Raw genomic sequence first — 57,381 nt, 5'->3', positions numbered from 1 at the left:
GCCGCCTGGTCGACAATGCCAATTACTTTTCCGTCAGCTCGCCTGACGAGCACAGCGATGCGGAACTGTATGACTTATTGATGACGGAATATCCGGGCTGGCTGAAGCTGGCGCGCGGCAAGGGCTTGTTGAGGTAGCGCAAAGGTGGCGTAAAGGTCATCGGATGAGGCTATGCGACCACAAGTGCGAGAGATTTGTAAATTGAAGTAAATAACAATGGTTCGCATTTGCTTTGCTCCTTGCAATCGTGGCATGCTTTGAGAATGTGCTCTCACGCTGCGGCGTAGTGCCTCATCCGTAGCGTCTCGATTATTTTTTAAGCAAATGCATAAAATCCTCTTTCACTGTCTGGCGGGCGGCAGCCTGCTCGTGTCCGGCGCCGCTGTCCAGGCGCAAACCGTCACCGGCGATACCGTCGTCAAGCCCGCACCGGCCAAGGCGCCCGCCGCCGATGCTCCCGCTACCGTCAGCGTGACGGCCGAACGCCCCACGGGCCGCATCGACCGGCAAGTCTACGACGTCAAGTCCGACGTGGGCAGCACCAACGGCACGGCGGCCGATGCCTTGAACAATGTGCCTTCGGTGGCCGTCGACCCCGACGGTTCCGTGTCCTTGCGCGGCAGCAGCAATGTGCAGATATTGATCGATGGCAAACCGTCGGCCATGCTGCAGGGCGACTCGCGCGGCGCCACGTTGAACGCCATGGCGGCCGACGATATCGAATCCGTGGAAGTGATCAACAATCCCGGCGCCCAGTTCGGCAACGAAGCCGGTGGCGGCCCGATCCTGAACCTGGTGATGCGGCGCAACCGCAAGCCGGGCGGCTTTGCCACCGTCAACGCGAATGCGGGCATCGCCGGGCGCTACAACAGCTCCGTCTCCGGCACCTACAATGAAGGTCCGTGGGGCTACCAGGGCGGCATCAACGTGCGCCATGACGGCCGCAATTCCGTGGGCGAGGTCAGCCGCGAACGCCTGGACCGCGGCACGGGCGCCTTCGCCCCCAGCAGCCAGAGCTCCACGAACAATGGCTTGAACGATTCGCTGGGCTTGCACGGCACCGTCAATTACAACCTGAACGCGAATGACACCCTGGCCGCCAGCGTGTCGTACAACGGGCGCAGCAACGACCAGCGCTCGCTCGACCGGTATATCAACGGCGACAGCACGGGCAACACCATCGGCGACTATGTGCGCAGCACCGTGCGCAATGGCGACAGCCGCAACTACAGCTGGGGCGGGCGCTACGACCACAAGGGCGAGTTGCCTGGCGAAACCCTGAAAATCGACTTGCGCGTGTCGTCGTCCACCAACGAGAGCGACAGCGATTATGCGAATGCCTATGCGATCGCCCCCGTCAATGCGTTTGACAGCCGCGCGCGCCAGCATAGCGAGACGGGCAACCGCATCGTCGACTTCAGCGGCGACTACGAGCGTCCGCTGGCGGGCGGCACGGCCAAGCTGGGCTACAAGGTGGCCGACAACAAGAGCAGTTTCGACACTTTATATACGGACATCAATCCCGCCAGCCTGGCCGAGACCGTCAATCCCATGCGCAGTAACCGTTTCGAGCTCGACGAGCGCACCATCGCGCTGTACGGCTCTTACCAGATGCGCCTGAGCGAACGCTGGGGCGCGCTGGCCGGCTTGCGCGCCGAATACACGGACTTGAACGTGCGCCAGATCACCAGTGGCATCGAGGCTGGCAACAATTACGTCAACTATATTCCCAGCCTGTTCGCCACCTATAAGGTCAGCGACGAGAGCAATTTGCGCTTCAGCTACGCGCACCGCATCCGCCGCCCGAATGCGGGCGATCTGAACCCCTACGTGGTCTACCGCGACGAGTTCAATGTGTCGGCCGGCAACCCCAAGCTGAAACCCACGCAGACGGATTCCTTCGAAATCGGCTATGAAACGAAGATCGCGGGCCTGGAAAGCAGCTTGCGCGCCTACCACCGGCGCGACACGGACGCCATCGTCGATTACCGCTATTTTATTAGCGACAATGTGCTGCTGACCACGCGGGAAAACGGCGAAGGCAGCCATTCGAGCGGCCTGGAATTCAGCGTCAGCGGCAAGCTGACGCCGTCCCTGACCCTGAACACGAGCGGCAACCTGGCGCGCAGCCAGCAGACGAGTTCCGACGACCTGGGCAACCGCAGCACGCGCACGGCCAACGCACTGAGCGGCCGCGCGCGCCTCAATTACCAGATCAATGCGGATAACCAGCTGCAACTTGCCCTGCAAATGCAGGGCAAGATGCTGTCGGGACAGGGCTACCGCTCGCCGAACAACACGCTGAACCTCAGTTTACGCCACACGGTGACACCGCAATTGAGCCTGGTCATGAATGTGACCGATGTGTTCAGCAGCAACAAGATGGAAACCGTCATCAACAGCGCCTCGCTGCGCGAAACGAGCACGCGCCGTTTTGACGGCCGCATGATTTATGTGGGCTTGTCGTACCGCCTGGGCGGCGCCACGTCGGCGGCCAAGGAGGGCGAACGGGAGCCGCGCTTCGGTCCGCCGGGCGGACGGGGGCCAGGCGGCCCCGGTCCCGGCGGACCGGGCGGCGAAGCAGGCTAGGCCGCCCACGCGATTTCGCGCAGGAAGTCGATGAAATCGTCCATATGGAGCTCGAAGCGCCATTCGCCTGCGCCATGTCTGGCGCGGTACACGGGCAAGTCGCCGTCGATGCTTCTTTCTTCCAGGTGTACGCAGTACGGGTCGCCGCCCGCATCGGCAATCACCACGAGCTTCGACTGCCAGCTCGCGATGTTGTGATGATGCACGGCATGGACGGCGTAGCCGTGCTGGGCCTCCACCAGCTCCGCCGCGCCGTACAGATGCAGGCCCTGCGGGAAGCGCTTGCCGTCGACATGCACGCGCAGCGGCGAATAGAATTGCAGGAAATGGCGGTAGATTTCCGGCAAGACCCATTGCGCGTCGATCTCGGCCATGTCCTTGGCGCTGGCCATGGTCAGCCAGTTCGACGGTTGCGCCAGGTCTTGCTCGCGCTGGCGCCGCAGCGCCAGTTTCCGCTCCAGGAAGGCGGCTGCTACTTGCAGGCGCGACCGCGGCTTGGCCAGCGTCTCATGCTTGGCGGGCGCCTTGTAGCCTGCACCGTCAGGGTAGCCGTCCGCTTGCCAGTCCAACACGGCGCTTAGTCGCAGCTGCTCTGCCTTCCAGTGGCCGGGATCGGACGGCAAGTCCTGGTCAAACGGCTGGCGGCTGAACACGGCCAGGCTCTTGATCGCCTTGGCGCGCACTTCCAGCCTGGTGGCGCCGGACGCTGCCAGCGCCACCAGGGGCGCATACGCGTCCACGCCTATACTTTTCAGCAAGCCATCGACGCCCCAGTACGCCAGTGCGGGCTGCTCCAGTGCCCAGGCGAAAAAGGCCGCATGTTGACTGCCTTCCACCAGATGCACGATATCCGTCATCAAAAAGGTGCGCCAGTGCAGCAGTTGTCCATCGCGCGCATACGCCGTCAGGATGTCGAGCACGGCCAGCCTGTCGTCCGCGGCATGCTTTTTCAGCAGCCGCTCTTTCAGCCTGGCGAACTTGCTGCCATCCGTTTCGTCAAACAGCTTGCGGTGCAGGGCTGCCAGCGGTGTGACCGCCATCAGACGGCCATCGCCGCCTTGATGGGCGCATGGTGTTCATAGCCTTCCAGCGAGAAATCCGACGGTTCGATCTTTTCCAGCCATTCCGGCTCGTACTTGCCCGTTTTCGCGTAGTCGGGCACGCGCTCGGAAATGACGAAACGGGGCGCCGGGAACGGCGTGCGCTTCAATTGTTCTTCCACCATGTCGAGGTGGTTTTCATAGATGTGCGCGTCGCCGATGAAGTAGGTGAACCAGCGCGGCGTGTAGCCCGTCAGGCGCGCCACCAGGTGCAGCAGGGCGGCGCCTTCGGCGATGTTGAACGGCGTGCCCAGGCCGATATCGTTGCTGCGTACATATAAACACAGCGAGATTTCGCGCGTGCTGGCGTTCGGGATGAACTGGTACAGCAAATGGCAGGCGGGCAGGGCGACGGCGTCCAGCACGGCCGGGTTCCAGCCGTGGAACAGGATGCGGCGGCTGCCCGGGTTGCTCATGATGGTGTCCAGGCATTCGCGCAACTGGTCGACGGCCTTGTACAGCAGCACTTTTTGCACGCCGTTCTCGACGATGGGGGCGATCAAGGTAAAGCCGTTGGCTTGCGCATCGGCGATCTGTGCGGGCTGGTCGGCGTCGAGCAGCTTATATGCGGGCCATTGGCGCCATTGCACGCCGTACACGGGGCCCAGGTCATCCTCGCCTTCGCGGTAGGGGTTGGCCAGCCATTGCGCGTTTTCATTGGCGTTCTGGTCCCAGACCTTGCAGCCCAGGGCGCGGAACTCGGCCGCGTTGCGCGAGGCGCGCAGGAAGGCGCACAATTCGCCGATCACGGATTTGAAAGCCAGTTTCTTGGTTGTCACGGCAGGGAAGTTGCCGTTGGCCAAGTCGAAACGCATCATGGCGCCCGGCACGCTCAGGGTGCGGATGCCCGTGCGGTTGTCTTGCCAGCTGCCCGTTTCGAGCACGGTCTTGATCAAATCTTGATATTGCTGCATGTATTTCTCCAACGGTAAGGATGGTGATTGTAACGCAGGCGCGACAGGCGGGCCGCGGCCCACGCACATAATTACGCTGCCGTCTTACCTGCAAACATGACTCTGTGGTAATTTGTGTGTCCTTGAAGAAATACATAGAAACGGCAGATGCTGCACCATGTTCTTGCGACAATTTGTAAATAATAATAACGCCGCCGTGGTGGAGATGAGCAGGGCCGATTTTCTCAAGGCTAACCTGCGCCTGATCCTCGCCTGGCCCTTGCTGGGCCTGATCCTGTGCGCGGTATTGTGGACGGCCACCTTGCTGCAGCTGGAAGCGGAAAAGAAGGTGGCGCAGCAGCAGGCGCTCGACAGCGTGTCTTCCTTGTCGAAAGCATATGGCCAGTATCTGCTGCGCACCCTGGAGCAGATGGACCAGCTGACCTTGCAGCTCAAGTATGAATGGGAAAACTCGCGCGGCCAGCTGCGTCTCGACCAATTGAAGACGCAGGGCATGTATGCCTTGCCGCAATTTGCCATCGTCGCCATCCTCGACCGCAAGGGCCATCCTGTAACGGCCACGGCGCCGCTGCAGCGGCTGCGGGTCAACGAGCGCAGCGATTTCCTGTTGCGCCACTGGCGCAGCAATTCCAGCGCGCTGCGCATCGCGCTGGGGAGGGCCAGCGAGGCGGCCCCGTCAGCGCCGGGCGCCGGCGAAAGCCTCGTGCATTTCACGCGCCGGCTGGAAGACGAGGATGGCAACTTCGACGGCGTGCTGCTCATTTCCATCCATTCCAGTTATTTTTCTGAATTCTATAACAGTGTCAATTTTGGCAAGTTCGGCATGTCGGCCATGGTGGGCGAAGAGGGCGAGCTGTTCAGCACGCGCCTCGGTTCGCGCGTGCTGCCGACCCAGAGCGGCCAGGGCACGCCGTTTCTCGACACCAGCTTCCTGGAAACGGAGAGCGGCGCCCTGCATTCGGGCGGCAGGATAGCTTTTTCCGACAAGCAAAATCGCTATGTGGGCTGGCAGGCGCTGAAAGCCTATCCGTTTACGGCCGTGGTCGGACTGTCGGACGGCGAAATGCTGCATCCCTACGAGGAAACGCGCACGATTTATCTCGGCATCGCCCTGGCCGTCACCGTGCTGCTGCTGGCCTTTGCCGCCGTCGCCACCGTGCTGTCGCTGCGCCTGGCATGGCGCCACCACCAGTCCGAAGGTGTGCGCAACGCCTACCGCATGGCCACCGAAGGCACGAGCGACGGCTTTTATATCATCGCCGCCCTGCGCGGCGCGGATGGTAGCATCCTCGACTTCGAGATCGTCGACTGCAACGAGCCGGGCGCCGGCTACTTTGGCGTGCGCCGCGAACAGTTGCTGGGCATGCGCCTGCAGTCGCGCGCCCACGAGCCGTATTTCCGCGACTTGATCCATAATTACCGGGCCGCCATGGTCTCCGGTTTTTCCGAGGAAGAGATCGAGTTGCCAGAAGGCAACCCCTTCAAGCTGCGCTGGATACGCCGGCGCCTGGTGCGCAGCGGCGACCGCCTGGCCGTCACCCTGCAAGACATCAGCACGGCCAAGGAGCACGAGCGCGACTTGCGCCGCCTGGCCAATGAAGACGGCTTGACGGGCTTGCCCAACCGCTACTGGCTGCAGCAATTCCTGCCCGGCGCCCTGGGCCGCGCCGCCATCGCGCGGCACATGCTGGCGCTGCTGTTCATCGACCTGGACGGCTTCAAGGATATCAACGACACGCAGGGCCACGCGGAGGGCGACAAGGTGCTGCGCGCCGCCTCCCTGCGCCTGAAGGCCGTGCTGCGGCCGGGCGACCACGTGGTGCGCCTGGGCGGCGACGAATTCGTCGTCGTGCTCGACCCGGTGGAGGACGACAGCCGCGCCGAGCAGGTGGCGCAGCGCATCGCCATCGCCTTCGACGAACCGTTTTACCTGGGCAGCGAACGCCACAAGATGGGCGCCTCGATCGGCATCAGCCTGTATCCGCGCGATGGGGCCGAGACGGAAGTGCTGCTGAAGAACGCCGACATCGCCATGTATGCCGTGAAAGTGGCGGGCAAGGGCCATCACCGCTTTTTCCAGCCGGAATTGTTCGAAACCATCCGCAACCGCCGCGAACTGGAACAAAGCCTGGTGGCGGCGCTGGAGCAGGATCAGTTCCTCGTCGTCTACCAGCCGAGGGTCGACGCCATGAGCGGGCAGCTGTGCAGCATGGAGGCGCTGGTGCGCTGGCACCATCCGCAGCACGGCATGGTGCCGCCGCTGGAATTCATTCCCGTGGCCGAGAGCAGCGGCCTGATTTCCCAGCTGGGCGAAGTCGTCATCGAAAAGGTGTGCCTGCAGATGGCGCGCTGGCAAGCCAGCGGACTGGAACTGGTGCCAGTCTCCATCAACGTCTCGGCGCGCCAGTTCGGCCGCGGCGACGTGCACCAGGTGCTGGCGTCCGCGCTGACGCGCCACCGCATCGATGCGCGCCTGATCGAGGTGGAAATCACGGAATCGGCCATGATGGATGAACAGAACCGCGCCGTGGAGCAGTTGTCCGCCATCCGCGCGCTGGGCGTGCGCCTGCTGGTCGACGATTTCGGCACCGGCTATTCTTCGCTGTCGCAGCTGCAGAAGTTCGCCATGGATGGCTTGAAGATCGACCGCGCCTTCACCATGGAGCTGGGCCGCTCGGAGCAGGGCGAAGTGTTCGTGCGCGCCATCCTGTCGATGGCGCATGCGCTGGGCATGAGCGTGGTGGCCGAAGGGGTGGAGACGCGCGAGCAGCTCGACATCCTGCGCGCCCTGCAATGCAATGAAGTACAGGGCTATTTCATCTCGCGCCCCGTGCCGGCGGAACAGATGCTGTCGCTGATGCATCAGCGCTTTCTGATACCGCTTCCAGCCCCTGCATTGGCACTGTAGAAGGTCGTATGCGCAAGAAAAACAACGCCGTTTCATAAAAAGAGCGAACGTTCGCTTTTTTCTAAAAAATATTATATGCTTCGCTCATGCCGTCAGTGAATTGGAGTTCACGGCGGCAAGAAAAGTGCAAGACGGGGCAGCTGGATATGCCCGCGATAGTGTGCCGAAGACAATTTCATATAATAAAGAGAGACCAACTTGAAACATAAATATCTGCCCCTCCTGATCGTTGCCGCATTCGCCGGCATTTCCTCCACCGCACAAGCATCGGGCTATCGTTTCGGCTCGCAAAGCGTTTCCGCCCAGGGCACGGCCGATGCCAGCGGCGCCGAAGCGGCCGACGCATCGACCATTTTCTACAACCCGGCCGGTCTGTCGCGCCTGGAAGGCACGCAATTCGTTGGCGGCGGTACTTTGGTGGTACCGCATTCGACCTACACGGATGCGGGTTCGAAGCCTTTCTTCCCTGGTAATCGCACGCCGTACGCGGCCACCAAGGACTATGCGCCGGACGCCGTATTCGCGCCTGCGCTGTACGCCAGCAAGAAAATCAATGACCAGTGGACCGTCGGTGCCGGCCTGTTCGTGCCGTATGGCGCCAAGCTCGACTACGGCAATGACTGGTATGGCCGCTACGCGATCACCAACATCAAGCTCGAAGCCATCGCCCTGAATCCTTCCGTGTCGTTCAAGCTGGACCAGCACCACTCGTTCGGTTTCGGCATCACGGCTGAATACATGAAGGCGGAACTGGGCCAGGGCGTGGACGTGCCGGGTTCGGTTGCCTTCCTGGGCAAGTTCGCGCCTAGCGCATCGCAGGCATTCCTGGCCAATATCGCCAAGACCCAGGGCCTGGCCGCCGCGCAAGCTGCGGGCGCGGCGTTGCAGGGCCAGATCAAGGATGGCCATGCGTCGATGGATGGTCATGACTGGGGCTTTGGCTTCAATCTCGGCTATCTGTACCAGCTGAACGAAGGCACGCGCTTCGGTATCGCTTACCGCTCGTCGATTTCGCACAAGCTCAAAGGCAGTACCATCTGGGACTTCTCGCAAGTGACGAGCAATCCTGCCGTGAACGGCTTCATCGCCAAGGCCTCGAACAAGGTCAATTCCGAGGCGCTGGTGGAACTGCGCACGCCGGAAACCCTGTCGATCAATGCCTTCCACCAGATGGATGATCGTTGGGCCTTGATGGGCGACGTCACCTGGACGCGCACTTCGCGCCTGCAGAACCTGGACATCCAGTTCCCGCCGACGGCCGAAGGCGCCGAGCGCATCCGCCAGAACTGGAAAGATACCTATCGCGTCTCGCTGGGCACCAACTATAAATATAGCGAAAGCCTGATGTTGCGCGCCGGTATCGCCCACGACCAGGCGCCAGTGCGCAGTGCCGAACTGCGCCACCCGGCCTTGCCGGACAGCGACCGCATGCAGTACTCGATCGGCGCGAACTGGAAGCTGAACGCCAATTCCTCGATCGACCTGGCGTACAGCTATATCGACTTCAAGGACGCCAGTGTCAACTACACGAATGACTGCTCGCCTGTCAAAACTGGCTGCACCGGCAACGGTGAAACCACCAAGGGCCTGTTCAAGACCCGCATGCAGTTGATCGGTCTCGCTTATAACTACAAGTTCTAAGCAGGTAGTGGCGGCCAACCCGGCCGCCATGAAAGAAAAAAAGCGCCTTCGGGCGCTTTTTTTTTTGGTGTCACGATTGTCAATTAATCCCTGGCGCGCATGGCCTGGTCCAACAGAGTCAAGGCCAGCCGCACGCTGTCGTCGGGCAGTTCCAGCAACTGGTCTCCCACATACCATTCCACCACGCTGTGCCCGGGGAGGGCTGCGTGGCTGGCGCGGCTGAACAGCCAGATGCCGTGGTCGGCGGCCACCCGGTTGCGGATGGCGACGGCCCGTTCGCGCGAGACGGGCAAGTGCAGGTGCAGCATGTTCGCTTGCGGACTGGCGGGATTGACGGCAATGGCCGGGAAGTCGCGCAGCAGCGCGTACAGCCACTGCGTGCGCGCAAAATACCGCGGCATGGCGGCGAGGCGTGCGTCGAACTGCATGGCGGCGGCCACCACCCAGGGCGTGCGGTGCACGATATTGCCGCCCTGGCGGCGGAACCATTCGCGCGCCCGTTCGACGAACGGCCGGCTGCCGGCCAGCATGGCGCCACCGAGGCCGCCGATGCCCTTGTACAGCGACACGTAGACGGAGTCAAAACCATCGCAGATGGCGGGCAGGGGCTGGCCAAAACCCGCTTGCGCTTCCCACAGGCGCGCGCCATCCATGTGCAGGTGAATATTGTGCTCGCGGCAGTGCTGCTTGATCTGGCTCAAGTCTTCCCAGGAAGGGCACTGGCCGCCGATCTCTCGCATCGGCAGTTCCAGCTGCGCGGCGCCCAGATGATCGGGCACGGCGCGCAAGTCGTCCACCGTCCAAGGGCGGTGCGGGTCGCCGATCATCAAACCCTTGAAGTGATCGAGCAATTCATGGTTGCCCCGCTCGTGGCGCAGGATGTGCGAGGTGGGATGCAGCGCCACCAGGCGCGAGCCCCGGTCCTGGCACGCCAGGCGCAGGGCCGTGACCTGCGTCATGGTGCCCGTGATGCAGAACACAGCTGCCTCGAAACCGAGCAGGCTGGCGATCTTGTTCTCGAACTGTGCGATCAGCGCGCCTTCGCCGTAGGTGTCGTGCGCCACATCGTTGGCGTCGCACCAGGCGGCCATGGCGGCGAAGGTGGCGCTTGGGGCGGGCTGGCGGTGGCCCGGCAGGACGGTATGGCAGCGCTGGCGCAGCTCAAGCTCGTTCACGGTGGTTTCCTTACAGGGTGGCCGTGGCCAGTTTCGCGCCGAAGCCGATGAACATGGCGCCCACGCCGCCGCCCATGCCGGCCGACAGGCGGCGACGGCGGCGGAAGGTCTCGGCCAGGCGCGCGCCGACAAAAATGATGGCCGTCAGGTAGGTAAAGCTGATCACCTGGCAGATCAGGCCCAGGCCGATGAAGGACAGCACGGGATTCGGGAAGGCCGGGTCGACGAACTGGATGAAGAAGGAAATGAAGAACAAAATGGCCTTCGGGTTCATCAGGCTGATGATCAGCGCCTTGCGGAATGGGTCGCTTTCCTTGACGGGGGAAGGGATGGCCGCCGCTTCGCCTTCGGCAGCGCCTGGCGCGCGCAGCTTGCGCCAGCATCCGATCAGCATCTGCAGGCCGATCCAGCCCAGGTAAGCGGCGCCGATGTATTTCACCACGTAGAACAGGGCCGGGCTGGCTTTCAGCAGGGAGGCCACACCGCAGGCCGACAGCACCATCAGTATCAGGTCGCCGGCGAAGATGCCGAAGGCGCCCTGGTAGGCGGGACGCACGCCGCGCTGGGCGGCGACCGACAGCACATACATGGAATTGGGACCGGGCAGGATGACGATGAAGATGGTCCCCAGTAAAAAGGTCCAGAAATCGGTGATACCCAGGTTGGCGTGGAAAAGTGCGTTCATGGCTGTTTTTGCTTAGTTGATCTGTACGTTGTGAAATTGCAGTGCGGCAAGGTTCGCATAGATGCCTTTCATTGCGACCAGCGACGCATGCGTGCCCGTCTCGACGATCTTGCCGTCTTCCATGACGATGATGCGGTCGGCCCGCTGCACGGTGGCCAGGCGGTGGGCGATGATGACGGTGGTGCGGCCTACCATGGCCGCTTCCAGCGCCTTTTGCACGAGGCGTTCCGATTCCGCGTCCAGCGCGCTGGTGGCTTCATCGAGCAGCAGCAGCGGCGGGTTTTTCAGCAGGGCGCGGGCGATGGCGATGCGCTGGCGCTGGCCGCCGGACAGGCGCACGCCCCGTTCGCCGAGGAAGGATTTGTAGCCGTTCGGCAGGCGCTCGATGAATTCGTGGGCGGCCGCCATCTTCGCCGCGGCGATCACTTCCTCATCGCTGGCGCCGGCGCGGCCGTAGCGGATGTTTTCCATGGCGTCGGCCGAGAAAATCACGGTATCCTGCGGCACGATGCCGATGGCGTCGCGCAGGGTGTGCAAGTCCAGCTGCTTGATATCCACGCCATCGAGGCGGATGCTGCCGCTTTGCGGGTCATAGAAGCGCAGGAACAGCTGGAACAGGGTGGTCTTGCCGGCGCCGGAAGGGCCGACGACGGCCACCGTTTCGCCGGCGCGGATGTCGAGGCTGACGTGATCCAGCGCGTGGGTGTCCGGACGCGACGGGTAGGAGAACATGACATTGTCCAATGTCAAGGCGGCGCCGGTCGCGGCGCGCGCGGGCAGCGGCAGCGGCGTGGCCGGCGAGGCGATTTCCGATTTGACGGCCATCAATTCCAGCAGGCGCTCGGTGGCGCCGGCGGCGCGCTGCGCTTCGCCCATGACTTCGGACAGGGCGCCGATGGCGCCGGCCACGATGGAGGCGTACAGGATGAACTGGCCCAGGTCGCCGCCCGTCATCGAGCCTTCCAGCACGGCGCGCGCGCCCAGCCACAAGACAAACACGATGGTGCCGAACACCAGCAGGATGGCGATCATGGTCAAGAGGGCGCGGGCGCGGATGCGGCGCATGGCCGTCATGAAGGCGCCTTCGACGGAGTCGCCAAAGCGTTTCGATTCGATCTTCTCGTGCGTGAACGCTTGCACGGTGGGCATGGCGTTGAGGATTTCGCCGGCCATGGCCGACGCGTCGGCGATGCGGTCCTGCGAGTCGCGCGACAGCTTGCGCACCTTGCGGCCAAACACGATGATGGGCGCGACGACGAGTATCAAGAGGCCGATGATGATGCCCGCCAGCTTGGCGCTGGTGACGAACAGCATCACCAGGCCGCCCAGGAACAGCAGCACGTTGCGCAGCGCCATGGAGATGCTGGTGCCGACGACGGCCTGGATCAGGGTCGTGTCGGTGGTGATGCGCGACAGGACTTCACCCGTCTGCGTGGTTTCAAAGAATTCGGGGCTTTGCGTGACGACGTGGCGGTACACGGCGCTGCGGATATCGGCCGTGACGCGCTCGCCCAGCCACGACACCGTGTAAAAGCGCGCGGCCGTGGCCAGGGCCAGGATGGACGCCACGCCGAACAGGGCGAGGAAGACCAGGTCGACGTGCTGGATGCTCTTCGAGCCGGCCGCGCCGCCGAAACCGAGGTCGATCATCTGCTTGAAGGCGGCGGGAATGGCCAGGGTGGAGGCGGCGGCCACCACCAGCGCGATACCGGCCAGGAAGAACTGCTTGCGGTACGGCGTCAAAAAGGGCATCAAGCCCTTGAAGGCGGCCAGGCTGCCTTTTTTCAGTTCGCGGCTGGTGCCGGTGTCGGGAGTCGATGCGGTGCTTGCTGTACTGGTACTGCCTGTTTCTGTGCTGGTTGTCATTGTTTTTCGCTTTGATTTACATATTCGGTAGTGCTTACAACTTCATCGGCTGGACATAGCCCGTCATTTCCAGGTAGGCGCGGCCCACGGGCTGGCCGTCGCGCTCCACCGTCACGGCGCCTTCCCAGTACACGGCGCCCGTCGAGCGGCGCGAATCGAGTTCCTGGTCCGCTTGCAGCGGCTTGATCTGCCAGCGCGTCGCGCCCGTGCGGATCTCGGTGGCGACCGGGTATTCGGCCTGCGTGCGGGGCGAACGCCAAAGCTGCGTGGGCGTGAAATCGACGTCGCCGGGCGCGAACTGCGTCATCTTACCGGACGCGTCGCGCCATGTCGCGTGCGCCCATAGTTTAGCACCTGTCTTGCTGCGGATCTGGAAGGCCATCAGGGCGCCGCCGTCGTCGAGGTTGGCGCCTATCCAGTTCCAGCCGCTGGCGTCCGCATCGAGCACCTGGCTGGACCACTCGTGATCGAGCCAGGTGGCGCCCGTCACGGCTTCCGGCTTGCCGCCCGCGCGCGCGATCGTGCCCGTCGTGCGCAGCTGCGGCTTGCTGTAGTAGTAACTCGATTGCGCGGGCCGGGCGCCCTTGCGCGAATAGCCGCCAACGCCTTGCAGCAGCACGGGCTGGGTGGGCGCGAGGGTCAGCTGCAGGTTGAATTCGCGCGCGGCCAGGCTGACCCGGTAGCTGCCATCCGTTTGCCTCTGCATGCGCCAGTCGTCGAGTTTGACGTCCGTGTCGCCCACCTTGGCGTAGGCCAGGCCGAAACCCTCGCGCGCGCTTTTCTCGTCGTGCAGCAGCTTGCCCACCTTGGGATCGGACAGGGCCGCATGGCCGATGATCAGCTGTTTCGGCGCAAACGCGCTGGGGTTGTCCGTATCGGTGGCCGTGGCGCTGCGAAAGAAGGTCACCTGGTAGCCCAGCTGCTCGCCGCCGGCCGTTTTGACCCAGCCCGTGGCGTACCACCATTCCGTCTTATACGCGGGATGGGCGCCGAAGTCGTGCGGCAGGCGCAGGGTCTCGCCGGCCGGCAGCGGCGTGACGGGGGCAAAGGCGGGCGGCGCGGCCAGCGCAGGCAGCGCCAGCGCCAATGACAAGATGAAAACACGACGCATTACCAGTCCTCCCTGACGGCGCGGATGGGGCCAGCGGACAAGGCTTGTCTGCCCGCGATCAGCGCCGTGGCGGCGGCCGCCGTCAGCAGGGCGCCGGCCACGGTGGCGATCAATGGCCACGGCAAGTGCAGCTGCATGGTCCAGTGGAACGATTGCGGATTGACGATGAAGACGAGCACAAAGCTGATCAAGAGGCCCAGGATGAAACCGGTGGCGATGCCCAGCGCCGTCAGCGCGCCGCCTTCGAGCGCCAGGATGGACAAAATCTGCCCGCGCGTCACGCCCACGTGGCGCAGCATGCCGAATTCGCGGGCGCGCGCCAGCGTTTGCGCGGAAAACGTGGCGGCCACGCCGAACAGGCCGATGACGATGGCGATGGCTTCCAGCAGATAGGTGACGGCGAAGCTGCGGTCGAAAATCTGCAGGCTCAGGGCGCGGATGGCCGACGGATTCGACACTTCCAGGCTGGCGCCGAACGGCAGCGCTTTCAGGCGCTGTTGCAGCGCGTCGCCCGTGGCGTCCTTGGCCAGCCACAGGGCGGCGTCGCTGACATCAAGGTCGCCCGTCAGCGCGCGGTAGTCGTCCAGCGGCATCTGGATGGCGCCGGAAGAGCGCGCATAGTCGCGCCAGATGCCGGCGATGAAGAACTTGTGCAAGCCGCCTGCCAGCGGCAGGGCTATCTGCTGGCCCGGTTTGACGTTGTACAGGTCGGCCGCCGCCTCCGACAGCCAGACGGGTTTCTCCCCTGCCGGCACGGGCAGGGTGTCACCCACCAGCACCATGCTCTTGCCCGGATCGGACAGCAGGATCGGGCGCGCCAGCAGCACCACATTCGGTCGGTCGGGCGCCAGCGACAGCGAGCGCAGGCGCTGGAAATCCACCCTGGCCACGTCGGGCAGGGCGGTGATGCTGGCCTGTTCGCGTGGATTCAAGCCTGCCGTGCCGCCGCTGGCGGCCGTGCGCGCGTACACGTCGGCCGGCAAGATCTGCAGCAGCCAGTCGTCGACGGAAACGCGGAAACTCGACACCATGATGGCCATCGCCACCATCAGGCTAAAGCTCGACAGCACGCCGCCGAGGGCGATGCCGGCCTGGCCCGAGGCGTTCGCCAGGCGGGCCAGGGTCAGGCTGCGCACGGGCGCATGCAGGCTGGTCTCCGTGCGCAGCCAGGCGCGCTGCAGGAAGCGGAAGACGACGGCGGCCAGTTGCGGCATCAGGGCGATGGCGCCGATCAGCAGCAGCGCGATGGACAGATAGCCGAACAGGGGCAGCTCGAACACGGGCGGCAGGAACGTCAGGGCGCCGGCCAGCAGCAGGCAGACCAGCGCGGGCCAGGTTTTCGCCAGGCGCGTCGTCACGACTTCCTCGCTGCCCGATTTCAGGGCGATGGCGGGCGCCGCGCGCGCCGCTTCCAGCGCGGGCGCGGCGCATCCCAGCAAGGCGACGCCGAGGCCGAGGATAAAATAGACGAAGGCGGCGACGGGCGTGAATTGCACCTGCGGCTGCACGCCCGCGAAATAGCCGGCGCCCAGGTCGCCGCCGAAGAAGCGCAGGGCCACGGCCGCCATGGCGTAGCCGCCCGCGATGCCCAGGCCGGCGCCGACGACGCCCAGGCTGGCGCCTTCCAGCAGCACCTGGCGCAGCAGCCGGCCCCGTTCCATGCCCAGCACGCGCAGCAGCGCGAACTGGCCGCGGCGGCGGATGACGGACAGCGCCTGCGTGGAAAACACGAGGAACGCTCCCGTAAACAGGGCGACGAGGGCCAGCACCGTCAGGTTGACCCGGTAGGCGCGGCTGAGATTATTGTTGCGGCTATTCTGGTTTTCGTCGTTGGGCTGGCCCACCTGGAAGCGCCCCGGATAGCGGGCTTCCAGCGCCCGCGCCAACTCGGCCTGGAAGGCGTCGCGGTTGACGCCCTGGCGCAGTTTCAGGTCGATGCGCGACAGCTTGCCCAGCTTGTTGAAGCGCCATTGCGCCGCGCCGATATCCATCACGGCGATGCGCTGGCCGGCGCGTGCGCGCTGCAGCGAACCGGCCACGCGCAGCGGCACCGTGCCCGTGCCCGATTGCAGGGCGACCTCGCCGCCTTGGGCTACATTGAGCCAGCGCAAGGCGGCCGGCGACAAAAAGACGGCGTCGTCGGCCAGGGTGTCGAAAGGCTGGCCTTCGGCCGGCGCGCCGATCAGGTCGGGCGAGATGAAGCCGGCGCGGAAGACGTCGAGCGCCAGGATGTGCAGCGGGCCGCCATCCTTCTTGCCCGCCACCGTGGCCTGCAGTTCCAGCACGGGCGAAGCGACAGCCACGCCGTCGCGCTGCGCCAGCCATGGGTAGATGGCTTCATCGAACAGCGCTTCGCGCCCGGCCACCTGCACGTCGGCCTGGCCGGACAGGCTTTTGACGGCCGTGGAAAATTCATTGAAGGCGGCCGCGTTGATCAGGTGGATGGCAAAGCCCAGCGATACGCCGATGGCGATGGCCAGGATGGCGACGAGGGCGCGCACGGGATGCGCGCGCCATTCGCCCAGCAGCAGCCAGCGAGAAAGCAGGCGCGTGCCCGCAGGATCGGCTGCCGGCGCACTCAATGCAGGCATTCGACGGCCAGGCGTTCGCCGGCGCGCCGTGCTTTCAATTGCGCCGCATCGCGGTTCTTGTCGCCCGCGCCGACGGCGTCCTGCGCCGCCCATTTCTGCTCCAGGCGCAGCTGCGCGCAGTGCTTCTCGTGGATTTCCTGCTGCCTGGCGCCCCGTTCGCGCGCCTGGTCTTCCAGCTGCTCCTGCTTCTTGCGCGCCGCTTCCATCTGGCTGGCCACCCGTTCCTGGCGCGTGGCCGCGCCCTTGTCGACGGCGGGCGGCGGCGCGGGGATTTCCAGGATTTGCAGCTGGCCGGCCGTGCAGGGCGTGGCGCTATAGCTGCTCTGGCCATCCTTCACGCACTTGTAGACGTCCTGCGCACTGGCGGAGCCGGCCAGCAAGGCCATGGCGCATAGCAGGAGGGGCGACGGCTTCACAATATCTTCCCCGGATTCATGATGTTCTGCGGGTCCAGCGCCTGCTTCACGGCGCGCATCAGCTGCAATTCCAGCGGCGACTTGTAGTGGGCGAGATCGGCCTTTTTCAGCGCGCCGATGCCGTGTTCGGCCGAAATCGAACCACCAAAAGCGTGGACCTGGTCGTGCACGATGCGGTTGATGGCATCCTGGTTGGCGAGGAAATCCTGGTCCGTCATGCCGGCTGGCGGCGCCACGTTGTAATGCAGGTTGCCGTCGCCCAGGTGGCCGAAGCACACGAGCTGGCAGCCGGGGAAGGCCGTTGCCAATGCGACGTCGGTAACGGCGATGAAATCGGCGATGCGGGAAATCGGCAGCGAGATGTCGTGCTTGATGTTCTTGCCCGCCTGCGCCTGCGCCAGCGGGATGTGTTCGCGCAGCTGCCACAGTCCCTCGGACTGCGCCACGGAACTGGCGACGACGGCGTCTTCGATCAATTCGTCTTCCAGGGCCGCGCCGATGCTCGCTTCCAGCAATTCCACGGCGTGCGCCTCGGACTGGCTACTGGACAATTCGAGCAGCACATATTGGCCGTGCGCGTCGGTGAATGGGCGCGGCAGCTGCGGGAACTGCTCCGCCACCAGCTGCAGGCAATACTGCGACATCAGTTCAAAACCCGTCAGGCTGGCGCCGCAATGGTCCTGCATCAGCGAGAGCAGGCGCAGGGCGTGGGCGGGCGAGGGCATGGCGGCCAGCGCCGTGATGCAGGCTTTCGGCTGCGGGTACAACTTCATGACGGCGCCGGTGATAATTCCCAGGGTGCCTTCGGCGCCGATGTACAGGTCGCGCAAATCGTAGCCCGTGTTGTCCTTGCGCAAGCCGCGCAAGCCGCTCCAGATCTCGCCCTGCGGTGTGACCACTTCCAGGCCCAGGCACAGTTCGCGCGTGTTGCCGTAGCGCAGTACGGCCGTGCCGCCCGCATTCGTCGCCAGGTTGCCGCCGATGGTGCAACTGCCTTCGGCCGCCAGCGACAGGGGGAACAGGCAACCGGCGGCGCTGGCCGCTTCCTGGATGGTTTGCAGGATGCAGCCCGCGTCCACCGTGATGGTGCGGTTGACGGGATCGAGCGCGCGGATGCCGTTCAGGCGCGCCAGCGACAGCACGATGGCCGTGCCGGCGGCGTCCGGGATGCTGCCCAGGACCAGGCCCGTGTTGCCGCCTTGCGGCACGACGGGGACGCGCCATTGCGCGCAGGCGCGCAGGATTGCTGCCACTTGCTCCACCGTGGCGGGGCGCAGCACGGCCAGGGCCTTGCCCGTGAAACGGTCGCGCCAGTCGGTGAGGAAGGGCGCCGTGTCGGCGTCCAGGGTGAGGACGTAGGCGTCGCCCAGCAGGTCGCGGCAGGCGGCGAGGAAGTCGGCTTGGTCAGTCATGGGCTTGTCGTTCATTTCTTGATGCTCACTTTAGTCACTTTTTCCAGCAATTCCCTGGCCATGCGCTTGGCCGCCTTTTTATATGGGCGCAGATACAGCACGGCGCAGGCAAAATAGATGCAGACGATGGCCGCCTCGCCCCAGGCCATCCGGGCCGAGACGGGGTTCGTGTCGCTGTAGCCGCGCACCACGCCTTCCGTGAAGTACAGCAGGATCACCATCGACGACCATTGCAGGGTGTACACGTCGCGCTTGATGACGCCGTACAGGGGTATGAGCAGGGGCGCCGCCTTCAGGACGACCCAGGAGCCGCCCGGCTGCAGCGGCGCGACGACGGTTTCCCACAGCACGCACCAGACGATCAGGGTGACGAGGCTGGCGATGGCGCCCCAGTGAAAATATTTGTGCAGTGCGCCGTGCATCACGCGCCCGCCAGTTTCGCGGCGTTTTCCGCCAGGCGCCGGCCCAGGGCGATGGCCAGGCGCTTTTCATCGTCGCTCAGGGCCTTGTCGCCGTCTATGCCAGACCAGTGCGTGGCGCCATACGGCGAGCCGCCCGTGGACGTCGTCATCAGTTCCGGATGCGTGTAGGGCAAGCCCATGACCAGCATGCCGTGGTGGAAGAGGGGGATCATCATCGACAGCAGGGTCGATTCCTGGCCGCCGTGCAGGCTGCCCGTGGACGTGAACACGCAGGCGGGCTTGCCGGACAGGCTGCCGGCCAGCCAGTCGCTGGCCGTGCCGTCCCAGAAGTACTTCATGGCGGCGGCCATGTTGCCGAAGCGCGTGGGCGAGCCCAAGGCCAGGCCCGCGCACTCCTGCAGGTCGTCCAGTTCCACGTAGGGCGCGCCGTCAAGGGGCACTTCGGGCGCCGTCGCTTCCGTCACCGTCGAGACGGCGGGCACGGTGCGCAGGCGGGCGTCGCAACCGGGCACGCTTTCCACTCCCTGGGCTATCAACTCGGCCAACTGGCGCGTGGCGCCATGGCGTGAATAAAACAATACGAGAATAATCAGATTGGTTGGCTTCATCATTGGTATTATAGGGCGCTTTACAGCCTGATACGACTGCTGTCATGGCGCCGTTCTGATTTTGCACATGTTTTCAAAATATATATTCCCGTTCTTCCAATACCTGTGGCGCGCCCTGAGCATCGGGCTGGCCGCCGTGCGCGGCCTGACCTGGTCCGAAACGCGCGACTTGCTGCAGTTCGCGCGCCGCCGCGTGCGCGAGGAAAGCCTGCCGCAGGTGGCCGGCAGCCTGACGTTCGCCACCGTGTTTGCGCTGGTGCCGCTGCTGACCCTGGCCCTGGCGATCTTCACCACTTTCCCGCTATTTAATACCTTCCGCCATGCGCTGGAAGATTATTTCGTGCAAAGCGTGATGCCCAAGGGCATATCGAACACCATCCTCGATTATCTGACCACGTTCGCCTCGAAGGCCACGCGATTGTCGGCCATCGGCGCGGGCGCCCTGATCGTCACGTCGGTGGGCATGATGGGTTTGATCGAGCGCGTCTTCAACCGCATCTGGCGCGTGCGCCAGGAACGCCGCTGGACCAAACGCTTGCTTGTCTACTGGGCCATCGTCACCCTGGGGCCGCTGCTGGTGGGCGTGTCGCTGACGGTGACGTCGCGCCTCTTCATGGCCACCAGCGGGGTGGTGGGCGCCGTGCCTTTCCTGGGCGCCGTGTTTTATACGCTGGTGTCGATCGGCCTGACCATGCTGGCGTTTACATTGCTGTACATTGCCGTGCCGAACCGCGACGTGGATTGGCGCGACGCGGCCTGGGGCGGCTTGCTGGCGGCGCTGGCGTTCGAGGTGGCCAAGCGGGGCTTCGGTGAATTCATCCAGGAATTTCCCACCTATTCGCGCATCTACGGCGCACTGGCCGCCTTGCCGCTGTTCCTCGTGTGGATTTACCTGAGCTGGATGATCACCCTCGTGGGCGCCTTGCTGGTGGCCGCCTTGCCCGTCGTGAAATACGAACGCTGGTGGTACGAGGCGGCGCCGGGCAGCGAATTCGTTGACGCCGTCGCCATCTTGAAAGTGCTGCACCAGGCTTGCCACTGCGGCGATTCGGCCCTGGTCGGCGCCGCCGAGATCCGCCGCAGCACGCGCCTGGGCTTCGAGGAAATGGAAACCCTGCTCGACAAGATGGTGCAGCAGGGCTGGGTGGGAAGAGTCAACGTGGAGGGCGCCGTGCGGGTGCAGTGGGGCAAGCGCGTGGCCGACAGTTCCGACCACTGGGTCTTGCTGGGCAATGTCAACCGCATCAGCCTGGCCGACGTCTACCGCTTGTTCGTCTTCGGCGGCATGCGCGTGAACTCCGGCTATCCGGCCGGCTCCACCAATGAACGCGATATCCAGGCGGCCGAAGAAGCGGCAGCCCTGGCGGCGCAGGTGGAAAACGCCGTGGAGCAGGGACTGGGCCTGACTTTGGCGCAGCATTTCGGCACCGTCAAATGCAACTGAGCGGTCTTAACTGAGCGGTCTTAGTACACCACGGGCCGCAAGGCCGCCAGCAGCGCCGCTGCCTTGAACGCGGCCGCATCCTGCGCCCGCACCACACCCAGATAATACGTGTCTTCACCGCCGTGCATGTTGATCAGGCGCAGCTGATGCGGCGCCAGGTGGGCGGCGATGGCGGCCAGGCCCTCGGCCATCGCGTCGCCATCCTCGCGCTCCGCCCAGGAAAAATCGCGCAGCGCGGGCAGGTCGATATGCTGGACGATGCGCGGCACTTCATCGACGGCTTTCCAGTCCAGGGTGGTGCCGTGGCCCAGCGTGTGGGCGGCCGTGGACCACAGCAGGAAGAAACAGGCCGCTGCGGGCGTGTCGCCTTCGTATTCTTCTTCCGGATCATCCTCCGCCAGCTCGTCGAGCGTGATGTCCACGCAGCGCGCGGCCAGGTCCGCATCGCCCTGCAAGAACAGGGCGGCCATGCTGCGCAACTGCGCGCGGTCGGCCTTTGCCAGGATTTGCGCGGGCGTAAAGCTGCGGCGCCTGACGGGTTTTTTCTTGCTCAGGCCCATGGCCTCGCTCAACTGGGCCGTGATGGCCGCCTTGAAGTTTTCCACGGTGTCGAACTGTTCCAACAGCTGGCCCGTGAAATCCATGCTCCAGGCCATGCCATCCTTGACGACATATAAAAAGTCGCTTTGCACGGCCACGCCGCGCAGATGGTGGGCGGGCGGATACAGGGGCGTGAAGGCCTGTTTTCCATCCAGGGTCAGCATGCAAGCCAGTCCTTGCGCGTCGATGGCGAAGATCAGGTTCTTGCGCAATTTGGGCGGCGACGAGGTGGTGGCGCAGTCGATGGCTTCGTACTGGCAGGGCGCCAGCAGCTCGCCCTGGCTATTCACCAGGCCAAACAGGAAGCGCCCGGCGATGCGCTGGCTGACGACGGCGATTTTTTTCTTCGTGCCGAAATCCTGCACGGAGCTGTAGGCGGGCGGCACCACGACCTTGCCGATCTTGTCGAGCACGCCGCAGACATTGCGCTTCCCGTCATCGTCCGTCTGATCCGTCTGGCGTTCGATGTCGATCAAGCCGTCTTCGCGCTGGCACATGTTGTCCACCCTGTCGATGAGCAGCGCGCCATCTGGCAGGCGCAGCAGGCGGCTGGCGCCGTCTGCATCGATCTGTTGCAACAGATGGGGGGTAATCACATACAGGGCGCCGGGGGCGGGTGGCAGCACCACCGTGCCGTTGAGGTCCAGCACGCCGTGCGCATCGGGCGCATCCGCCGTGGCAAAGGTGATCCAGCCATCGTCCGCGTAGTAAACGCCCAGGTCGACATAGCGCTGCGACAGCGGCACGATCCAGCGGCCATAGGGCGTGACCAGGCCGGTGACTGCCGGTTCGCCGGCGGCGCTCACTTCATAGCACAGCGCGTCTTCCTCCCATCCCACCACTTCCAGGCCTTGCAGGAAAGGCAGCTCGTCCGCACCGAGTTCTTCGACATCGGCCAGCTGCGCGTCGGCCGTGGCCGACCAGTAGCCGGTGGCCGGCGATGCGGCGCCGGCGTCCAGCAGGGGCGTCAGCGCTTCCTTGTCGCCACGCTGCAGGGCAAGGTGCAGGGCTTGCGCCTCGGCGCGCAGGCCCTCGAGCCCGGCCGCGTACTCCGGCGTGCCGATATCGTGCGGGATCAGCTGCACGCAATCGAGGATCAGCCACGGCTGGCCGCCCGCCAGCAGGGTGCTGATGGCGCTGCGCGCGACGATGGCGGCCGCGTCGCGCGGCCTGTCCATCAGGGCGGACAAGGCTTGCCAGCTGGCTTGCGCCTGGACCATTGGCGCTGCCAGCACGCAGGGACAGTCTTCGCCATCGCCGTAGATGGGCCAGGCGGTGGCTTGCGCGCCGGCGCCGACGAGCAGCTTGAACAGCATCGGTATGTCCAGCCGCCATTCGGCCAGGCCCGTGATCGTATCGGTGTCGAAACCGGCCTGGCCGGGCAAAAAGGCGGTGCTGAACAGGGCTGCGGTATTGATCATGTCTCTTCGTTCAAAATGTTGGATGGTCAGGGCGCCGGCGGCATGAACCAGTGCGCCAGCGCGCCGCGATCGAGCCCCAGCTGCTTTGCCGCGGCGGCGGCCTCGAAGGCCCACAGGCCGTAATAGCCGCCCAGGCCCTGCGCGCGCAAATGGCCGTTGAACCAGTCTTCGCGCACCAGCGCGCCATGCCAGGTAGCCAGGTAATGCCGCAGGTGCTCGAGCTGCTGCGCGGGATCGTCCGCGTCCAGGCACTCGTACAGGGCCGAATAAGGCTCGGCGAAATACCATTCGTCGACGGCGGGACGCTGCGGATCGATGGCGGACAGTAGCGCCTCGTACACGCCATCTTCGCCATCGAAGGCCGTCTGCAGGGCGGCCAGGCGCGTGGCCAGGTCGTGGCGGCCGAACAGCAGGGTCGCGCCCAGCAACTGCAAGGTGCGCGCGTAATCCGTCAATTGTTCGAAATCAAAGGCGGGCAAGCCATCGTCATCGTAGGCCGCGGCCAGGGCCGCGCGCGCCGTTTCGCAGGCGGCGATGGCCGCTTCCAGCGCCGTTTCCACGTCAGGCAAGGACAAGCCTGCCGTGTAGCGCAGCGAGAAGACCTGGTAAGCCGTGCTGGCGGCCGCGCAAGCCCAGTAGGCGTCGTCGCCGCCATCGACTTGCGCCTGCGCCTGCGCGCGGACATAGGCAGCCAGCAGGGCGTCGAGGTAGGCGAGGTTGCGGGCAAAGTCGAACGCAGTGTCGTACGTCTCGGGCGGCGCCTGGCGCGGTGCATGGGGCCAGGGTGCGGATGCCGGCGGACAGGCATCGGCGCAATCGCGCTGGATGGCCCAGTCGGCGAAGACTTGCTGCAGATATTCCGCCGTCTCGTCGTCGTGCGCGATGGCGCCCGCGCCCACCAGGGTCGTGCCCAGCAGGGTGTAGCCAGGAAAGCGGCTGCTCTCGTAGGCGATGGTGGTCACGCTCTGGATGGCCTTGCCGTCGCTCAGGTCGCGCACGCGGAAGTACACATCGTCCCAGCCGGCCAGCGGCGGCGCCGCCTGGCCTGTCGCCACGGTGCTCCAGCTGCCCTCGGCCTGTTCTTCATAGGCGTCGAGCAGTTCGTCGATGCCGCCGGGGCGGTCGATGCGGTTGTTGGCGTCGTATTGCAGGCCCAGTTCGGCCGCGAAAGCTGCCGCGTGGCGGCCCGCGAACACCAGGTACTGGGCGTTCAGGGTGCCGACCAGCAGGTCGGATTCTTGTCCGGCGACGCCGAGCGCCTGCGGCAGCCGGTACCAGTGGTGGCCCGGGATGCCGGCCATGGGGCCGCCTTCGGCCGCCTGCGGATTGGCGCAGCGCAGCTGTTCCAGCCATTCATAGCGTTCGCGCCGCGCCGCTTCCGTGCCGCTGCCGCGGCCTGTCAATTCGTCAAACAGGGTATTCAACAACATGGTGCATCTATCCTAAAAAAACACGTGCGTGGCATGGCGTCATGCCGGCGTGCTTTGCGCAAACGCAAACAGCGCGTCGAGCACGGCGTCCGGTTGTTCGGCCATCAATTCGTGCCCGCTGTCGACCTGCACCACGGTGCCATGCGCGATGCTTGAAGTTAGCAAGCGGGTCGATTTGGGCGGCGTCATCATGTCGCGCGCGCCGAAAATGAATAAAGTGGGGCAGTGTACCGAAGCGGCGGCGATTTCGCCGTTCGCGTAGGCATTGCAGGCGAAAAAATCCGTGTGAAACACGTGATCGGGGTTGAGGGCGGCGATGCGCTGCTTCAGGCGCCGCGCGCCGCCCATGGCATAAAAGCCCGGGCCGGGAAACGACGGCTTTTGCGCGATCGACGAGTGCGACCAGATATTGACCATGTCGATGGCCGCCTGTTCATCGCTCAGCGACGTTTCCAGCAGCGCGGGCGAGACCTTCATCGGGTAGGTGGACCCCAGCATGGCCAGGTGGCTGATACGCCCGGGCGCCAGGAATGCCGCTTCCAGCGCGATCAATGAACCCATGCTGTGGCCGGCCAGCATGGCCCTGGGCGCGCCGGCCGCGTCCAGCACGGCCAGGATCCAGCGGGCCAGGTCGGCCACATTGTCCCTGGCCTTGCCCCCGCTGCGGCCGTGTCCCGGCAAGTCGACGGCCAGCACGTTCCAGCCGTGGTGGGCAAAGTAGCGCGTCTGCAGGGCCCACACGGAATGGTCGTTCTGCGCGCCGTGGATGAAGACGGCCGTCGGTTGATTCGGGTCAAAAGCTTTGCCGCCCATGTAGCAGTAGGCGGTGGTATTGTCGATGGTGAACAGCATCTCAGGCGCCTTTCTGCGACAGTTTCAGGCCACGGGCCAGGTCTTCGATCAAATCGTCCGCGTCTTCCAGCCCCACCGATAAACGCATGGTGCCCTGTGTGATGCCCGCCTGCGCCAGCTGATCGTCGGGCACGCGGAAATGCGTGGTGGAAGCGGGGTGGATGACGAGCGACTTGGCGTCGCCCACGTTGGCCAGGTGCGAAAAGATCTTCAGGCTGTCGACAAAGCGCTGGCCGGCCGCGCGGTCGCCGCGCAGACGGAAGGTGAACACGCCGCCCGCGCCTTTCGGCAGCAGGGTTTTCGCCAGTTCGTAATCGGGATGCGACGGCAGCTCGGGGTAGGACACGGATTCCACGGCCGGATTGGCCAGCAGGAAGTCGATGATCTTGCGCGTGTTGGCCACGTGGCGGTCCATGCGCAAACCCAGGGTTTCGATGCCTTGCAGGATGGCGAAGGCATTGTGCGGGCTCATGACGGCGCCGAAATCGCGCAAGCCTTCGCGCCGCGCGCGCAGGGCGAACGGCGCCACCGTCGATTCCTCGGCGAAGACCATGCCGTGGAAACCGTCATACGGTTCGCACAGTTCGGCGAAACGCCCCGTCTTGTCGTACGCCGCCTGCCAGTCGAAGGTGCCGCCATCGACGAGCAAGCCGCCGATGGCCGTGCCATGGCCGCACAGGAACTTGGTGGCCGAGTGGAATACCAGGTCGGCGCCATGCTCGAAGGGCCGCAGCAGATACGGCGTGGTGAAGGTCGAATCGAGCATCAGCGGCAGGTGGTGCTCGTGCGCCAGGGCGGCAATCCGGGGGATGTCGAGCACGTCGAGGCCGGGATTGCCCAGGGTTTCGGCGAACAGTACCTTGGTATTCGGGCGGATGGCGGCGCGCCAGGCGTCCACGTCGCGCGGGTCGACGAACGTCGTGGTTATGCCGAAGCGTTTCAAGGTGTAGGCCAGCAGGTTCTGCGAGCCGCCGTACAGGGCGCGCGACGCGACGATGTGCGATCCCGCGCCCGCGATGGTGCATAAACCCAGGTGCATGGCGGCCTGGCCGCTGGCCGTGGCGATGCCGGCCACGCCCCCTTCAAGGGCGGCGATGCGCTCTTCCAGCACGGCGTTGGTGGGGTTCGAGATGCGCGAGTACACGTGGCCGGCCCGCTCCATATTGAACAGCGAAGCCGCATGCTCCGAACTCTTGAAGGCAAACGAGGACGTGAAATGGATGGGCGTGGCGCGCGCGCCCGTGGCCGGGTCGGGCGCCGCGCCCGCATGCAGGGATAAAGTGTCGAAACCGGGGTATTTCGGGCCGCTCATGGTGTCTCCGCCAAGTTTTATAGTGGCAAGATCGTAACCTGATTTGCATCTGAGCAAAAGGGCTCGTGTGCAGGGCGCATGGCGCCGTGCTGGCGGGGGGTGTGTGTAACCTGCAGTGTAAAAAAAGTGACCGCTGCGGTGCGGCGGTGGTAGGATACCGGATCAGCGATATTCGGGCTGTTTGACTTGTGCGCGTGCGCCGCGCCGCAGGGAAGGCTGCTACGTGCCAGCGAAATCCTGGGCTTCAGGCGAACTCTCATCGCATGTCCACCAGGAAAGATTTTATGCCCGCAATATCGTTCGACGGCGCCCTTGCCGTACCCGGACCTTCTATCGTCGACGGCCTGTGCCACGCAGGCTGGCTCATGCAAGAGCATTTTATCTCCCCTGAACTGAGCCGCCAGCTGGCCGCCGAATGCGTGCAATCCATGCTCAGCGGCAAGATGAAGGGCGCCGGCGTGGGCAGCGGCCATGCGCCGCTGCTGCAGCCGGACATCCGCGGCGACCATATCGAATGGCTGGAAACGGGCCGCTCAACCGCTTGCGACCGTTACCTGGAACACATGGAAGCGCTGCGCTGCATGCTCAACCGCGAGCTGTTCCTGGGGCTGGACGAGTACGAAAGCCACTTCGCCCTGTACGCGCCGGGCGCCTTTTACCGGGCCCATCTGGACCGTTTCCGCGACGACGACAAGCGCACGGTGTCCGTCGTGCTGTACCTCAACGACGATTGGCTGCCGGAGCACGGCGGCGCGCTGCGCCTGCACCCGCAGGGCGGCGAGCACATCGATATCGCGCCGCAGGCGGGCCGCATGGCGATGTTCATGTCGGGCGAGATGCTGCACGAAGTGTTGCCGACGGCGCGCGAGCGCCTGTCGATAGCAGGGTGGTTCCGCCGTAGAGCATGAAAAAAACTACTGCGCGTCGCGGGGCACGGCCGGCGATGCTCACGGTACTCGCGTACCGCTGCGCTTCTCGGTCGCGCCGCGCATCCGCTCGCTACGTTTTTCTTGCCCGGCAATCCCCTTCGATTTGATTGCGCGCAAGGCTGGATTTTTCCGCAGGCATAGGCTACAGTCGCAGTAAGGGCTAGAATAACTAAAATACCAATCACGCGGACAGGACGGCCAATATGAAAGTATCTGAAATTCTCCAAGTCAAGGGCAATATCCTCTACACGGTCACGCCTGACCAGCCCCTGCTTGACGCGGCCAATACCATGGCTGAAAAGGACATCGGTTCGCTGGTGGTCATGGAGTTTGGCGACCTGGTCGGCATGCTGACCTTCCGCGAAGTGTTGAACGCGCTGCATGAAAACGCGGGCCAGATCGGCGGCGGCACCGTGCGCAAGCACATGGATGACCACCCGATTACCGTCACGCCCGATACGGAAGTCAATGAAGTGCGCCGCATCATGCTGGAAAAGCATGCGCGCTACCTGCCCGTCATGAATGCCAAGACCTTGCTGGGCGTCATTTCTTTCTACGACGTGGCGCGCGCCGTGCTCGAAGCGCAAAGCTTTGAAAACCAGATGCTCAAGGCCTATATCCGCGACTGGCCGGCCGAAACCACCGACTAAGCTTCACTCATGCAGTAAAAACAACGCCGGCAACTGCCGGCGTTTTGCATTGTCTATCCAGGGTGGCGCCTATGCGGCGCCCTGCAGCGCTTCATTGTTCAGCCAGCTGCCCAGCGCCGTGGCCGTCATGGGGCGGGCGAACAGGAAACCTTGCGCCATGGGGCAGCCCAGCGCCTGCAGGATCTGCGCCTGGCGTTCGTCTTCCACGCCTTCCGCGATCACGGCCAGGCCCAGGTTGCGGCCCAGCTGGATGACCATTTCGGCGATGCTGCTGCCGCGCGCGGAACCCGTGATTTCCGTCACGAAGGCGCGGTCGATCTTCAGGCGGTCCACTTGCAGGCGCTGCAAATAGGATAGGGAGGAAAAACCCGTGCCGAAGTCGTCGATGGCGATGCTCACGCCCGTTTGCTTGATCTGCCACAACATTTTGATCAATAAATCGGGCTCTTCCATGGCCATCGATTCCGTGATTTCCAGTTCGATGAACTCGGGCGGCGCCTGCGTCTCTTCCAGCGCGGCGCGCAGCATTTCCAGGAACAGGGGGTGGCGGAACTGCACTTGCGACACGTTGACGGACATGACGAAGTTGCGGTGGCCCTGCTCGCGCAGCAGCACCAGTTCGCGGCATGCCGTGCGCAGCACCCATTCGCCCAGGTCGATGATGATGCCGGAATACTCGGCAATGGGAATAAATCGGTCGGGCGAGATGAATTTGCCGTCCGGCGTCTGCCAGCGCAGCAGCGCTTCGGCGCCCACGGGGCGGCGCGTGGTCAGGTCGATCTGCGGCTGGTAGACGACAAACAGCTGGCCCTGGCTGAAAGCCGTGCGCAGCGCATGCATCATGCGCACCCGTTCGCGGATTTCGATGCCCATGCTGCGCGAGAAATAGAAATGCCCGGCGCGCTGCTGGCTTTTCGCCCGTTTCAGGGCGATATCGGCATCTTTCAGCGCATCGGCGCCCGTGCCCGCATGTTCGCCCAGCCGCACCAGGCCCAGGGTGGCGGACAATTGCACGTCCTGGCCATCGATGCTGAACGGCGCCTGGAACAGGGCCAGGATCTTGGTCGGATTGACTTGCGACGAGTCGCCCAGCACGCAAAAGATGTCGCCGCCCAGGCGCGCCACGGTCAGCTGCGGGCCCAGCTGGGTTTGCAGGCGTCCCGCCACGGCCACGAGCAGCATGTCGCCGAACTGGTGGCCCAGCGCGTCGTTGGTCTCGGCAAAATGGTCGAGGTCCACCAGCGACAGGGTGGCGTCGTCGCGCGCGGGACCGGCCAGGGTGGCGTCGAGGATTTCCACCAGGCGCGTGCGGTTGGGCAGCTTCGACAACTGGTCGTAGAAGGCGGCATTGTGCAGGTGCGACACCAGTTCGACGTTGTCGAGACCCACGGCGACGTTGCTGCAGAATACTTCCAGCAGGCTTTCATCGATGGCCGAGAGGGGACGCGGCAGCACCAGGTAGGCGGCCGCGTCGCGGCTGGCCTTGCCCGCGAAGTACAGGGTGGCGTAGTCGTGCGCATACACATTGCGCCGCTGCGCCAGCGTGTGCTCGACGGCGGCCATCACGCGCGGATTTTGCAGGCCGCACAGGGCGCTGTGCGGCAAGCTGGAAAAGCTGCCCGTGCAGGCCGAGACGAGCAATTCCCGCGCACCGTTGTCCTGCAAGTCCTGCACGCACAGCACGCCGTCGGCGCGGATGCCCAGCAGGTCGGCGATCTGCGCCAGCACGCCGGCCGAGAAGTTTTGCACGCCGTGCAGCGCCATCAGCTGCGTGCTGGCGTGGACGATGCGGTCCAGGCCGCGCCGGCTGCTGCTGATCGAACGGATCTGCTCGTACGAGCGGATGGCTGCCGTCACCGTGGTAAACAGCTTGATGCGCGTCAATTCGGACTTGGTCTTGTAGTCGTTGATGTCGAAATCGCGGATGGCGTCGATTTCCGGCGCATAGCCGGGCTGGCCCGTGCGCAGGATGATGCGCACATCCGTCATCTTGAGGGTTTCGCGGATATAGCGCACCAGATGCAGGCCCGCGTCATCCTGTTCCATCACCACGTCGAGCAGGATGACGGCGATGTCGTCTTCATGCTTGAGCAGTTCGCGCGCCTGGCCGGCCGAATACGCATGCACGAATTCCAGCGGGCGGTGCTGCATTTCCAGGTTGCCCAGGGCGAAAGTGGTGGTGGAGTGGACGTCTTCATCGTCGTCGATGATCATCACCCGCCAGACGCTGCGCGGTGCGACGGCCAGCGGCGCCGCTGGTTGCTCATCGAGGAATACCAGGTCGTCGTGATCGTCCTTGTTGGCGTCAAGGGGGATGATCGGTGCGGGCATGTATAGCTTCTCCAAGATGACTCAGTACGGAATGTGAGCACATCAGAAATGCCCATGGCGTTGTTGCACTGCCTCGCCGTACTCGCGTACTGTCTTCGGCAGTGCGCCTAGCCCTGGGCATTTCTGAAGCGCTCTGGACGCATCGAAAAAACAGCACTCCATATAGCCGAGGCTTGAGTATTTTCTGATGATCGTTCATCCAAGTATATAGCTATTTAATAAGCAAAATGTTTTTTTAAGTCTATTCTGTGGGGCAATATTTCTTGTATTGCACGATTGCAACTCTTATTTGGTATTTTTTACATGAAAAAATACGCGGGATTTTAAAATGGCGAGACGGGCGGGGGAATATCCGGTCCTGGTGGGGCATTAGCGGCATGGCATGCCCCGCAGGCTGGTAGAATTGAGTTTTCCAGTCCTCACACTTCCTACTATGTCCGGCAATTCTTTTGGCAAGCTGTTTACTGTTACCACTTTCGGCGAATCGCATGGCCCAGCCATCGGCTGCGTGATCGATGGTTGTCCTCCGGGATTGATCCTGTCGGAAGCCGATATCCAGCCTGAGCTGGACCGCCGCAAGCCCGGCACCTCGCGCCACGTGACGCAGCGCCAGGAATCGGATACGGTGGAAATCCTCTCCGGCGTGTACCAGGGAGTGACCACGGGCACGCCGATTGCCCTGCTGATCCGCAATGAAGACCAGCGCAGCAAGGATTACGGCAATATCGCGGAAAGCTTCCGCCCCGGCCACGCCGACTACACCTACTGGCACAAGTATGGCGTGCGCGATCCGCGCGGCGGCGGACGCTCGTCGGCGCGCCTGACGGCGCCCGTCGTGGGCGCGGCGGCGATCGCCAAGAAATGGCTGCTGCAGCAGTACGGCACCACGTTCAAGGGCTGCATGAGCCAGCTGGGCGACATTCCCGTGCCGTTCCAGTCGTGGGAGCACGTGCATGCGAACCCGTTCTTTGCCGCCAGCGGCGACGCGGACCTGATCGCGCGCATGGAAGAGGCCATGGACCAGTTGCGCCGCGACGGCGACTCCATCGGCGCGCGCATCGACGTGATCGCGCAAAACGTGCCGGTGGGCCTGGGCCAGCCCATCTACGACAAGCTGGATGCCGACATCGCCTACGCCATGATGGGCATCAATGCCGTCAAGGGCGTGGAAATCGGCGCCGGTTTCGATTCGGTGGCGCAAAAGGGTTCCGAGCATGGCGACGAACTGACGCCGGAAGGCTTTATCGGCAATAACGCCGGCGGCGTCCTGGGCGGCATTTCGACGGGGCAGGATGTCAAAGTGTCGATCGCCATCAAGCCGACGTCGTCGATCCGTACGCCGCGCCGTTCGATCGACAAAGAGGGCAATCCCGTGATGGTGGAAACGTTCGGCCGCCACGACCCGTGCGTGGGCATCCGCGCCACGCCGATCGCCGAAGCCATGCTGGCGCTGGTGCTGATCGACCACGCCCTGATGCACCGCGCGCAGTGCGGCGATGTCAGCGTGAATACGCCGAAGTTGAAGTAAGCTGAATGTTGTCGGATAACGGGTCTGCGGCCCTGATCCGACCTGCGACCTTGATGGTCGTTTTCTCGTTTAACAACGACACTTGCGACACCTGACAAAACCGTAGCGAGCGGAAGGGAGAGGTGGCTAAGAAGCGCAACCGTACTCTAGCACGGTGAGCATCGCAGGCCGCCTATGCCGACGCGCAGTAGGTTTGGTCAGGTGTACTCATGCCACCTTATTTGCCACCAATTCCAATTGGTGGCGCATCTCCACCGACTGCACCAGCAACGCCCGGATATCGTTGATCAGGTTGAACTCCGTCTGGTTCAACTGGATCGGCGGGAAGCTGTCGTCCCAGTCGCCGTATAAAAATCCCGTGGGGTGGCCGTTGGCCGACAGGGGCAGCACGACGAAGCTGCGCGCTTCCGACAGCGTCGCTTTCCACCATTGCGGCAGCTTGGCGGCAAATTTCGGGTCGCGCGCGTTGTCGATGAAGATCACGCGGTCGCTGTTGAGGGCCGCGTGGAAGACGTTCGGCTCATATGCGTCGCCAAACACCATCAGGTCCTGCAAGTCGGCCATGCCTTCGCCCATGCTGATGCGCGCCGAATACAGATGGTCCCTGTGGTTGCGCACGAACGCCACCGAGCGCGAAAAATCGAAGCCCTGGTGCAGCGTTTCGAGCGCCATCGAGACCATCTGGCCCGGGCTGGCGCTGCCGATGGCGCCGCGCAGGTCGGCCAGGCCGCCGATCAGCACGCGGTTGCCTTCGGCGCGCATGCGCGTCGACGCCAGCTGGCGCGCGCGCCGTTCCGCCGGTTTCGACAGGGGCGCGATCGACAGGTCTGCCGCCGCCATCGCCTTGGCCTTGTCCACGGCCACCACCAGGTCGGTTGCGGCGATGCCCAGGGTGCCCGCATAATCGTCGATCAGCGCGTGCACCTGCGCCGCGCCGGCCGCATCGTCATGCCACAGCGAGTCGGCGCAGCGCGCCGCCATCGTCGACAGACCCGCCATCCAGTCGGCGCCGCTGACGGGCGCATTGTCCGGCGACGGATCCATCGGACGCATGCCGTTGATCAGGTGTTGCGGCAAGCCCCAGTGGGCGGCCGTGGCATAGCCCACCTCCGGCAGCGACAGGCCAAGGATTTCGCGCGCGGCGGCCGCCTCGTTGCCAGGACCCGCATGCGCCTGCATGCGTGCCCAGAAGTCCGTCATGTAGAACGTCACCATCATGCGGCCCAGGGTGTGCAGCATCGAGCAGACGACGGCTTGCTCCGCCTGCAGGCTGCCGGCGCTGGTGGCCACCTGCTGCGCCACCATCCCGGCCAGCACGGCCTTTTCCATTTCCACGTGGGCGCTGACGGAATCGGGCGACGCCTGCGACAGTTCCTCGATCAGTTTCAGTCCCAGCGCCAGGTGGCCGATGGCGTCGATGCCCAGCACCAGCACGGCCTTCGAGACCGTGTTGACGCGCTGGCCGAAGGCGGAATACATGCCGCTGTTGGCCAGCCGCAGCACCTTGTGCGTGAGGACAGGGTCGGACAGCACCGTTTGCGTGATGTCGAATTCGTGGTCATCCTCGCCGCGCATGGCGCCGAGGATGGCGCTGATGGCCTTCGCGAAGCCGGGCATGTCGCCCTGCTGGCGCGTGCGCGCCCACAGCAGGTCCAGGGTGTTTTTGCCGAGCTGTGTCGGCGCCGTGAAATGACCTGGATTCATTGCACCCCTCCGCGCGGTTCATTGGCAGACGGCGCAGGCACCAGCGCCGCATAGGTTTTGTCGCTCAAGGCCGATAGCGCGGCGTGGGCCGGCATCGGTTTGCCCGTCAGGTAGCCTTGCACATACTGGCAGCCGCGCGATTCCATGAAGTGCATCTGCTCTTCGGTTTCCACGCCCTCGGCCACCACGGACAGGTTCAAATGCTTGGCCAGGTCGAGAATGGTGTTGCAGATGGCCGCATCCTTGCTCGATTCGGGCAAGTCCTTGATGAAGGTGCGGTCGATCTTCAGCACGGAAATGGGGAAGCGCTTCAGATACGCGAGCGAGGAATAGCCGGTGCCGAAATCGTCGATGGCGATGCGCGCGCGGCGCTCCGTCATCTTGACGAGGATGGTTTCTGCATGCACGGGGTCGATCATCAGGGTGCCTTCCGTAATTTCCAGCACCAGGTGTTCGCCGGACAGCCCTGAAAACGCGATGGCGTCGTCGAGGATGTCGAGGAATTTGTCGTTGCGGAACTGGCGCGGGCTGATGTTGACGGAGATGTACAACGGTCGTTTGGCCACTTCCTGGAACTGCTTGAGCTGTACGCAGGCCGCCTTCAGCGCCCAGGCGCCCAGCAGGTTGATCAGCCCATTGGCTTCGGCAATCGGAATGAAGCGCACGGGCGGCACCAGGCCCAGGGTCGGGTGCTTCCAGCGCATCAGGGTTTCGAAACCCTGGATCTGCCGCGTGTGCGCATCGACGATGGGCTGGTAAAAGAGTAAAAACTCGCCTTCGCGCACGGCGTGGAACATGGCCGCTTCCAGCGAAATATCGTGTTCCGACGGGCCGTTCAGGCGCGGGCTGTAGACCAGGCAGCGGGCCTTGCCCGTTTCCTTGGCGCGCGACATGGCAGCATCGGCCAGCGCCACCAGGCGCACTTCATCTTCCGCATGCAGCGGATAGATCGATACGCCGACCGAGGCGCCCACGTAGATCGTGTGGCCATCGACTTCGAACGGCGCCTGCAGGGTCGCCAGCAGGCGGCCCGTCACCAGCTTGATCTGCGCGTCCGTGGCGCTGCCGGGCAGCACGGCAACGAATTCGTCGCCGCCCACGCGCGCCAGGGTGTCGCTGTCGCGCAGCGTCTTGCGCAGGCGCGCCGCCGCCAGGCGCAGCACGGCGTCGCCGACGGGGTGGCCCAGGCCATCGTTGACCTTTTTAAAGCCATCGAGACCGATCGTGGCGACGGAAAACCCCTGGCCCGAACGGGCGGCCTGGGCGATCACCATGCGGATGCGGTCCGACAGCAGCAAACGGTTCGGCAAGCCCGTGAGCGCATCGTGCGTGGCCATGTGGCGCAGCCGTTCTTCCGTATTGTGCTGGGCCGACGTGTCGCGCCCGACCACCAGCAATTCGGCCACGCCGGCCGCGTTCATATATGAAGACAGGCGCAGCTCGAACCAGATTTCCTGGTCCGGCGTCTGCAGCCGCACTTCCAGGCGGCCCGGTTCTTCCAGGGCGTCTTCCAGCGCCGCCTGCAGCGCCGCGCGCGACGCTTCGGCGGCCAGCGGCAGCAGCAAATGGCCGGACAGGCCCGCAGGTGCGCCAAACAGGGTGGCCGCGCGCTTGCTGGCGAACAGGATCAGGCCGTCCGTATCGAGCCGGAACACGACGTCGCCTGCCTCTTCCATGAGGTTGTCCAACTCGTGGCGAGCCTCGCGGTGGGCGGCGGATGGGGTACTGGAAAACATCGTGCTGGCTTTTACCTTTTTGTTATCAGTGCCGGCGCTCGCTGCAGGGCAGGGCGCCAACGGAAAGAATGCATCGTGCGTGACGCGTGCCATAGTGGCCGGAAGGCGGCTATCGGAACGCGATCCACACGAAATGTATCATTGAAAAGCACCCGATTACATGAAATAGAGCAACATTGCTTCAGGTTTTGTAAATATTCCTGCCTTCCATGAAAAAAATCATGCCGCGCGACACACGCAGGCATTTTCGTTCCACATGGAAACATTTATCTGCGCTTGCTTCCACTGGCGCGCTTGCCCCGTCATGCGCTTTGCGCTAGTCTGGCTGGCAGACGGTGTTGACGGTGCGCCAGCGACGGCAAGGGCGCCATGATAACAAATCGCGGGAGACCTCCATGAATGCCTTTGACACGCATGAAGTTTTCAACCAGGCCACGCCCTTTGAAAATGTCAATCTGTTCGCCTGCGACCCGGCGCTGATCGAAGCGCTGCTGCGCGAGGGCGGCGGCGCGGCGTTGCAGGAGCTCGACGCGCTGGGCGACAGGCTGGGGCGCGCCGAGACCTATGCGCTGGCGCGCCTGGCCAATATCCACACGCCCGAGCTGCAGCAGTTCGACCGGGCCGGGCGCCGCATCGACGAGGTGCTGTTCCATCCGGCCTGGCATGAGCTGATGGCCATCCTCGTGGGCGCCGGCGCGCACGCTTCGCCGTGGGCGTCGCCCGGTCCAGGCGCCCAGGTGGCGCGCGCGGCCGCCTATCTATTAGTGGGGCAGGTGGAAAACGGCACGCAATGCCCCGTGACGATGACGTATGCCTCGGTGCCGGCCTTGCGCCAGGCGCTTGATCTGCCGCAAATCGCGCAGCGCTGGCTGCCGAAAATCCTGTCGCGCGACTACGATCCCCGCTCGCTGCCCGTGGAGCAGAAGCGCGGCGCCCTGGTCGGCATGGGCATGACGGAAAAGCAGGGCGGTTCCGACGTGCGCAGCAACACCACGCGCGCTACGCAGGTGCCGCCGGCCGAGGCGCAAGCGCTGTTCGGCGACGAGGCCGCCGGCGCCTGGCGCATCGTCGGCCACAAGTGGTTTTTCTCGGCGCCGCAGTGCGACGCGCATCTGATCCTGGCGCAGGCGGACGAGGGCGGATTGTCGTGCTTTTTCCTGCCCCGCTACCTGCCCGACGGCAGCCGCAACGCCATCCGCGTGCAGCGCCTGAAGGATAAGCTGGGCAACCGCTCGAATGCCTCGTCGGAAGTGGAGTTCACGAATGCCTACGGCTGGCTCGTGGGACAGCCGGGGCGGGGCATCCCCACCATCCTGGAAATGGCCAGCCACACGCGCCTCGACTGCGTGCTGGGCAGCGCCGGCATCATGCGCGCCGCCTTGACGCAAGCGCTGCACCATGCGCGCCAGCGGGCCGTGTTCGGCAAGCCGCTGGCCGAACAGCCGCTGATGCAAAACGTGCTGGCCGACCTGGCGCTGGAATCGGAAGCCGCCACGGCGTTTGCGCTGCGCCTGGCCCGCTGTTTCGATGAAAAGGATGATGCAGGGCAAGCCATGCTGGCGCGCGTGCTCACGCCGGCCGGCAAGTACTGGATTTGCAAGCGGGGTCCCGGTTTCGGCTTCGAAGCGATGGAAGTGCTGGGCGGCACCGGTTATGTGGAAGAGGCGCCGCTGGCGCGTCTGTATCGCGAATTGCCCGTCAATTCGATCTGGGAAGGCTCGGGCAACGTCATGTGCCTCGACGTCTTGCGCGCCTTCGGCAAGTCGCCGGCCGCGCGCGACGCCCTGGCGGCCGAGCTGGCGCTGGCCGGTGATGAACACCCCGCCTTTGTCGCCTACCGCGCGCGGCTGCTGGCCGACCTGGACGGCCCGCAAACGGACGAATTTGGCGCCCGGCAATTATCCGAGCGCATCGTGCTGGCCGTGCAGGCGGGATTGCTGCTGCGCCATGCGCCGCCGTTCGTCGCGCAAGCGTTCCTGCAGTCGCGGCTGGTGCAGGCGCCGGGCGGGGCGTATGGGCGCTTGCCGGCGGGTACCGATTGCGCAGCCATCCTGGCGCGCGCGCTGCGCGAGTACTGAGTTTGCCTCGGCTTGGGTACGCAATTATTTCGAAAATTCCGGCCACAGGCGGGCTGGGGGCTGGGATAATGCTGCAATCCATCATTTTATCGATACACAGCGCGCTTGCGGCCCAGGCTTGCCGCCGCGCCAGCTAGCATAGAAAGAAAAACAATATGAAACAAGACCCGCGCTTCCCGAATTTGTTCATTACCGATCACCCTTTGATCCAGCACAAACTGAGCCACATGCGCGAGCACGACACGTCGACGCGCACCTTCCGTGAATTGCTCAAGGAAATCACCTTGCTGATGGGCTATGAAATCACGCGCGACCTGCCGCTGACGACGCGCGAAATCAAGACGCCGCTGGTGACCATCGACGCGCCCGTCATCGCCGGCAAGAAACTGGCCATCGTGCCCATCCTGCGCGCCGGCATCGGCATGAGCGATGGCTTGCTGAACCTGGTGCCATCGGCGCGCGTGGGCCACATCGGCGTGTACCGCGACCCGGCCACGCACATGCCCGTGGAATACCTGGTGCGCCTGCCGGACTTGAACGAGCGCACCTTCATCTTGTGCGACCCGATGGTGGCGACCGGCAATTCGGCCGTGTATGCCGTCGACGTGTTGAAAAAACGGGGCGTGACGGACGAACAGATCATTTTCCTGGCCCTGGTTGCCGCACCGGAAGGCGTGACCGTGTTCCAGAATGCGCATCCGAACGTCAAGATGTTCTGCGCCTCGCTCGATTCGCACCTCGACGACCACGCCTACATCGTGCCGGGCCTGGGCGACGCCGGCGACCGCATCTTCGGCACCAAGTAAACCGGTTCAGGCGAGTATTGCGATGGCAACCTTGATCGACCCGGATTTTCGCGCGCGTTTGCGCGCCCTGAATGAAAAATATGCGGCTGGCGTGCCGGCCCTGATGCAGGCGATCACGCTGGCAAGCGGCCGCTGCGACAGCGAAGGCCCCCGCCTGGAACCGCTGACGGAGCTGCACCGCGCGCTGCACGCGGTGGCCGGCTCGGCCGCCACCTTCGGTTTTGCCGCGCTGGGCCAGGAGTGCCGGCGCCTGGAACAGCTGGTGCGCGCCATGCTCAATGCCCCTGCGCAAGCGGTGGCGGATTGGCCTGGCGTGCGGGCGCAGGTGGTGGCGCTACTGGACTGGGCGGGACGCGACGCGGCGGCCACCCATTTCACCGCGTAGATGACCGCGCCATAGTCATGTGGTTGCAATGATTCATTTGATACAACGCAAAGCACCCGCGTCGCAGATTAGGATATAGTGTGTCCATGCCGCTGGTACAGGGCGCCGCAAGACGGGGATTTGGCTATTAAAGTAGTGTTCGCAAGTTTATTTTGCGAAAGAATGGTTTTTCTCAGTTTTGTTGGTATAATTGGGCATCGTTGGATTCGAGGTAGTAGTGCAGTTTGTCTGTCATTTCTTTCTTGCTTCAAACGATATAACGGGCGCAAGCCCAACTTAACTGAAATAGGAAATTGTAATGGCAACTGGCATCGTAAAATGGTTCAATGATTCGAAGGGTTTCGGCTTTATTACCCCTGACGAAGGCGGCGAAGATCTGTTCGCTCACTTCTCGGCTATCCAGTCGAACGGCTTCAAGTCCCTGCAAGAGAACCAACGCGTTTCTTTTGAAGTGACCGCTGGCCCTAAAGGCAAGCAAGCTTCGAACATTCAGCCAATCTAATACGCTGGATCAAACGAAATAAAGAAATCCTCGGTCTCCGAGGATTTTTTTTCGCCTGAATTTCCGTGAGGCATGGGTTTTGCGTGCGTTTGATGGGCTACGCGGCCTCTGCGCGGCTGTCTTTCGGCTACTTTGCCTCATTGTCGGCGGGAAGGCCTGCCTGGTCAGCGCAAGTCTCTAAGCCGAGCTCTGCGGTGTTCCCATTGATGTCACGAAGCGGGACAAAACCGACGCGTAGCAGGTTTGGTCCCGCGTCCTCAGATAGCCCGTTCGCGCCAGTAGTCTGGCTGTGAGTAGGAGTGCCTTAAAAAATCCACGAACGCCCGTATGCGCAGCGGCAAGTGGCGGCGCTGGGCGAATACGGCGTAGATATCGTTGCCCGGGGCGGCGAACTGGTCCAGCACCGTCACCAGCTGGCCCGAGGCGATCTCGGCACCCACTTCCCACATCGAGCGCCACGCCAGGCCCTTGCCGGCCAGCGCCCAGTCGTGCAGCACTTCGCCATCGTTGCAGACCATATTTCCTGCCACCTTTAAAATCACATTCTTGCCGTTTTCGCGGAAAGTCCAGCCCCGCTGGCTGCCTTCGCTGCTGATCGCCAGGCAATTGTGCTTCGCCAGGTCGGCCGGGATGCGCGGCGTGCCCGCCCGTTTCAAATAGGCGGGCGAGCCGACCAGTACGCGCTGGTTGTCCGCCAGTTTGGTGCTCACAAGCGAGGAATCGGACAGGCTGGCGATGCGGATGGCCACGTCGATGCCTTCGCCGATCAGGTCGACGAGGCGGTCGTTCAGGTTCAGCGACACCGTCACGTCGCGGTGCTCGGCGACAAACGAGGGGATCAGGGGCGCCACATGCTGGCGCCCGAAGCCGGCCGGCGCGGAAATGAGCAGGTGGCCGCTGGCCTTCACGCTGCGCTCGGCCACGGCCGCTTCCGCCTCTTCCAGTTCGCCCAGGATGCGCTGGCAATCTTCCAGGAAGGCGGCGCCTTCATTCGTCAAGGCCAGCTTGCGTGTCGTGCGCTGGAGCAATTTGACGCCCAGGCGCTGCTCCAGCGCATCGAGGCGCCGGCCTATCATGGCTGGCGCGATGCCTTCCGCGCGCGCGGCGGCCGATAGGCTGCCCTTGGCCACCACTTCCACGAAGGTTGATATTTGTCTGAACTGGCCCATGTTGTGCTCCCGTCATGCCATCACTTGTGATAAAAACGCATAGATGAAGTGATTTTTAATCTCGTTTCCATGCCTTATAGTGCAATACTATAGAACAAACGCGCCGCCCGGCAGAGTGTTTTTGCGCCTCTGTCCAGCTTGCCCGCGCAGTCGTTCGGCTTATACTTGGATCACCAGATTACCTTTGCTTATATTTACTAAAAACCGGAGAACTTCATGACGCAGAACACGATCGCACTTCCCGAAGGCATGCAAATCACGGGTGCCATTGCACCCGGCTACGAACAGATCCTGACTCCCGCGGCATTGGCGCTGGTGGCCAAGCTGACGCGCGCCTTCGAGCCGCGCCGTCAGGAATTGCTGGCCGTGCGCGTGGAGCGGGCCAAGCGCCTCGACGCGGGCGAGCGTCCTGATTTCTTGCCAGAAACCGCACACATCCGCGACGGCGACTGGAAGATCGCGCCGATCCCGAAGGCGCTGGAATGCCGCCGCGTGGAAATTACCGGACCCGTCGAGCGCAAGATGGTCATCAACGCCTTCAATTCCGGCGCGGACAGCTACATGACGGACTTCGAGGATTCGAACACGCCGAACTGGGATAACCAGCTGACGGGCCAGATCAATATGTTCGACGCCGTGCGCAAGACGATTTCGCTGGAGCAAAATGGCAAGTCCTACAAGCTGAACGACAAGATCGCGACGCTCGTCGTGCGTCCGCGCGGCTGGCACCTCGATGAAAAGCACGTGCTGGTCGACGGCAAGCGCATTTCCGGCGGTATTTTCGATTTCGCGCTGTTCATGTTCCATAATGCCAAGGAACAACTGGCGCGTGGCGCCGGCCCGTACTTCTACCTGCCGAAGATGGAATCGCACCTGGAAGCGCGCCTGTGGAACGACATTTTCGTCATGACGCAAAACGAATTGGGCTTGCCACAAGGCACGATCAAGGCGACCGTGCTGATCGAAACCATCCTGGCCGCCTTCGAGATGGATGAAATCCTGTACGAGCTGAAAGAGCACAGCTCGGGCTTGAACGCGGGCCGCTGGGATTACATCTTCTCGTGCATCAAGAAATTCAAGCTGGACAAGGACTTCTGCCTGGCCGACCGCGCCAAGGTTACGATGACGGCTCCCTTCATGCGCGCCTACGCCTTGCTGCTGCTGAAAACCTGTCATAAACGTGGCGCACCGGCCATCGGTGGCATGGCAGCCTTGATCCCGATCAAGAACGACCCGGAAAAGAATGACATCGCCATGGGCGGCGTGCGCAATGACAAGGCGCGCGATGCCACCGACGGCTACGACGGCGGCTGGGTGGCCCATCCGGGCCTGGTGGAACTGGCCATGGGCGAGTTCACGAAAGTGCTGGGCGACAAGCCGAACCAGATCGAGAAACAGCGTCCCGACATCGACGTGAAAGCGTCGGACTTGCTGAATTTCCAGCCGGAAGCGCCAATCACGGAAGCGGGCTTGCGCTACAACATCAACGTGGGTATCCATTACCTGGGCAGCTGGCTGGCCGGCAATGGTTGCGTGCCCATCCATAACCTGATGGAAGATGCCGCCACGGCCGAGATCAGCCGTTCGCAAGTGTGGCAATGGATTCGTTCGAGCAAGGGCGTGCTGGAAGATGGCCGCAAGGTGACGGCCGAGATGGTGCGCGCCATGATTCCGGAAGAGCTGGCCAAAGTGCAGCGCGATGCGCCGGGCGGCAATGGCCCGACCTATGTGCGCGCAGGACAAATCTTCGAGGAAATGTCGACGTCGGAATCGTTCGCCGAATTCCTGACCTTGCCGCTGTATGAAGAAATCTGATCCTGATCAACTAGATCGATAAAAAAATCCCGGCGATGCATACAAGCATCTGCCGGGATTTTTTAGGCTCTGTCATCGGCAAGTAGGGGAAATGCCGGAATCTTCCGTTGGCTGCGCTGTCTGACTCTGCATATTCACCACGCAGGGAGTAGATCATGCAGCCAGCCGACTGGATCAACTTTATCGCACAGTTTGCTTACCTGAACCGGCGCCAGCGCCAGGCAGGCATGGCCTTGCTGCGTGGTAACGCGCCACATGACGCGACCGTCGCGCTGCTGGAAAGCGTGGCGCAGCCGCGCTTGGCCTGTCCCGCCTGCCACTTGCATCAGCTGCACCGGCATGGCCATGCGCATGGCTTGCAGCGCTACCGTTGTGTGCCGTGCGGGCGCACTTTCAATGCCTTGACGGGCACGCCGCTGGCCCGCTTGCGTCACAAGGCCCTATGGATCGCCTATGCCGATTGCCTGCTCGATTCCAGGTCGGTACGTCAGGCCGCTCAGCAGCTGGGCTTGCACCGCAACACCACGTTTCGCTGGCGCCACCGTTTTCTCCGCGTCGCCAGGACGGATCGGCCGCATGGCCTGCATGGCATTGCCGAGGCAGACGAGTTATATGTGCTGGAATCGGAAAAGGGATCCAGGCAGATGACGCGTCCGGCCCGCCGCCGGGGCGGCCATGCCCGCCAGCGCGGCATTTCCGATGAGCAGGTCTGTATCCTGGTGGTGCGCGACCGCACAGGCCAGACCCTCGATTTCATCACGGGCAAAGGGGCGTTGACGAAGGCACAGCTGCACCGCTGTTTATTGCCCGTCATCGATAAGGATGTCCTGCTGGTAACGGATGGCCATGCCGCCTACCGGGCGTTTGCCAGGGAAGCGGGCATCAGCCACCAGGCCGTCAACTTGCGCGCAGGCATCCGTGTGCAGGGTGCCGCGCATGTGCAGAACGTCAATGCGTATCACAGCCGTCTGCGGGACTGGCTGCGGCCCTTTCGCGGCGTGGCAACGCGCTACCTGCCGAATTACCTGGGCTGGCGCTGGATACTCGACGCCAGGCGCATCCGCTCACCAGAAACGTTATTGAAAGCAACACTGGGAGCATTCCCACATTTGACGGTGACATAGCCATTTTTTATGGCGGAAGGGCGGACTTAAAAGCTGTTTTTCCACATCCGCAAGGCGGCGAACGCTTCCACGGGCGACGCATCGGTGGCCAGCTTGCCTTCCACCTTCAAGCTGGTCAGGATCGCCGGTTCGCGGTAGCGCAGGAAGGGATTCGTGGCCTTCTCCAGGGCAATGGTCGACGGCACGGTGGACAAGCCTTGCTGGCGCTTTTCCGTGTCGATGGCGATGCGTTCCTGCAAGGCCTGGTTGCCCGGTTCGACGGCGTTGGCGAAGCGCAGATTGGACAAGGTGTACTCATGCGCGCAAAATACCTCGGTATCGTCGGGCAAGGCGGCCAGCTTGCCCAGCGAGTCGGCCATCTGGCCCGGCGTGCCTTCGAACAGGCGGCCGCAGCCGCCCGCAAACAGGGTGTCGCCGGAGAACAGCCAGGGTGCGCCGCTGCGCTCGTCGCGCTGGCGCACGTAGGCGATATGGCCCTTCGTATGGCCGGGCACGTCGATGACGGTCAGTTGCAGGCCCAGCTCGGGCACGTGGGCGACATCGCCTTCGGCAAGCGGTTCCGTGATGGCTGTGATAGCCTCATTGCGCGGGCCGAAGACGGGGACGGCGAAATGCTGCAACAATTCAGGTACGCCGCCCGTGTGGTCGGCGTGGTGATGCGTGAGTAAAATGGCGGACAAGGTCAACTGATGGGCTTGCAGCGCATCGAGGATGGCCGTCGCATCGCCGGGGTCGACCACGGCGGCATGGCGGCCGTCATGGATCAGCCACAGGTAATTGTCGGCAAAGGCGGGCACGGCAAGTACCGATAAAGCGTGTTCAGGGGAGTGTGTCATGAGCAAAAGAGAAAACTGAATGGACAGTGTGGCATCCGAAAAATCCATTATAGCGCTTGACGGTTGGCTGCAGACACCGGCCGGTCTGTACGTGCGTGCCTGGGAGCAGCAATGCCTCGACAGCCTGACTGTCGATATCTTCGGTTTTAATGCCGTGCAGATCGGCTTGCCCCAGCTCGATGCGCTGGCGGCCAACCGCATGCCGAACAAATGGCTGCTCGATGCGCGCCTGCCGTCGCGTCCGCCGCAGGAAAGCCGCTTGACCCTCGTGTCGGCCTTCGACGAGTTGCCGTTCGACTCGCAAAGCCTGGACCTGGTGGTCTTGCCGCACGTCCTCGAATTTGCCGCCGAGCCGCACCAGGTCTTGCGCGAAGTCGAGCGCGTGCTGATTCCGGAAGGGCGCGTGATCGTGTGCGGCTTCAATCCGGCCAGCCTGTGGGGCATGCGCCAGGGACTGGGGCGGGTCACGGGCCGGCATTATTTGCCGCAGGCGGGCGAGCTGATCTCTATGCCGCGCATGAAAGACTGGTTAAAATTGCTGAACATGGGCGTGAGCCAAAGCCACTTTGGCTGCTACGCGCCTGCCTGCAGGACAGAAAAATGGCTGCGCCGCAACGCCTTCATGGACAAGGCCGGTGCGCGCTGGTGGCCATATCTGGGCGCAGTGTATATAGTGCAGGCGATCAAGCGCGTCAAAGGGATGCGTTTGATCGGTCCGGCTTGGACCAAAAAACCGGCGACGGCGCCCGCAGGCGCACCGGTCACGAATAAAAGGCGGGAACAGCAAGATGGATAAGGTTGAGATTTACGCCGATGGCGCATGCAAGGGCAATCCCGGCACGGGCGGCTGGGGCGCGCTGATGGTGGCCGATGGCGCCAAGAAAGAAATTTACGGCGGAGAATTGAATACGACGAATAACCGCATGGAATTGAAGGCCGTGATCGAAGCCTTGACGGCGCTCAAACGTCCCTGCCAGGTAGTGTTGTATACCGATAGCCAGTACGTGCAAAAGGGCATCAGCGAATGGATCCACGGCTGGAAAGCGCGCGGCTGGAAAACGGCCGCCAAGGCACCCGTGAAAAACGTCGACTTGTGGCAGGCGCTCGATACGGCCCAGGCCGTGCACGAGGTGGAATGGCGCTGGGTGCGCGGCCATAACGGCCATCCGGGCAATGAGCGGGCCGATCAGCTGGCCAACCTGGGTGTGGAAACCGTGCGCGCCTGAGAACTGAAATTTCCTGCCATGCAGCTGCGGGCAGGGCGTAACCGGAGGGCACAGGTTTGCTATACTGTGCCCTTCGCTTTTTGCTTTTAAGACTGAATCTGCCATGCGTCAAATTGTCCTCGATACTGAAACCACCGGCCTGAACCCGCGCACGGGCGACCGCATCCTGGAGATCGGGGCGGTCGAACTGAACAACCGCATGTTGACGGGGAATAATTTCCACCATTACATCAATCCCGAGCGCGATTCGGAAGAGGGCGCGCTGGCCGTCCACGGATTGACGACGGAATTCCTCAGCGACAAGCCGAAATTCGCGGAAATCGCCGACGAGTTTCGCGCCTACATCGCCGACGCCGAACTGATCATCCACAACGCCCCGTTCGATATCGGCTTCCTGAACGCGGAATTCAAGCGCCTGAACTTGCCGCCAGTCCACGAGCAAGTGCATGGCGTGATCGACACCCTGGTGCAGGCGAAGGAAATGCATCCGGGCAAGCGCAACTCGCTCGACGCCTTGTGCGATCGTTACGGCGTCTCGAACGCCCACCGCAAGCTGCACGGCGCGCTGCTTGACTCCGAATTGCTGGCTGACGTCTACCTGGCCATGACGCGCGGGCAAAACAGCCTCAGCATGGAAGAAGAGGTGGAAGTGGCCGCCGACGGCGCCGCCCTGGAAATCGTGCCCCTGGCCGCGGTCATCTTCCAGAGCGCCAGCGCCGACGAACTGGCCGCCCACGAAGCCACCATCGCCGGCCTCGACAAGGCCGCCAAAGGCCAGTGCATCTGGACCGCCGTCACGGCGCCGCCAGCGGTCGCGTGAGAAAGAAGCGGGGCACGATAAATTTCCTCTCGCTAGCCCTTGCAGATGCCGCAACACCTATGCGATAATTCGCCTCGCTTCGGGAGGTTAGCTCAGGGGTAGAGCACTGCATTCACACTGCAGGGGTCGCAAGTTCGAAACTTGCACTTCCCACCAAGAATTCGCTGTAAAATCAAGTACTTACATTAAAGCCGACACGTTACGTGATCGGCTTTTTTTGTGCCTGTGTAATTAGCCTGTGTAATTTTATTTTTTGTTTTGTACTAGCACCGATAGCTTATCCAACGCAGCACGCTGCGCATTGACCTGGAGGTGCGCATAGCGCTGGGTCGTCTGCACATTGCTGTGACCGAGAATCTTGCTAATAGTATAAAGATCGCCCCCCAAGCCAAGCATGATGCTGGCACAAGAATGCCGTAGGTCATGAAAGTTCACATGCTCCATACGCGCCTTCACGCGCGCTCGGCGCCAAGCGGATTTCAGCCCATCAATACTCACTTCAATCGGAAAGTGGGCGAGCCAAGGTCGTAGCGCGGGGATGATTGGAATTACGCGCGCCCGTAAGGTCTTTGTGTGGCTCGAAGGCAAGGTGATCGTGTCAACGCCAATATCCTCCTCACGAATTTGGAACAACTCTCCACGACGGGCAGGTCAGCCTGATGTATCCGCCAGGCCAGGGCACAGCCAGCGCCGGCGCGCGAGCTGAAATGATCAAGGAGCTGTTCCGCCGCGGCGCAAGCTTCACCAAGGGTGATGTGACCGTGCAGATCGAGCGCACGCCTGAAATCGCGGATGGCCGCGAGGACGGTGACCGTTGGATGGTCCCGGTCAAGATTCGCTGGTTCTGCAACCTGTAACCCGCATTACCCCACATAGATCGCCTCGGCGGTCTTTTTTTTTTCGACCAAAGAAAGGCAATCCACACCATGACCACTGCAAACGGCATCGACAGCCTGCTCGTTATCGGCAAGCAACCTGCAGAAGGCACGAAGGCCCTGGCCGCCGCCGGCCGCCTCTATCCGCGCGTGACAGCGACGTTCGATACGGAAGCCGACAAGTATTCGAGCAACGAGATCGACCCGAGCCAGCAACAGAGCGATACCCGCCTGGGCAACTTCCGCACCTCGGGCGCTATCAAAGGCGAAGCATCGTGCGACACCTACGCCGTGCTGCTGGCCGCGCTGCTGCGCCGCGACTTCACGGCCGGCGGTACCACCGCGGCGCAAAACACCATCGCATCGGGCGCAATGGGCCTGACGCGTAGCGCCGGTTCCTGGCTGGCCGACGGTCACCGCGCCGGTACCGTCGTGCGCATCGGTGGCTTCTTGACCACCGGCGCCGCCAACAACGGCAAAAATTTCTTCGTTAAGTCGGCAACGGCGCTGAAGCTCGCTGGCCAGTTCATGGACGGCAGCGCGATGACGGTGAAGGTCGAGGGCGACCCGGTGACCGTGACCGCGCCCGGCAAGCGCAGCTTCACGCCCCTGACCGGCCACACCACGGACTGGTTCACGGCGGAAGTGCAGGATCCGGGCATTGCCGTGAATCGCTGCTTCATCGACCAGTTGGTCAGCAAGGTTGACGTCGCTGTGCAGCCGAATGGCATCACGAGCATGGACTTCACCCTGATGGGCAAGCTGGAGGGCCCGACCACGCCGGCGGCGTACTTCGCGGCACCGGCCGCCACGCCCGGCACCGGCAAGTTCTCCAGCGCCACCGCGATGCTGTCGGTGGCGGGCATCCCGTCGCAAATCTGCACGGGCATGTCGTTGTCGCTGGATGGCCAGGTCAAGATCGATCCGGTGATCGGTTCGAAGTTCGCCACGGCCGCCTCGCGCGGCAAAGTGGTGGGCTCGGGGCAGTTCACCGTGCTGATGCAGGATTCTGCCTATATCGACTACTTCAAACAAGAAGTCGAGCTGCCGCTGGCCTACGCCATGGCGGCCAGTACGGCGCCGCTGGCCGAGGTGATGACGATTGCCATGGGTCGCATCAAGATCACCTCTGCCAAGGTCGATGATGGCGAGAAAAACAAGATCGTCACGTGCGCTTTCGACTACCGCAAGTCCGCTAAGCGCAAGACGGCCATCGACGCCTCGACTGACGAAGGCTCCAATCAGCTGGTGAGCGTCATCGACGACAACCAGAAGCGCATGGCGCTGGCCGTGGCCGTTGACTGGTATGGCTTCACCAGTAACGGCGCGGCCGTGCCGTTCGACAAGAGCATGATTGACGCGGCGTTTGACAAGTACCCGACCTGGCAGGACCGCGTTACGACCGCCCTGGAAAACGACGCCAATTTTTTGAAGGTTTGATCCAGGCCCTGCTGCTGTACGCCGATCATCTGTTTGATCGCGCGGCAGCGGCAGGCGACGGCAACGCCAAGGGCGATCATCTGGAAACCGCCCGGAAAAACCCGCTTTATCGGGCGCCCGAGGCGCCCGCGGTGCCTCAGCTGCCGGCCGAGCTGGCCTACATCTGGACCTGGTTCACCCAGTTGAACCAGAAACGCCAGTGCGGCATGGCCGTGAACGCGCTCGCCAGCGCTGAAATACTGGCCTGGCAGGCGCGCCACGGCGTCCGCTTCGATCCGTTCGAGGAGTCGGTCATTGACCGCCTCGATGCGCTGTTTATTTACCACCAGAACAAGAAGGTCAACTCTGATTTGCCATAACTTTTGAGCAATCGGGGTGGGTGACAGCACCGCACAGGAGCGCTAGGATTGGCATGCATTTAACACAAACGCGGCGAAAAGTCGTGCGAACCGTTCCGCATGACTTTGTTGTGCCAGGTGTGTATTGTTGCTGGGTGGCATGCGAAACGATGGAAATTTCGGCAGGCATTTGAGGCGAGGTTACTGCGTCGATCAAGTGCAATTGGTGCTGGTGTAAAATTGCCTCTTTAACTTCTGAGGTAGAAATGAAGAAATGTATTTTTGCCGTAGCATTGATAGCAGTATCTGCCTTGTCTGTTGCTGCAACGAACAAGCCCTTTGTTTGTGAGCAGATAAAGGAAAAGGCCGTACGTACTTCATGTATAGAGTCGCGAGATGCTGAAAATGCAGAAAAAGTGAAAAGCAATTCTGTAGATGAGTCTGCGCGATTAGCTGCTCTCGATAAAAGTCGGATATTGGATGAGTTTGTTGCAAAGTCAAAAGAAGCATTGGTGAAAAATTACAAGGATCCAAGTTCTGCGCAGTTTGCAAACCTTGTGGTCAGTGATAGGTCCAAGGTAATGCCGAATTGGTTAGCCCTTTGTGGCTCGGTCAATGCGAAAAACTCTTATGGTGGCTACGTTGGCGCCAAGCTTTTTTACGTAAGTTGGACAGGCCCCGGTGCTCCGGAAATTTGGAACGAGGGCGCGAGAACTGCAACGTGGCGCGGATCGAGGAAGGCAGCCGAGGAAGTCGAGTTAGCTGAAATGGATGTCTATAAGTTGACTTGTGAGCCATCCGCTGTGGCTGTTATTACACAGGTGAAGTAATGCATTAATGAATTAGTATTTTTTATTATCCATTTGGCCCGCTTCGTGCGGGTCTTTTAATTTCAAGCTCACTTTGGTGAGCTTTTTTTATGGGCGATCTATGCCGGACATTGCAGAACTTGGTCTTTCGATTGATACGCGCCAAGTGGTCGAGGGCAGTAAAGCACTGGATTCGCTCGGTGAGGCAGCGGTGCGCGTCGAGCAAAAGACGGCTGGCGCCACGGCGGCTGTCGACAAGTTGGGCGAGGCCAGCGCTGGGGCAAAGGCCAAGGCCTCTGAAGGTGCTGTCGCTGTCGATGCGCTGGGCGATGCTGGTGCGCGCGTTGCGCCAAAGGTTGCTGGCGCGACCACGTCCGTGGATTCGTTGAGTGCTGCGACGGCGCGCGTGCGCTCGACATCGACCGAGGGCGTTAGCGCGCTGGACAACTTTACAAATTCCTCGGCCGGTGTGTGGCGCCGCGGCGTCGATGCGGCCAAAAGTGTCGAGGCCCTGGGCGATGCCACGCAGCGCACTGGTCAGCGTGCGGCGATCAGCAATGGCCAGATGGATGACACGTCCAAAATTATGCGCGCTCAGGCTGAGCAGGCGCGCCAGGCAGCCCAGGCCACGACGGCGCTGGGTGGTTCGACCACGCAATTGACGCTTGGCCAGCAGCAACTGATCGAGCGCATGCGCGAGCAGGCGGCGACGATTGGTATGAGTTGCACCCAGTTGCTTGCCTACCAGGCCGCGCAGATGGGTGTCACCAAGGAAACGCAACAAGCAATTGCAACAATCAAGGCGCACGAGGACGCACTCAAGGCCGCCGCAAAGGCTAAGGAGGAGGCATCTGCAGCATCTGGTCGACTGACCGGTGCGCTGCAATTATTGGCTGCCGGCTTTGCCCTACTAAAGATTGCTGATTACATTAAAGAATCCACTTTGCCGACTGCCCGATATGAAACATTGGGCGTGCTGATGGAGGTAGTCGGGCGCAATGCTGGCACCGCTGAACGCGGCCATGCTGGAATTCGGCATCACGACCCCGGCGCGCCAGGCATCGTTCCTGCCCCAGGTTGGCCACGAGTCTGGTCAGCTGCGCTATGTGCGTGAGCTGGCCAGCGGCCAGGCCTACGAAGGGCGCGCCGACCTGGGCAACACGCAACGCGGTGACGGCGTGCGCTTTCGTGGGCGTGGCCTGCTGCAGGTAACTGGCCGCGCCAACTATGCGGCCTGCGGCAAGGCGCTGGGCCTCGACCTGCTGGCCAAGCCCGAGCTGCTTGAGCAAACTGTCAACGCCTGCCGCTCGGCGGGCTGGTTCTGGCAGATGAAGGGGCTGAACGCCTTGGCCGATGCAGGTGACCAGGAACGCGTGACGCGTCGCATCAACGGCGGCGTGAACGGCTTGGCCGAACGCCTGGCCTTGTATGCAGCAGCGCGCAAGGTGCTGGCGTGAGCGCGCTGGCCAAGCTGGCGGGCAGGGTGCCTGGCTGGCTGTACGGCGCCGTGCTGGCATGCGTGCTGGTCGGCGCCGGTATGCTGTACCAGCGAGCGCAGGGCGTCGCCCAAGGCCGAGCGGCCGTGCAGGCGCTGTGGAATACCGACAAGAAGACCCGCGCGGCAGCGGAAACGAAGGCGGAGGCGCCGCGCGCCGCCGAGAACCTGGCGCAAGCCAGGCAACAGGCCATCAAAGCGGCGGCCATCAAGAAAGTCTACGATGACGAAATCAACGATGTCCGCGCTCGCCTTGCTGCTGCTGAGCGCATGCGCAAGCCCGCCTTCTGTGCAAGTGCTGGACCTGCCGCCCCGGCCGGTGCCGGTGCCAGTGGCTCCGAAGGAGGCGCTGCAGTCAATCCCGCCGGAGGGCTACTTCCTGACGCGGTGGCGCGAGATATTCAAGCCTTGATCCTGCAGAAGGAGGAAGTGGCCGCGACGGGACGCGCGTGCCAGGCGTTTGTGCGGGATAGTAGCATAGGGCTGTAGCGCTGATTCGGAGTGTTTGCGCAGGTAGACAGTAGGGGGAGTGAGCTAGTCGATTGAGTCTTGAGACCTTCAGATCAACGCAAGTTTAGTGCCGCAGGTGTCTTTGTGCAGTCGCGCGTCCATCTCTCCAGCACGGCGGGGCCGGATAGAGTAAATACTGTCTAAGTTGATAACTTCGGCTCTTGGTATACACTCAATAGAAGGAAATTGGACGTTAGAAGAGGAGTCTTACCATGAGGCATATCTCTACACTGGCCGTGATCGGTACTGTTCTGTTTATCACGGGAACAGTTGCAACTGCAGGGAATGGCGGCGTTAAGGCCGGTCCGCATTTAGGAACCTCGATCGCAACAACAATGCACACGACGACAACGCACACAACGACAACTGCACCAGCTTTACCTACCCCATCGCATTCGGGGCAACCAAATCAAAGCTGCGGCAGTGCCACTGCTCCCAATACTCCTGGTAATTCAGCTTCAGCACCTGGGTCAGCTTTCAATCCAGATGGCCAGGCTGGAACAGTATATGCTGGACAGCAGCCACAAAATTCGCGCAATCCTATGAGTGTGTCACAGTATGATGTTGCTTGCGCGAAACAGCCATCTAAGTAAGGTGCAAGCGTAAAGCCGATGCCGCACCGGCCAACCTACTAGTTCGACCAGTTGGCGCCAGCGGCAACGGACGGCGAGATCGTCCTGGCGCTGGCGTGGGACTGGCCGCATGGGCGGAAATACGAGAGTGAAGTTGAGGCGGTGATTGCAGGCTGCGATTTGCCAGAGGCAAAAGCAGAGCGCTGAGCGCATGCGCAAGCCCGCCTTCTGTGCAAGTGCTGGACCTGCCGCCCCGGCCGGTGCCGGTGGCGCCGAAGGAGGCGCTGCAGCCGATCCCGCCAGCGGGCTACTTCCTGACGCGGTGGCGCGAGATATTCAAGCCTTGATCCTGCAGACAGAGGAAGTTGCCGCGACAGGCCGCGCATGCCAGGCGTTTGTGAAGGGGGATGTGGAGTAGTCGAGCCAAGCGTTGATTGTATCTGTGCGCACAGCGGCAATCATCATGGGCCTACTCGCTGACCAGTTTCAATCAGATGTTTGAACAATTAAAGTCACCAAGAGTAAATGTTTTTGCATTATTATTGTGGTTATAAATGCTCTTTAGTGATTGAAAATGTCAATATCCGATCTTCCTGAAACTATATTTGGCGTGATAAAGAATAGATTTAGTAATCCTCTTCTGGCGTCAGCCTTCATTTCCTGGCCATTTTTGAATTACAAATTAATGCTTGTTGTTTTTGGGGAAGGCGCATATTCTGAGAAAATTAACTTCATAGATGGAAAGTTGTATACTTTCCCCCTCGAGTATTATCTTCATGTTTTTGTTTTTCCATTGTGTGTTGGTATTATTTACTGGTACTTTTATCCTTCTTTTGATGAAAAAATAACCAGATATTCTATCCGAAAGCTTGCGGATAAAATGAGAATGGTTCTGAGTGAAGAAAGAAAGATACCTTTTGATAGTGACCTTCAGATAAGTTATTTTAAGAAGTATGATGAGGAAAAAGAAGTTTGGAAAAATGCTCTACATGAAGTAAACGATGCTGCAGCAAACAAAACTGATGTAGCTAATGTTGTGATTGATGAAATTTCCAATAGACTAAAGTTTCAAACCCGAGTGCTTTTCGCTCTGCAATGTGGAATGACGCTAGATGATTCGGATTTGTTGAAATGCGTGCTTCTCAATGGGCGTATTAGTCCTGATGATCGCGATAATTATAAAAAAATTAAAAACTACAAGTATTATGATCAACTAAAAGGGGTCGTAAAGGAATCGATTAATATTAAAAGGCATCATGGCAGCGCAAAAAGACAGGTCTCTATGGAGTGGTTTAAGACCATTGCTCCTCTTCCGGATGGTGAGTTGCAAGGATTCGCCGAGGTCCTTTGGGCATTGGAAGTCTTTAGTATTGTAAATTCACAGCCTCTGATTTTTGCTGCTCGAGATGACATGCAAATTAAACAAATGAACGAAAATTTTGAAAGATTGGATGCCGTGGAATAGTGCTATGGAACAGACTCTTCCGAACAAATGATTAAATTTTAATGCACAAGCCAGTGACGGATAGACGTTAAAATGTGTGCGGACTACACCCCCAGCCGCAAAGATCAGATCGAAGAAAGCTTTCGAACCGGATACCCGCTGCTTGACCTGTCACCCGAGACATGGCCCGGCTACATGGCGCCCATCCTTCGCGGCTCTCACGAAGCGCCCGGTGAACTGGAAATCGCTCCCGCCATGTTTGGCCTGGTGCCTCATTAGGCGGATCTGAAGCTGGCCCGCCAGACCTACAACTCCCGCACCGAGACGGTGGCCAGTAAGCCATCCTTTCGCAGCGCCTGGAAGTGCAAGCAGTTCTGCATCATCCCGGCCGCCAACTTCTTCGAACCCAACTACGAAATGGCAAGCCCGTGCGCTGGCGCATCGAGCGTGCCGACGGTGGCCCGGTGGCCATAGCCGGCATATGGGAGTACCGCCCGGAGGATCAGTTGCTGTCGTTCTCGATGCTGACTATCAACGCCGACGGGCACTCGCTGATGCAGCGCTTCCACAAGCCCTATGACGAAAAGCGCATGGTGATGAGCCTTGATCCTGATCAGTGCCTAAGTTGGTTGGACGGTTCTCTTGTGGCGGAGACGAGTGGGGAAGGGTGCGCTCCGGTTTGGCAATTGCCGCGCTGGATATCACAAGCAAACGTAATTGCCGTAATACGGTGCGTCTGGGTTCGGCAGACCTGACGCGGCGGTGGGCTATGCTTTCAGAAAATAAAGCGCCTCGCTACGCAGCGAGCTGGAGTTGCCGAGAGTTATAACCAAGTAGCTGCGCTAGATTTTGATGTCTCGGTGCAACTTTTAACGAGCATGGTACTGTCGACGTCCGTGCTCTCTTAGATCGTACCCTGTCTACCGCCTGTCTTGCCTGGAATGACAACATCCTCCAAATCATTGTTCAGGTGCTCGAACAAGGCTTTGGAGGTTTGGGTGATGGCCTTTTGACGTTGGCATCCCGGTACTGTGCAATACTTACCGTCGGCCAATTCAATATAAGCGGGACAATTCTTGTATTCATGATCAATGCAAGGCATATATCCTCCCAGGTTGTGGATGTTTGCATACTGCCTATATGTACAGATTACACCGCAGCCAGCGGTTTGTTCGAAATATTACATTTATCTTGCGGCATATCGGGAAGGGAGGGGCATGCTTGGCGGAGGCTGCTCATTTGGATTTTCCGGCAATTAAGGCAGGATCTCCCGCGCGCCCATCCTCGTGTCGGTATAGTCGTGGTGCCAGCCAGTGCTAGCATACCCTTCCTTGTTTCGCCCAATAGTCATATCTGGAATTGCAGGTCGATGTAACTCCCTTGCTTTTGAGCATTACAGCCCTGTGTAATTTGGTGCAATTAAGCGACTTCTCTTGATAGTCATGACGAAACTCTCCCTGTGAGAACCCTGCAAAATGGCGCTTTCAATGGCATTCACACTGCAGGGCTCGCAAGATCGAAACTTGCACTTCCCACCAAAATTTTCGTTTGTATTCAATGGCTTAGGATTTTACATCTTGTCGGAATACGAACTTGGGGCAAATTTTGGGCAATGGGATTTCTAATCCACCGCCCAGCCTCAACGATACGGCCGCTTTCTGCGGCCGTTTTCACGTCAAGCGGGCTTAGAACGCCTGACAATCCTCTTCCTTGCTTTCAAAGCAACAAGTTCGTACACTAAGGACGCCTAACAAAACCGCTGAATGTATCTCCAGCAGATGAGTATGCAGGCAAGCGAGAGAAGCGCCTGGTGGATATCGGCACGGCGCTCGTAGCGGACGCGTAATCGGCGGAAGCGGTGCAATCAGCCCAGTGTGCGTTTGACTGTCAAGCGCCATTTACCCAGGCGTTCGCGCGGCTCGATGTGATTGCACAACAACGCTTTACCCGCACCCCGCCTCACACACATAAGCGATAGCAAACGATTCGTATGGCTGCAGGCTGAGGTGGTCGGTCCAGCTGTCACGCTGGGCATAGTTACTGATCAAGCCTTGCCCGGCAATGCCGTGCAGCGTTGCCGGCAGATCCAGTTCGACGTGTTCGCCGGAGAAGTTGTTGACGACAACCAGCTGTTGGCTTCCCAAGCTGCGCCGGTAGGCGAATACCTGCGGATGCTGCTCCAGCAACGGCAGGTAATTTCCGTAAACCATGACGTCCCAGTGCTTGCGCAGTTCGATCAGCTTCTGGTAGTAGAAGAAGACCGAATCGGGTTGTTCCAGTGCGGCCGCGACGTTGATCTCCGGGTAGTTGGGATTCAGCTTGAGCCATGGCGTGCCAGTACTGAAGCCGGCGTTGTGTGTGCTGTTCCACTGCATGGGGGTGCGTGCATTGTCCCGCCCGTTAGCGTGGATGCCGGCCAGCATCGTCTCCGGTGACACGCCGGCGGCCGTGCGTTCACGGTAGAGGTTGAGCGATTCGATGTCGCGATAGTCGTCGATAGAGTCGAAACGTACATTGGTCATGCCTATTTCCTCGCCTTGATAGACGTAGGGGGTGCCCTTGAGAAACTGTAGCGCGGTGGCCAGCATCTTGGCCGATTCGACCCGGTAACGGCCGGGGTCGCCGTATTTGGATACGGCGCGCGGCAGGTCGTGGTTATTCCAGAACAGCGAGTTCCAGCCGGTATCGGCCAGCTCGGTCTGCCACTTGCTGATGATTTGCTTGAATTCGATCAGATTGAACGGCTGCGGCTTCCATTTCCCCTCCTTGGTATCGTGGGTCATGGTGATGTGCTCAAACTGGAAGACCATCGACAGCTCCTGACGCGCCGGGTCGGAATACAGCTTGGCTGTCTCCGGGGTGGCGCTCCAAGTCTCGCCCACCGACAAGACATCGCGTGCCGCCAAGGTCGCTTGGTGCATTTGCTGCAGCAGCGGGTGCAGTCGTGCGCCGTTGGCGATGATCTGCTGGTCGACCTGTTTGCCGATGAGATCGATCACATCCATGCGGAAGCCGCCGATGCCCTTGTCCAACCACCAGTTCATCATGCGATGCACCTCTTCCTGCACCTGGGGATTTTCCCAGTTCAGGTCCGGCTGTCGTTTCGAGAACAGATGGAAGTAGTATTCACCGCTGGCGGCATCGTATTCCCATGCACTTCCGCCAAAATACGAACGTTGCTGGTCGGGCGGGGAGCCATCGGCGCCTCCATTGCGCCAGATGTAGTAGTCACGGTAGGGGCTATCCCTGGATTTCTTCGCCTCGACGAACCAGGCATGCTCGTCAGAGGTGTGGTTGACCACAAGATCCATCAAAATACGGATGTCGCGCCTGGCCGCCTCTGCGATCAACTGCTCCATCTCGGCCAATGTGCCGAATTCAGCGGCGATATCCTGATAGTCGGAGATGTCATAGCCGTTATCGTCCATCGGCGACCGGTACACTGGTGACAGCCAGATCAGGTTGATTCCCAGATGTTGCAGGTAGTCCAGTCTGCCGATGATGCCGGCCAGATCACCGACCCCATCGTGATTGCTGTCTTGAAAACTACGTGGGTAGATCTGATACACGACGGCGTTATGCCACCATTTCTTATCCAACATGATTATCTTTCTCGCTTATTGATTGGCGGCACTGTCTTGCAACGTGCCAAGGGATCGCCAGGGGTAGGGCAGATCCGATTTCGTTGTTGGATCAGGCAGCTAGGAGACCGCATACCTGGAGCCTGGCATGGCACCCAGGCTCCTAACCCGATCCATCTGT

Annotated in this window: 50 protein-coding genes and 1 tRNA gene (1 of these 51 cut by a window edge); 29 read left to right on the top strand and 22 right to left on the bottom strand. The window is 62.1% G+C overall.

Annotation, left to right across the window (positions count from 1 at the left end):
* A protein-coding gene (locus tag O3299_RS09035; protein ID WP_305062105.1) for a VWA domain-containing protein crosses the window boundary here: on the top strand, positions 1-137 show its end. 1,198 nt of this gene lie to the left of the window's left edge; 137 of the gene's 1,335 nt are visible here — the last part of the coding sequence; its start codon lies beyond the left edge, outside the window; it ends in the stop codon at positions 135-137.
* Between the two features lie 187 nt (positions 138-324).
* Entirely contained in the window at positions 325-2,589 is a 2,265-nt protein-coding gene (locus O3299_RS09030; protein WP_305062104.1) for an outer membrane beta-barrel family protein, read from the top strand.
* Here the strand turns inward: O3299_RS09030 and O3299_RS09025 are convergent.
* A complete protein-coding gene (locus tag O3299_RS09025; protein WP_305052237.1) occupies positions 2,586-3,629 on the bottom strand; it encodes an SMI1/KNR4 family protein in 1,044 nt (347 codons plus the stop codon). The genes O3299_RS09030 and O3299_RS09025 overlap by 4 nt on opposite strands.
* Positions 3,629-4,603, bottom strand: coding sequence for a thymidylate synthase (locus O3299_RS09020; RefSeq protein ID WP_305052236.1), 975 nt, complete (start codon positions 4,601-4,603; stop codon positions 3,629-3,631). Before O3299_RS09020 ends, O3299_RS09025 begins: the two co-directional genes overlap by 1 nt.
* Before the next feature lie 205 nt (positions 4,604-4,808).
* On the opposite strand from O3299_RS09020, the gene O3299_RS09015 reads away from it, so the two are divergent.
* Both O3299_RS09015 and O3299_RS09010 read left to right on the top strand, forming a co-directional pair.
* Positions 4,809-7,511 (top strand): EAL domain-containing protein, encoded by a 2,703-nt coding sequence (locus tag O3299_RS09015; RefSeq protein ID WP_305062103.1) that lies wholly within the window; start codon positions 4,809-4,811, stop codon positions 7,509-7,511.
* Positions 7,512-7,709: 198 nt separating this feature from the next.
* The gene (locus O3299_RS09010) at positions 7,710-9,152 is read left to right on the top strand and encodes an OmpP1/FadL family transporter (protein WP_251348414.1); all 1,443 of its coding nucleotides are present in this window, start codon (positions 7,710-7,712) and stop codon (positions 9,150-9,152) included.
* A gap of 83 nt (positions 9,153-9,235) precedes the next feature.
* On the opposite strand, the gene O3299_RS09005 is transcribed toward O3299_RS09010, so the two are convergent.
* The 9 genes from O3299_RS09005 to wrbA are packed head-to-tail and all read right to left on the bottom strand — an operon-like array spanning position 9,236 to position 19,438.
* Positions 9,236-10,327 carry a low specificity L-threonine aldolase gene (locus O3299_RS09005; RefSeq protein WP_305062102.1) on the bottom strand — a complete coding sequence of 364 codons (1,092 nt, stop codon included), beginning with the start codon at positions 10,325-10,327 and terminating at the stop codon, positions 9,236-9,238.
* Positions 10,328-10,337: 10 nt separating this feature from the next.
* The gene (gene leuE / locus O3299_RS09000) at positions 10,338-11,012 is read right to left on the bottom strand and encodes a leucine efflux protein LeuE (protein WP_305062101.1); all 675 of its coding nucleotides are present in this window, start codon (positions 11,010-11,012) and stop codon (positions 10,338-10,340) included.
* 12 nt (positions 11,013-11,024) lie between these two features.
* Complete coding sequence (locus tag O3299_RS08995) at positions 11,025-12,878, bottom strand: ABC transporter transmembrane domain-containing protein (protein WP_305062100.1); 1,854 nt, start codon at positions 12,876-12,878, stop codon at positions 11,025-11,027.
* A 34-nt stretch (positions 12,879-12,912) separates the two neighbouring features.
* On the bottom strand, positions 12,913-13,989 hold the full coding sequence (locus O3299_RS08990; RefSeq protein WP_305062099.1) for a carotenoid 1,2-hydratase: 1,077 nt from the start codon (positions 13,987-13,989) through the stop codon (positions 12,913-12,915).
* The gene (locus O3299_RS08985; protein WP_305062098.1) at positions 13,989-16,580 is read right to left on the bottom strand and encodes an FtsX-like permease family protein; all 2,592 of its coding nucleotides are present in this window, start codon (positions 16,578-16,580) and stop codon (positions 13,989-13,991) included. Before O3299_RS08985 ends, O3299_RS08990 begins: the two co-directional genes overlap by 1 nt.
* Entirely contained in the window at positions 16,568-16,996 is a 429-nt protein-coding gene (locus O3299_RS08980) for a DUF4124 domain-containing protein (RefSeq protein WP_305052229.1), read from the bottom strand. The genes O3299_RS08985 and O3299_RS08980 overlap by 13 nt, the downstream gene beginning before the upstream one ends.
* A complete protein-coding gene (locus tag O3299_RS08975) occupies positions 16,993-18,408 on the bottom strand; it encodes an FAD-binding oxidoreductase (protein ID WP_305062097.1) in 1,416 nt (471 codons plus the stop codon). The genes O3299_RS08980 and O3299_RS08975 overlap by 4 nt, the downstream gene beginning before the upstream one ends.
* An 11-nt stretch (positions 18,409-18,419) precedes the next feature.
* A complete protein-coding gene (locus O3299_RS08970; RefSeq protein WP_099667632.1) occupies positions 18,420-18,830 on the bottom strand; it encodes a DUF2069 domain-containing protein in 411 nt (136 codons plus the stop codon).
* A complete protein-coding gene (wrbA, locus tag O3299_RS08965) occupies positions 18,830-19,438 on the bottom strand; it encodes an NAD(P)H:quinone oxidoreductase (protein ID WP_099410250.1) in 609 nt (202 codons plus the stop codon). Before wrbA ends, O3299_RS08970 begins: the two co-directional genes overlap by 1 nt.
* A 67-nt stretch (positions 19,439-19,505) precedes the next feature.
* Here wrbA and O3299_RS08960 point away from each other — a divergent pair, with 67 nt between their 5' ends.
* A complete protein-coding gene (locus O3299_RS08960; RefSeq protein ID WP_305062096.1) occupies positions 19,506-20,882 on the top strand; it encodes a YihY family inner membrane protein in 1,377 nt (458 codons plus the stop codon).
* A 20-nt stretch (positions 20,883-20,902) separates the two neighbouring features.
* Here the strand turns inward: O3299_RS08960 and O3299_RS08955 are convergent, their stop codons facing one another.
* Genes O3299_RS08955 through O3299_RS08940 form a run of 4 tightly spaced genes read right to left on the bottom strand, consistent with a single transcriptional unit; the run spans position 20,903 to position 26,497 of the window.
* A complete protein-coding gene (locus O3299_RS08955) occupies positions 20,903-22,903 on the bottom strand; it encodes a WG repeat-containing protein (protein ID WP_305062095.1) in 2,001 nt (666 codons plus the stop codon).
* Positions 22,904-22,929: 26 nt separating this feature from the next.
* On the bottom strand, positions 22,930-24,333 hold the full coding sequence (locus O3299_RS08950; RefSeq protein WP_305062094.1) for a PoNe immunity protein domain-containing protein: 1,404 nt from the start codon (positions 24,331-24,333) through the stop codon (positions 22,930-22,932).
* Between the two features lie 39 nt (positions 24,334-24,372).
* Positions 24,373-25,185: an alpha/beta fold hydrolase gene (locus O3299_RS08945; RefSeq protein WP_305062093.1), complete on the bottom strand. Its 813-nt coding sequence runs from the start codon at positions 25,183-25,185 to the stop codon at positions 24,373-24,375.
* Position 25,186: 1 nt separating this feature from the next.
* Positions 25,187-26,497, bottom strand: coding sequence for an O-acetylhomoserine aminocarboxypropyltransferase (locus O3299_RS08940; protein ID WP_305062092.1), 1,311 nt, complete (start codon positions 26,495-26,497; stop codon positions 25,187-25,189).
* A gap of 284 nt (positions 26,498-26,781) precedes the next feature.
* Here O3299_RS08940 and O3299_RS08935 point away from each other — a divergent pair, with 284 nt between their 5' ends.
* The gene (locus tag O3299_RS08935; RefSeq protein ID WP_305062091.1) at positions 26,782-27,405 is read left to right on the top strand and encodes a 2OG-Fe(II) oxygenase; all 624 of its coding nucleotides are present in this window, start codon (positions 26,782-26,784) and stop codon (positions 27,403-27,405) included.
* Between the two features lie 224 nt (positions 27,406-27,629).
* Complete coding sequence (locus O3299_RS08930; RefSeq protein WP_010398828.1) at positions 27,630-28,076, top strand: CBS domain-containing protein; 447 nt, start codon at positions 27,630-27,632, stop codon at positions 28,074-28,076.
* Positions 28,077-28,145: 69 nt separating this feature from the next.
* Here the strand turns inward: O3299_RS08930 and O3299_RS08925 are convergent, their stop codons facing one another.
* The gene (locus O3299_RS08925) at positions 28,146-30,407 is read right to left on the bottom strand and encodes a bifunctional diguanylate cyclase/phosphodiesterase (protein WP_099667640.1); all 2,262 of its coding nucleotides are present in this window, start codon (positions 30,405-30,407) and stop codon (positions 28,146-28,148) included.
* A gap of 433 nt (positions 30,408-30,840) precedes the next feature.
* Here O3299_RS08925 and aroC point away from each other — a divergent pair, with 433 nt between their 5' ends.
* Positions 30,841-31,935, top strand: a complete 1,095-nt coding sequence (gene aroC / locus O3299_RS08920; RefSeq protein ID WP_034755562.1) for a chorismate synthase — start codon at positions 30,841-30,843, stop codon at positions 31,933-31,935.
* Between the two features lie 207 nt (positions 31,936-32,142).
* Here the strand turns inward: aroC and O3299_RS08915 are convergent, their stop codons facing one another.
* Positions 32,143-33,639, bottom strand: coding sequence for an HDOD domain-containing protein (locus tag O3299_RS08915; RefSeq protein ID WP_305062090.1), 1,497 nt, complete (start codon positions 33,637-33,639; stop codon positions 32,143-32,145).
* Positions 33,636-35,315: an EAL domain-containing protein gene (locus O3299_RS08910; protein WP_251348432.1), complete on the bottom strand. Its 1,680-nt coding sequence runs from the start codon at positions 35,313-35,315 to the stop codon at positions 33,636-33,638. The genes O3299_RS08915 and O3299_RS08910 overlap by 4 nt, the downstream gene beginning before the upstream one ends.
* Before the next feature lie 455 nt (positions 35,316-35,770).
* Here O3299_RS08910 and O3299_RS08905 point away from each other — a divergent pair, with 455 nt between their 5' ends.
* The 4 genes from O3299_RS08905 to O3299_RS08890 all read left to right on the top strand — a co-directional run bounded on the left by O3299_RS08905 (position 35,771) and on the right by O3299_RS08890 (position 39,146).
* Positions 35,771-37,453: an isovaleryl-CoA dehydrogenase gene (locus tag O3299_RS08905; protein WP_305062089.1), complete on the top strand. Its 1,683-nt coding sequence runs from the start codon at positions 35,771-35,773 to the stop codon at positions 37,451-37,453.
* A 155-nt stretch (positions 37,454-37,608) separates the two neighbouring features.
* Positions 37,609-38,259 (top strand): uracil phosphoribosyltransferase, encoded by a 651-nt coding sequence (gene upp, locus O3299_RS08900; protein WP_010398816.1) that lies wholly within the window; start codon positions 37,609-37,611, stop codon positions 38,257-38,259.
* Between the two features lie 22 nt (positions 38,260-38,281).
* Positions 38,282-38,644 carry an Hpt domain-containing protein gene (locus tag O3299_RS08895; RefSeq protein ID WP_305062088.1) on the top strand — a complete coding sequence of 121 codons (363 nt, stop codon included), beginning with the start codon at positions 38,282-38,284 and terminating at the stop codon, positions 38,642-38,644.
* A 298-nt stretch (positions 38,645-38,942) separates the two neighbouring features.
* On the top strand, positions 38,943-39,146 hold the full coding sequence (locus O3299_RS08890; RefSeq protein ID WP_010398811.1) for a cold-shock protein: 204 nt from the start codon (positions 38,943-38,945) through the stop codon (positions 39,144-39,146).
* 257 nt (positions 39,147-39,403) lie between these two features.
* Here the strand turns inward: O3299_RS08890 and O3299_RS08885 are convergent, their stop codons facing one another.
* Complete coding sequence (locus O3299_RS08885; protein WP_035819455.1) at positions 39,404-40,315, bottom strand: LysR family transcriptional regulator; 912 nt, start codon at positions 40,313-40,315, stop codon at positions 39,404-39,406.
* A gap of 216 nt (positions 40,316-40,531) precedes the next feature.
* On the opposite strand from O3299_RS08885, the gene aceB reads away from it, so the two are divergent.
* Together aceB and O3299_RS08875 are read left to right on the top strand one after the other, a co-directional pair.
* The gene (gene aceB, locus O3299_RS08880; RefSeq protein ID WP_289910360.1) at positions 40,532-42,130 is read left to right on the top strand and encodes a malate synthase A; all 1,599 of its coding nucleotides are present in this window, start codon (positions 40,532-40,534) and stop codon (positions 42,128-42,130) included.
* Between the two features lie 155 nt (positions 42,131-42,285).
* Positions 42,286-43,254, top strand: a complete 969-nt coding sequence (locus tag O3299_RS08875) for an IS1595 family transposase (RefSeq protein ID WP_305052216.1) — start codon at positions 42,286-42,288, stop codon at positions 43,252-43,254.
* 26 nt (positions 43,255-43,280) lie between these two features.
* Here O3299_RS08875 and gloB read toward each other — a convergent pair whose 3' ends face one another.
* On the bottom strand, positions 43,281-44,090 hold the full coding sequence (gene gloB / locus O3299_RS08870; protein WP_099667646.1) for a hydroxyacylglutathione hydrolase: 810 nt from the start codon (positions 44,088-44,090) through the stop codon (positions 43,281-43,283).
* A gap of 19 nt (positions 44,091-44,109) precedes the next feature.
* On the opposite strand from gloB, the gene O3299_RS08865 reads away from it, so the two are divergent.
* The 4 genes from O3299_RS08865 to O3299_RS08850 all read left to right on the top strand — a co-directional run bounded on the left by O3299_RS08865 (position 44,110) and on the right by O3299_RS08850 (position 46,292).
* Positions 44,110-44,886 (top strand): class I SAM-dependent methyltransferase, encoded by a 777-nt coding sequence (locus tag O3299_RS08865; RefSeq protein ID WP_289897638.1) that lies wholly within the window; start codon positions 44,110-44,112, stop codon positions 44,884-44,886.
* Positions 44,879-45,316: a ribonuclease HI gene (gene rnhA, locus O3299_RS08860; RefSeq protein WP_034784447.1), complete on the top strand. Its 438-nt coding sequence runs from the start codon at positions 44,879-44,881 to the stop codon at positions 45,314-45,316. Before O3299_RS08865 ends, rnhA begins: the two co-directional genes overlap by 8 nt.
* Before the next feature lie 103 nt (positions 45,317-45,419).
* Positions 45,420-46,136, top strand: a complete 717-nt coding sequence (gene dnaQ / locus O3299_RS08855) for a DNA polymerase III subunit epsilon (protein ID WP_305062087.1) — start codon at positions 45,420-45,422, stop codon at positions 46,134-46,136.
* A gap of 81 nt (positions 46,137-46,217) precedes the next feature.
* Positions 46,218-46,292: transfer RNA gene (locus O3299_RS08850), tRNA-Val, on the top strand.
* A 90-nt stretch (positions 46,293-46,382) separates the two neighbouring features.
* On the opposite strand, the gene O3299_RS08845 is transcribed toward O3299_RS08850, so the two are convergent.
* Positions 46,383-46,634, bottom strand: coding sequence for a tyrosine-type recombinase/integrase (locus O3299_RS08845; protein WP_305062959.1), 252 nt, complete (start codon positions 46,632-46,634; stop codon positions 46,383-46,385).
* 161 nt (positions 46,635-46,795) lie between these two features.
* Here O3299_RS08845 and O3299_RS08840 point away from each other — a divergent pair, with 161 nt between their 5' ends.
* From O3299_RS08840 to O3299_RS28075, 11 genes are all read left to right on the top strand, one after another.
* On the top strand, positions 46,796-46,993 hold the full coding sequence (locus O3299_RS08840; protein ID WP_099667689.1) for a phage tail terminator-like protein: 198 nt from the start codon (positions 46,796-46,798) through the stop codon (positions 46,991-46,993).
* A gap of 69 nt (positions 46,994-47,062) precedes the next feature.
* The gene (locus tag O3299_RS08835) at positions 47,063-48,451 is read left to right on the top strand and encodes a phage tail tube protein (protein WP_099667690.1); all 1,389 of its coding nucleotides are present in this window, start codon (positions 47,063-47,065) and stop codon (positions 48,449-48,451) included.
* The gene (locus tag O3299_RS08830) at positions 48,448-48,810 is read left to right on the top strand and encodes a hypothetical protein (RefSeq protein WP_099667691.1); all 363 of its coding nucleotides are present in this window, start codon (positions 48,448-48,450) and stop codon (positions 48,808-48,810) included. Before O3299_RS08835 ends, O3299_RS08830 begins: the two co-directional genes overlap by 4 nt.
* Positions 48,811-49,055: 245 nt before the next feature.
* Positions 49,056-49,619 carry a hypothetical protein gene (locus tag O3299_RS08825; protein WP_143451541.1) on the top strand — a complete coding sequence of 188 codons (564 nt, stop codon included), beginning with the start codon at positions 49,056-49,058 and terminating at the stop codon, positions 49,617-49,619.
* Positions 49,620-49,719: 100 nt separating this feature from the next.
* Positions 49,720-50,712 carry a hypothetical protein gene (locus O3299_RS08820; RefSeq protein ID WP_143451542.1) on the top strand — a complete coding sequence of 331 codons (993 nt, stop codon included), beginning with the start codon at positions 49,720-49,722 and terminating at the stop codon, positions 50,710-50,712.
* On the top strand, positions 50,621-51,055 hold the full coding sequence (locus O3299_RS08815; RefSeq protein WP_306558487.1) for a glycoside hydrolase family 19 protein: 435 nt from the start codon (positions 50,621-50,623) through the stop codon (positions 51,053-51,055). The genes O3299_RS08820 and O3299_RS08815 overlap by 92 nt, the downstream gene beginning before the upstream one ends.
* Positions 51,052-51,582, top strand: coding sequence for a hypothetical protein (locus tag O3299_RS08810; RefSeq protein ID WP_305052212.1), 531 nt, complete (start codon positions 51,052-51,054; stop codon positions 51,580-51,582). Before O3299_RS08815 ends, O3299_RS08810 begins: the two co-directional genes overlap by 4 nt.
* Before the next feature lie 1,167 nt (positions 51,583-52,749).
* Positions 52,750-53,640, top strand: coding sequence for a hypothetical protein (locus tag O3299_RS08805; protein ID WP_305052211.1), 891 nt, complete (start codon positions 52,750-52,752; stop codon positions 53,638-53,640).
* A 264-nt stretch (positions 53,641-53,904) separates the two neighbouring features.
* Positions 53,905-54,093 (top strand): SOS response-associated peptidase family protein, encoded by a 189-nt coding sequence (locus O3299_RS28080; protein WP_369812283.1) that lies wholly within the window; start codon positions 53,905-53,907, stop codon positions 54,091-54,093.
* A complete protein-coding gene (locus O3299_RS08800; protein ID WP_305052210.1) occupies positions 54,048-54,374 on the top strand; it encodes an SOS response-associated peptidase family protein in 327 nt (108 codons plus the stop codon). Before O3299_RS28080 ends, O3299_RS08800 begins: the two co-directional genes overlap by 46 nt.
* Positions 54,350-54,448, top strand: coding sequence for a hypothetical protein (locus tag O3299_RS28075; RefSeq protein WP_369812261.1), 99 nt, complete (start codon positions 54,350-54,352; stop codon positions 54,446-54,448). The genes O3299_RS08800 and O3299_RS28075 overlap by 25 nt, the downstream gene beginning before the upstream one ends.
* Before the next feature lie 1,114 nt (positions 54,449-55,562).
* Here O3299_RS28075 and O3299_RS08790 read toward each other — a convergent pair.
* On the bottom strand, positions 55,563-57,221 hold the full coding sequence (locus tag O3299_RS08790; RefSeq protein ID WP_305052209.1) for an alpha-glucosidase: 1,659 nt from the start codon (positions 57,219-57,221) through the stop codon (positions 55,563-55,565).
* Positions 57,222-57,381: the final 160 nt, after the last annotated feature.

The sequence above is a fragment of the Janthinobacterium sp. SUN176 genome, from assembly GCF_030587335.1.
Taxonomy (GTDB): domain Bacteria; phylum Pseudomonadota; class Gammaproteobacteria; order Burkholderiales; family Burkholderiaceae_D; genus Janthinobacterium; species Janthinobacterium kumbetense.
The sequence above is the reverse complement of the archived record's forward strand: the minus strand, read 5'-3'. Positions and strand labels throughout refer to the sequence as shown.

Bases quoted from the DNA above. Each gene is read 5' to 3' on its own strand.
- O3299_RS09030 (WP_305062104.1), top strand. From the start codon at position 325: ATGCATAAAATCCTCTTTCACTGTCTGGCGGGCGGCAGCCTGCTCGTG.
- O3299_RS09025 (WP_305052237.1), bottom strand. From the start codon at position 3,629: ATGGCGGTCACACCGCTGGCAGCCCTGCACCGCAAGCTGTTTGACGAA.
- O3299_RS09020 (WP_305052236.1), bottom strand. From the start codon at position 4,603: ATGCAGCAATATCAAGATTTGATCAAGACCGTGCTCGAAACGGGCAGC.
- O3299_RS09015 (WP_305062103.1), top strand. From the start codon at position 4,809: ATGAGCAGGGCCGATTTTCTCAAGGCTAACCTGCGCCTGATCCTCGCC.
- leuE (WP_305062101.1), bottom strand. From the start codon at position 11,012: ATGAACGCACTTTTCCACGCCAACCTGGGTATCACCGATTTCTGGACC.
- O3299_RS08995 (WP_305062100.1), bottom strand. From the start codon at position 12,878: ATGACAACCAGCACAGAAACAGGCAGTACCAGTACAGCAAGCACCGCA.
- O3299_RS08990 (WP_305062099.1), bottom strand. From the start codon at position 13,989: ATGCGTCGTGTTTTCATCTTGTCATTGGCGCTGGCGCTGCCTGCGCTG.
- O3299_RS08985 (WP_305062098.1), bottom strand. From the start codon at position 16,580: ATGCCTGCATTGAGTGCGCCGGCAGCCGATCCTGCGGGCACGCGCCTG.
- O3299_RS08975 (WP_305062097.1), bottom strand. From the start codon at position 18,408: ATGACTGACCAAGCCGACTTCCTCGCCGCCTGCCGCGACCTGCTGGGC.
- O3299_RS08970 (WP_099667632.1), bottom strand. From the start codon at position 18,830: ATGCACGGCGCACTGCACAAATATTTTCACTGGGGCGCCATCGCCAGC.
- wrbA (WP_099410250.1), bottom strand. From the start codon at position 19,438: ATGAAGCCAACCAATCTGATTATTCTCGTATTGTTTTATTCACGCCAT.
- O3299_RS08960 (WP_305062096.1), top strand. From the start codon at position 19,506: ATGTTTTCAAAATATATATTCCCGTTCTTCCAATACCTGTGGCGCGCC.
- O3299_RS08955 (WP_305062095.1), bottom strand. From the start codon at position 22,903: ATGATCAATACCGCAGCCCTGTTCAGCACCGCCTTTTTGCCCGGCCAG.
- O3299_RS08950 (WP_305062094.1), bottom strand. From the start codon at position 24,333: ATGTTGTTGAATACCCTGTTTGACGAATTGACAGGCCGCGGCAGCGGC.
- O3299_RS08945 (WP_305062093.1), bottom strand. From the start codon at position 25,185: ATGCTGTTCACCATCGACAATACCACCGCCTACTGCTACATGGGCGGC.
- O3299_RS08940 (WP_305062092.1), bottom strand. From the start codon at position 26,497: ATGAGCGGCCCGAAATACCCCGGTTTCGACACTTTATCCCTGCATGCG.
- O3299_RS08935 (WP_305062091.1), top strand. From the start codon at position 26,782: ATGCCCGCAATATCGTTCGACGGCGCCCTTGCCGTACCCGGACCTTCT.
- O3299_RS08930 (WP_010398828.1), top strand. From the start codon at position 27,630: ATGAAAGTATCTGAAATTCTCCAAGTCAAGGGCAATATCCTCTACACG.
- O3299_RS08925 (WP_099667640.1), bottom strand. From the start codon at position 30,407: ATGCCCGCACCGATCATCCCCCTTGACGCCAACAAGGACGATCACGAC.
- aroC (WP_034755562.1), top strand. From the start codon at position 30,841: ATGTCCGGCAATTCTTTTGGCAAGCTGTTTACTGTTACCACTTTCGGC.
- O3299_RS08915 (WP_305062090.1), bottom strand. From the start codon at position 33,639: ATGAATCCAGGTCATTTCACGGCGCCGACACAGCTCGGCAAAAACACC.
- O3299_RS08910 (WP_251348432.1), bottom strand. From the start codon at position 35,315: ATGGAAGAGGCAGGCGACGTCGTGTTCCGGCTCGATACGGACGGCCTG.
- O3299_RS08905 (WP_305062089.1), top strand. From the start codon at position 35,771: ATGAATGCCTTTGACACGCATGAAGTTTTCAACCAGGCCACGCCCTTT.
- upp (WP_010398816.1), top strand. From the start codon at position 37,609: ATGAAACAAGACCCGCGCTTCCCGAATTTGTTCATTACCGATCACCCT.
- O3299_RS08895 (WP_305062088.1), top strand. From the start codon at position 38,282: ATGGCAACCTTGATCGACCCGGATTTTCGCGCGCGTTTGCGCGCCCTG.
- O3299_RS08890 (WP_010398811.1), top strand. From the start codon at position 38,943: ATGGCAACTGGCATCGTAAAATGGTTCAATGATTCGAAGGGTTTCGGC.
- O3299_RS08885 (WP_035819455.1), bottom strand. From the start codon at position 40,315: ATGGGCCAGTTCAGACAAATATCAACCTTCGTGGAAGTGGTGGCCAAG.
- aceB (WP_289910360.1), top strand. From the start codon at position 40,532: ATGACGCAGAACACGATCGCACTTCCCGAAGGCATGCAAATCACGGGT.
- O3299_RS08875 (WP_305052216.1), top strand. From the start codon at position 42,286: ATGCAGCCAGCCGACTGGATCAACTTTATCGCACAGTTTGCTTACCTG.
- gloB (WP_099667646.1), bottom strand. From the start codon at position 44,090: ATGACACACTCCCCTGAACACGCTTTATCGGTACTTGCCGTGCCCGCC.
- O3299_RS08865 (WP_289897638.1), top strand. From the start codon at position 44,110: ATGGACAGTGTGGCATCCGAAAAATCCATTATAGCGCTTGACGGTTGG.
- rnhA (WP_034784447.1), top strand. From the start codon at position 44,879: ATGGATAAGGTTGAGATTTACGCCGATGGCGCATGCAAGGGCAATCCC.
- dnaQ (WP_305062087.1), top strand. From the start codon at position 45,420: ATGCGTCAAATTGTCCTCGATACTGAAACCACCGGCCTGAACCCGCGC.
- O3299_RS08840 (WP_099667689.1), top strand. From the start codon at position 46,796: ATGTATCCGCCAGGCCAGGGCACAGCCAGCGCCGGCGCGCGAGCTGAA.
- O3299_RS08835 (WP_099667690.1), top strand. From the start codon at position 47,063: ATGACCACTGCAAACGGCATCGACAGCCTGCTCGTTATCGGCAAGCAA.
- O3299_RS08825 (WP_143451541.1), top strand. From the start codon at position 49,056: ATGAAGAAATGTATTTTTGCCGTAGCATTGATAGCAGTATCTGCCTTG.
- O3299_RS08820 (WP_143451542.1), top strand. From the start codon at position 49,720: ATGCCGGACATTGCAGAACTTGGTCTTTCGATTGATACGCGCCAAGTG.
- O3299_RS08815 (WP_306558487.1), top strand. From the start codon at position 50,621: ATGCTGGAATTCGGCATCACGACCCCGGCGCGCCAGGCATCGTTCCTG.
- O3299_RS08805 (WP_305052211.1), top strand. From the start codon at position 52,750: ATGTCAATATCCGATCTTCCTGAAACTATATTTGGCGTGATAAAGAAT.
- O3299_RS08790 (WP_305052209.1), bottom strand. From the start codon at position 57,221: ATGTTGGATAAGAAATGGTGGCATAACGCCGTCGTGTATCAGATCTAC.